This is a genomic window from Streptomyces sp. Qhu_M48, from assembly GCF_051305195.1.
Lineage (GTDB): Bacteria > Actinomycetota > Actinomycetes > Streptomycetales > Streptomycetaceae > Streptomyces.
In genome coordinates this window covers 4,577,979-4,634,754 of the sequence record NZ_CP195432.1, presented here as the reverse complement: position 1 = coordinate 4,634,754, position 56,776 = coordinate 4,577,979, and the positions used below count along the sequence as shown (strand labels likewise).

The window sequence follows — 56,776 nt, the reverse complement described above, 5'->3', positions numbered from 1 at the left end:
TCATGCGGGGCCTTTCGGATGCGGGTGAGGAGGGGACGAAGAGCGAGGTGTCGGATGCGGGTGAGGAGGGGGACGGAGAGGGAGGGGCTCAGAGGCTGATCCAGCCGGCCGCGAGAGCCGTGATCCCCAGCACGGCGCCGGCGGTCGAGACGGCGAGGATCACCAGCTCGCGCGGGGAGAAGAGCCGACGGCCCTGCTCTCGCCTGGCCTTGACGAAGAGGAAGGTCGCGGGCGCGTAGAGGATGAAGGAGACCAGGACGAACTTGAGCCCGGCCGCGTACAGCAGGAACGCCGTGTACACCGTGGCGAGGATGGCCACGACCAGCTCCCGTCGGGTACTCCGGCCCGCCACCTTCTCCTGCGCGGGCCGCAGGGCGATCTTCACCGCGAACGCGGCGGCGAGCAGGAACGGGATCAGGCTGAGCGCGCTGGTCAGGTCGAGGGCGAAGTTGAACGCGTCGTCGGAGAAGGCCGTGACGACCAGGACGACCTGGCTGAGGGCCGTCGTCATGAGCAGGGCCGGGACGGGGACGTCGTCGCCGGTGGAGCGCCCGAGGAAGCGCGGCATGTCCTCGTCCTTGGCCGCCACGAAGAGCACCTCGGCGGCCATCAGGGTCCAGGCGAGGTACGCGCCGAGGACGGAGACGATGAGGCCGACGCTGATGAAGACCTGGCCCCAGGTGCCGACGGCGGCCTCCAGGACCCCCGCCATGGAGGGCTGGCGCAGCTCGGCGATCTCGCTCATCGGCATGATCCCGTACGACACGATGGTCACCGAGGCGAAGACGGCGAAGACGCTGAGGAAGCCCAGGATCGTCGCCCGGCCCACGTCCTCGCGGCGCTTGGCGTGCCGCGAGTACACGCTGGCGCCCTCGACGCCGAGGAAGACGAAGACGGTGGCGAGCATGGTGCCCCGGACCTGGTTGAAGAGCGAGCCGGCGTAGTCGGCGCCGCCGAAGTTGTCGGCGAAGACGGACGGGTCGAAGGAGAACAGGGCCAGGATGACGAAGACGATGATGGGGACGACCTTGGCCACGGTGACGATCCGGTTGATCGCCGCGGCCTCCTTCACCCCGCGCCTGATCAGCAGGAAGAACGCCCACAGTCCGGCCGAGGACAGGACGATCGAGAGCGCGGTGTCGCCGTCGCCGAGCGCCGGGGCGATCGCGCCGATCGTCGACATGATGAGCACCCAGTACGTCACGTTGCCGACGCAGGCGCTCGCCCAGTAGCCGAAGGCGGAGAAGAAGCCCAGGTATTCGCCGAAACCGGCCTTCGCGTACGCGTAGACACCCGCGTCCAGGTCGGGGCGGCGTACCGCGAGCGTCTGGAAGACGAAGGCGAGCATCAGCATGCCGAAGCCGGCGATCGCCCAGGCGATGAGCGCACCCGCGACCCCCGTCTCCTGGGCGAACCGCCGGGGCAGCGAGAACACGCCGGCTCCCACCATGGACCCGACGACCATCGCGGTCAGCGTGACGAGTGTCAGTTTGGCCGCCGGTGGAGAGCCGGATGTGGCGGCGTCCGCAGGGGCATCAGCGTTCGACATTGACCTACCTCGAAGGCGACTCAGGGGATCCTCGGTCGGCCGAATCTAGCTTGAATGTTGCGGTTTGTCCCTTTAAGTGGCAGGTGCTCCCCGCGTGTGCTTCCCGTGCGTGCCGTCCGCGTGGGTCCGGGGGTGCCTGCTACCCACGGGCTCTCGGCCAGGTCGTCCGAATACCGTCCTTCACCTGGTTGAACCTCCCGGGAAGCAAGATCGCCGTTTCGAGGTAATGCGATCGCTCCGACCGGGCGAACGGGGCGGACCGGCCGTTACTGTTCCCCAGGATCTGGACGGATTCCCAGAGGTTCACCCCCTTTCTCGCCTTTCTCTTCTTTTCCCCTTTTCCTCCTCTTTCTCCTCTTCATCGACCCGCGCACCCGTGTGCCGGGCGCCACCCCCCTGCGAAGGAGAGCCCGCCCCATGACCGTCGACACCGGCCCGGACGTACAGTCGGCCGCGCCGAAGCAGTCCAGCCTCAGCACCGCGGCTGCCCGCAACCTCGCCACCACGACCAAGTCCGCCCCGCAGATGCAGGAGATCAGCTCCCGCTGGCTGCTGCGGATGCTCCCCTGGGTGGAGACCAAGGGCGGCGCCTACCGGGTGAACCGCCGGCTCAGCTACACCGTCGGCGAAGGGCGCGTCGAGTTCGTCCAGGACGGCGCCCGCGTCCGGGTCATCCCCCGCGAGCTCGGCGAACTCGCCCTGCTGCGCGGCTTCGAGGACGAGGAGGTGCTCGACGCGCTGGCCGGCCGGTGCGTCCAGCGCGACTTCGGCGCCGGCGAGGTGCTGGTCGTGCGCGGCGCCCCCGCGGACGAGATCCACCTCATCGCCCACGGCCGGATCAACCAGACCTCCCTCGGCAAGTACGGCGACGAGGTGGCCGTGTCCGTCCTCGCCGACGGCGACCGGTTCGGTGAGAACGCCCTTCTGGACGCCGACGCCCGATGGGACTACACCGCCACCGCCGAGACCTCCGGCACGCTGCTCACCCTCTCCCGCGCCGAGTTCGCCGCCGTCCTGGCCTCGGCACCGGGCCTCCAGGCCCACATCCAGGAGTTCAGCTCGCTCCCCCTCCAGCGGCAGAACCGTCACGGCGAGGCCGAGATCGCGATGTCGGCCGGTCACACGGGCGAGATCGCGCTGCCGGGCGCCTTCGTCGACTACGAGCTCAAGCCGCGCGAGTACGAACTCTCCGTCGCCCAGACCGTCCTCCGGGTCCACACCAGGGTCGCCGACCTCTACAACGGGCCGATGAACCAGACCGAGGAGCAGCTCAGGCTCACCGTCGAGGCGCTGCGCGAGCGCCAGGAACACGAGCTGATCAACAACCCGGAGTTCGGCCTGCTCCACAACGCCGACTTCAAGCAGCGGATCCAGCCCCACTCGGGCCCGCCCACCCCGGACGACCTCGACGAGCTGCTCTGTCGCCGCCGCGGCACCAAGCTCTTCCTGGCCCACCCCAGGACGATCGCGGCGATCGGGCGCGAGTGGAACGCCCGCGGGCTCTACCCGGACACCGTCGCCCTCGAAGGGCAGCAGGTCCTGGGCTGGCGGGGCGTCCCGATCCTGCCCTGCAACAAGATCCCCATCAACGAGGACAACACCAGCTCGATCCTCGCGATGCGCCTCGGCGAGGACAACCAGGGCGTCATCGGCCTGCGCCAGACCGGCCTGCCGGAGGAGTACGAGCCAGGCCTGTCGGTGCGCTTCATGGGCATCAGCGAGCAGGCGATCATGTCGTACCTCGTCACCACCTACTACTCCGCCGCCATCCTCGTGCCGAACGCGCTGGGCGTGCTCGAGAACGTGCAGATCGCCCGCAGGCGCGACTAGAGGAGCTGTCCGCCGGCCGTCACGACGGCCGCGACAGACCGGTTCCCCCGGGCCGGCCGAGCGGCCCCGGGGCCCCGGACAGACCACCCCCCTCACCAAGGAGCCACGGATGCCCGAACCCGGGCTTTCCCCTCTGCAGTCGAGCCTGCCCACCGCCGCCACCCATTTCGGGGCCCACGTCCTCGCCCGGGCCGCGGCCCCCGCGGTCACGGCCGTGACCCCCGCCGGCACGGCCGCGGCCCCCGCAGTCACGGCCGCGCCCGCCACCGACACGACCGCGCTTCTCACCGCCGCGGCCCGGGCCGTCGCCGCCGCCGTCGGGGCCGCCCCTGCCGTGGTCCCGACCGGTCCTGCCGGTGCCGCCGACGCAGAAGCCCCCGACGCGGTCGTCGCGCCACCCGCCCCCGACCTGGGGCGCCTGCTGCGCGGCCCCACCGGTCTGGGCACCGCGGGCCTCTCCCTGGCCCGTCGCGCGGCGGTGCCGGAGCCGACCGCGCCGCCGGTGCCCGCCGCGCCCGTCGAGGGACACCCGATCCCGGGCCTCTACTTCCACCCCGTCCCCGAACCCGACCCCGTACGGGTCGACGAGGTCAGCCGCAGGATCAAGGCCTGGGCCCTCGACGAGGTCCAGCTCTACCCCGACGACTGGGAGGGCGAGTTCGACGGATTCTCCGTCGGGCGCTACATGGTCGCCTGTCACCCGGACGCGCCGACCGTCGAACACCTGATGGTCGCCACCCGCCTGATGGTCGCCGAGAACGCCGTCGACGACTGCTACTGCGAGGACCACGGCGGCTCGCCCATCGGCCTCGGCGGACGTCTCCTCCTCGCCCACACCGCCCTCGACCCGCTGCACACGACGAAGGAGTACCACCCCGGGTGGGCGGAGTCGCTCCACGCGGACGCCCCCCGGCGCGCCTACCGGTCCGCCATGGAGTACTTCACCGAGCGGGCGACCCCCTCGCAGGCCGACCGGTTCCGGCACGACATGGCGCGGCTGCACCTGGGGTACCTGGCCGAGGCTGCCTGGTCCGAGACGGACCACGTGCCGGAGGTGTGGGAGTACCTGGCCATGCGGCAGTTCAACAACTTCCGCCCCTGCCCCACCATCACCGACACCGTCGGCGGCTACGAACTCCCGGCCGACCTGCACGCCCAGCCGGCCGTGCAGCGCGTCCTCGCGCTCGCCGGGAACGCCACCACCATCGTGAACGACCTGTACTCGTACACGAAGGAGCTCGCCACCCCCGGCAAGCACCTGAACCTGCCCGTGGTGATCGCCGAGCGGGAGGGCGTCTCCGACCGCGAGGGCTACCTCAAGGCGGTCGAGGTCCACAACGACCTCATGCGCGACTTCGAGGCCGAGGCCGCCGCCCTCGCCGCCGCCTGCCCCGTCCCGAGCGTGCTGCGCTTCCTGCGGGGAGTCGCCGTCTGGGTCGACGGCAACCACTACTGGCACCAGACCAACACCTACCGCTACAGCCTGCCCGATTTCTGGTAAGAAATGGAATTATCTGTGACCAGCACCGAGTTCTCCCCCGTCAACGTCGCCTCCACCTTCGTTCCCTCCCCGGCGACGCCCTACCAGGGGGACATCGCCCGCTACTGGAACAACGAGGCCAGGCCCGTCAACCTGCGCCTGGGCGACGTCGACGGGCTCTACCACCACCACTACGGCATCGGCGACATCGACCACGCCGCCCTCGGCGACACCACGGACAGCGCGTACGAGAAGAAGCTGATCGCCGAGCTGCACCGCCTGGAGTCCGCGCAGGCCGAGGTGCTCCTCGACAACCTCGGCACCATCGGGCGCGACGACACGCTCGTGGACGCGGGCTGTGGCCGCGGCGGTTCGATGGTGATGGCCCACCAGCGCTTCGGCTGCAAGGTCGAGGGCGTCACCCTCTCGGCCAAGCAGGCCGACTTCGGCAACCAGCGCGCCAAGGACCTCGGCATCGACGACCACGTCCGCGCCCGGGTGTGCAACATGCTCGACATGCCCTTCGAGACCGGGCAGGCGGCGGGCTCGTGGAACAACGAGTCGAGCATGTACGTCGACCTCCACGACCTCTTCGCCGAGCACTCCCGCGTCCTCGCGGTCGGCGGCCGTTACGTGACCATCACCGGCTGCTGGAACCCGCGTTACGGCCAGCCCTCGAAGTGGGTCTCCCAGATCAACGCGCACTTCGAGTGCAACATCCACTCGCGCCGGGAGTACCTGCGGGCGATGGCCGACAACCGGCTCGTGCCGCAGGCCGTCATCGACCTGACGCCCGACACCCTGCCGTACTGGGAGCTGCGCGCCACCTCGTCCCTGGTGACCGGCATCGAGGAGGCGTTCATCAACTCCTACAAGGACGGCTCCTTCCAGTACGTCCTGATCGCGGCCGACCGGGTCTGAGCCCGGGCGGGCGGCGCGGACCGCCCACGGCCGAACGAGGTCCGGAGGGGCCGGGCCCGTCGGACGACGGGCCCGGCCCCTCCGGCCTCTCCGGGCGCGATCGGCCGCCACGCGCCCCCGGCACCCGCCGTGGTGATCACGGCCTCGGCCCGGCCCCGCTCCAGGATCCGGCGCATGGTCCGCTCGGGGTCCGCCAGGGCGGTGGTCGAGAGGAAGACGATGTCCGCGCCGTGGGCGAAGGGTTCGTGGTACGGGTTCTCGCCGTCCCAGTCGTGGAGGTCGGTCGAGATGCCGAGGCCCGCCTCGCGCAGCCGCGGGAAGGTGAAGCCGCACGGGTACGTGAGGGAGACGTGGGCGGGGCGGCTCGCCGAGGCGAGGGAACGGACAGCTCCTCGGGCAGCCGGTCGGACTCCCGGGAGCGGCTGTCGTCGTGGAGCGAGAGCCGCCTCCCGTCGGGGCCGACGAGGTTGACGGCCCGCTTCGTCCCGCCCGGCAGGGGCACTGCGGTGAAGTCGATGCCCCGCGGTCGCGATGGAAGGCCCCGGGCGAGGTCGCCAGCGGGGTCGTCGCCGATCATGTCGAGGTGGTGCGTCCGCAGGCCGTACGGAAGCCGGCGTCCGGGGCCGGCAACAGTCGCTGACCGCAGGGGAGTCAAGCAGGCGAGCCCCCCCGGCAAGAGCATGCGGAGTCCTTCGGCAAGACCTCTCAGGGCGTGGCCGGGGGGCCGGATCGCGGTGGATCGACGCGGCCGGATCCAGGTGGGTGGTATGGACCTGACAAGTCAGGGTCGCTAACGTGGCTCGGGCACTCGCCTGAGAGCGCTCTCAGCGCCTGCTCCCCCCACTAGGAGGCACCTGTGAAACGCACATCCGCCCTGCGCGCCGCCGCCGCGGCCCTCCTGCTCACCGTCGGCCTCGCCGCGGCCCAGGCCGCCCCCGCGAGCGCCCGCCCCGCCGACGCGCCGCCCGTCGCCTCCGCCGGTCTCCTCGACGCCCTGCGCCAGGACCTCGGGCTCACCGCCGCCGACGCGGAGCGGCGGCTCGCGGCCGAACGCGCCGCGGCGCGCGTGGAGTCGGAGGCGAGGAAGGCGGCCGGCGGCGCGTACGGCGGCGCGTGGTTCGACGCGGACACCGGACGGCTCGTCGTCGGCCTCACCGACCGCGACGAGGAGGCGGAGGTCCGCTCGCTCGGCGCGGACACCCGGCTGGTCCGGCACAGCGCCGGCGCACTCGACCGCGCCAAGGCCCGGCTCGACGCCGGCTCGGCCCCGGCGGGCGTCGCCGGCTGGCACGTCGACCCCCGCTCCAACAGCGTCGTCGTCACCGTCGTCCGCGCCGACCGGAACCGGCCCGCCGTGCGCGCCTTCGTCGACCGGGCCCGCGAGGCGGGTCCCGTCACCGTCGCGGAGGCGGCGGCCGCACCCCGTACCTACGCCGCCGGAACCGTCGGCGGCGACCCGTACTACACCGGCAACGTGCGCTGCTCCATCGGCTTCTCCGTGCACGGCGGCTTCGTCACCGCCGGGCACTGCGGCGGCGCCGGCGCGGCCGTACGAGGCTGGGACGGGTCGGCCATGGGCACCTTCCAGGGCTCCTCGTTCCCCGGCAACGACTACGCGTACGTGAGCATCCACAGCGGCTGGTGGACGGTGCCGGTCGTGCTCGGCTGGGGAGTGACCTCCGACCGGCTCGTCCGCGGATCCGCCGAGGCACCCGTCGGCGCGTCCATCTGCCGCTCCGGCTCCACGACCAAGTGGCACTGCGGCACGGTCCTGGCCAAGAACGAGACGGTCAACTACAGCCAGGGCGCCGTGCACCAGATGACGAAGACCAGTGTGTGCGCGGAGGGCGGTGACTCCGGCGGTGCCTTCATCAGCGGGGACCAGGCCCAGGGCGTCACCTCCGGCGGCTGGGGCAACTGCTCCTCCGGCGGCGAGACCTGGTTCCAGCCGGTGAACGAGATCCTCGGGCGCTACGGGCTGACGCTCCACACGGCCTGATCCTTGGCGGTGGCGTGGGGGAGCGCGTCAACCACCCTTGTGCGCAAGGGTGGTTGACGAAAGGTCTGGACCAACCTACGGTCTGCTGGAGCGCGCGTCATGCCCAGGACCATCCCCCACGTCCCCAGGAGCACGCATGCCAGGCTCTCGCATCGCCCGCGTCCTCGGAGCGGGTCTCGCCGCCCTGCTCGCGGCCGCCGCCCTCACCGCCCCCGCCACCGCGGCCCCGGCCGCCCCGGCCGCCGACACCTGCGCCCTCAAGCCGAAGCCCGCCGGCAAGGTGCTCCAGGGGTACTGGGAGAACTGGGACGGCGCGGCCAACGGCGTCCACCCGCCCTTCGGCTGGGCGCCCATCGACGACCCGCGCTTCGCGACCCACGGCTACAACGTCGTCAACGCCGCCTTCCCGGTGATCCGTTCCGACGGGACGGTGCTGTGGGAGGACGGCATGGACAACACCGTCCGGGTCTCCACCCCGGCACAGATGTGCAACGCCAAGGCGGCCGGAGCGACCCTCCTGCTGTCGATCGGCGGCGCCGCCGCCGGAATCGACCTGAGCTCCCGCGCCGTGGCCGACCGGTTCGTCGCGACCGTCGTCCCGATCCTGCAGAAGTACAACTTCGACGGGATCGACATCGACATCGAGACCGGCCTGGTCGGCAGCGGCCGCATCGGAACCCTCTCCGCCTCGCAGGCCAACCTCGTGCACATCATCGACGGCGTCCTCGCCCGCATGCCGGCCGGCTTCGGACTGACGATGGCGCCGGAGACCGCGTACGTCACCGGCGGCAGCGTGGCATACGGCTCGATCTGGGGCGCGTACCTCCCCATCGTCAAGAAGTACGCGGACAACGGGCGCCTGTGGTGGCTCAACATGCAGTACTACAACGGCAGCATGTACGGCTGCTCGGGTGACTCCTACTCCGCCGGAACGGTCGCCGGGTTCGTCGCGCAGACCGACTGTCTGAACCGGGGCCTGGTCATCCAGGGCACCACCATCCGGGTCCCGTACGACAAGCAGGTCCCCGGCCTCCCCGCCCAGCCGGGAGCCGGCGGCGGCCACATGGCACCGTCGCTCGTGGCCCAGGCGTGGAACCACTACGGCGGGGCGCTCAAGGGCCTCATGACCTGGTCCGCGAACTGGGACGGCTCGAAGGGCTGGACGTTCGGCGACAACGTCAAGGCCCTCCAGGGCCGGTAGGTCCAGTCCTCCGGATCATGCCGGGCCCGCGGGGCCGATCCACAGGGCAGGCCCTGGACCCGTCCGGCGCGAGGGCGCCGGACGGGCACCCGGAGGGCCGCCCGCCGCTGTTCCGCCGACCGCGCGCCGATCGGGTGCCGCACCCCGCGCCGGGGATCCCGCACCGGAGATCCCTGGCTCGGAGCACGGGAGTTGTGCTTTGCTTGCCGCATGACCCTGCTCGTGATGCGCCGCCACGTGGACTACGCGCGCGTCACGACCACGGCCTGTTCCGGCTGACACCGAGGCCTTGTCCCGGTGTCCGGCCACTCTTCTCCGCCGGCGCCCCCGTCACCCCCTGAGCGCCATGCTCCGGCGGATCCGTTCACGGCTCCGTCCGGTCCGGGCGTGACGGCGCGAGGCCTCCTGCCGCAGCCAGCACACGATCCGCGCACCCGACAGCAGGAGCACCCATGAGCGTTCGCGACGTCCCCGACGCCCCCGCGACCGGCACCGACCTCCCCAAGAACCCCGACCTCCCCGACAGCCCGGACGCGGACGCCTTCGCCGCGGAGTGGGAGGAATGGCACCGGGGCAAGGACGCCCGTCTCGCCTCCGAGCACGGCTTCCTCGCCATCACCAGTCTGAACTGGCTCACCGACGAGCCGCAGCGCTTCCCCGACGTCCCCGGGTCCTGGACGACCGGACCCGACGGCGTCACCGTCGAGCTCGACGAGGGAACGGAACTCGTCGTCGACGGCACCGCGGTCCGGGGGCGGTACGCCTTCGGGGACATCCCCGAGCGCGGCGGAGTCGACGCCGTCTGGGGGGACACCGTGATCGAGGTCGCCAAGCGCGGCGGCCACCTCGTGGTCCGGCCCCGGCACCCCGACCACCCGCTGCGCGTCGACTTCGCCGGAACGCCCGCGTACGCGCCCGATCCGCGCTGGGTGGTCCCCGGCCGGTACGTGCCCTTCGAGGAGCCGCGCCCGACGACCGTCGGCGCCTCCGTCGAGGGCCTGCGGCACGTCTACGACGCCCCGGGCCGGATCGAGTTCCGGCTCGACGGCCGCGACCTGAGCCTCACCGTGTTCAACGGCCACGCGCCCGGCAGCTTCACGGTGCTGTTCACCGACGCGACCTCGGGCGTCACCACGTACGCGGCCAACCGCAACCTCTCGGTCGCCGTGCCCGGACCCGACGGCGCGGTGGTGCTCGACTTCAACCGCGCCACCAACCTGCCCTGCGCGTACACCGACTTCGCGACCTGCCCGCTGCCGCCGGCCGAGAACCGGCTCCCCCTCGCGGTCGAGGCCGGGGAGAAGATCCCCCACGAGCGTGAGCCCGTCACCACGTGACGGACCCGGCCCGCACGCACGGGCCGGGACCAGGGGCCCCGGCCGGCCGGTGGGCGGCCGGCCGGGGCGCCGGGATCAGGCGAGGTCGAACCGGTCGAGGTTCATCACCTTGTCCCACGCCGCCACGAAGTCCCGCACGAACTTCGCTCCCGCGTCCCGGGAGGCGTAGACCTCCGAGAGGGCACGGAGCTGGGAGTGCGAACCGAAGACGAGATCCACGGCGGTGGCCGTCCACCGGACCTCGCCCGTGGCGCGGTCCCGGCCCTCGTACACGTGCTCGCCCTCCGTCGCCGTCCTCCACTCCGTGCCCATGTCGAGCAGGTTCACGAAGAAGTCGGTCGTCAGGCTCTCCGGGCGGTCCGTGAAGACGCCGTGCCGGGACCCCTTGAAGCCGGTGCCGAGGGCCCGCATCCCGCCGATCAGGACGGTCATCTCGGGAGCCGTGAGCGTCAGCAGGTTGGCGCGGTCCAGGAGAAGGGTCTCCGGCGAGAGCTTCTCCCCGGCCGGAAGGTAGCTGCGGAAACCGTCCGCGCGGGGTTCGAGCACGGCGAACGTCTCCACGTCGGTCTGCTCCTGCGAGGCGTCCGTGCGCCCCGGCGAGAAGGGGACGGTGATGTCGTGCCCGGCGTTCCTCGCGGCCTGCTCGACGGCCGCGCAGCCACCCAGGACGATCAGGTCGGCGAGCGAGATCCGCACCCCGCCGCCCCGGGAGTCGTCGAACTCCCGCCGGATCCGGTCGAGGGCCTCCACCGTCCCGGCCACCTCGGGACAGGCGTTGACCTCCCAGTCCTTCTGCGGGGCGAGCCGGATCCGGGCCCCGTTGGCCCCGCCGCGCTTGTCGGTGCCCCGGAAGCTCGCCGCCGCCGCCCACGCGGTGGTGACCAGCTGGGAGACGGAGAGACCCGAGGCGAGGATCCTGCCCTTGAGGTCCGCGACGTCCGCGGCCCCGACCAGCTCGTGATCGACCGCGGGGACGGGGTCCTGCCAGAGCTGCGGCTCGGGGATCCACGGGCCGAGGTAGCGCGACACGGGTCCCATGTCGCGGTGCAGCAGCTTGTACCAGGCCCTGGCGAAGGCGTCGGCGAGCTTCTCCGGGTTCTCGTGGAAGCTCTTCGCGATCGGCCCGTACACCGGGTCCAGCTTCAGCGCGAGGTCCGTCGTCAGCATGATCGGGGCGTGCCGCTTCGACGGGTCGTGGGCGTCCGGAACCGTGTCCCGGGCCGAGGCGTCCGTGGGGGTCCACTGCTGAGCCCCGGCCGGGCTGGTGGTCAGCTCCCAGTCGTACCGGAACAGGTTGTCCAGGAACCCGTTGTCCCACCGCGTCGGCGCGGAGGTCCACGCGCCCTCCAGACCGCTGGTGAGGGCGTCGGCGCCCTTGCCGCTGCCGCACGAGTTACGCCAGCCGAGCGCCTGCTGCTCGATGGGGGCGGCCTCGGGCTCCGGACCGACGCACGAGGGATCGACCGCGCCGTGGCACTTGCCGAAGGTGTGGCCGCCGATGATGAGCGCGGCCGTCTCCTCGTCGTTCATCGCCATGCGCCCGAACGTCTCACGAATGTCGCGGGCCGCGGCGATCGGGTCCGGATTCCCGTTGGGGCCTTCGGGATTGACGTAGATCAGGCCCATCTGCACGGCGCCGAAAGGACCGGTGAGATCCCGGTCGCCGCTGTATCGCTCGTCCCCGAGCCAGGTGTCCTCGGGTCCCCAGAAAACCTGCTCCGGCTCCCAGATGTCCTCGCGTCCGAATCCGAATCCGAACGTCTTGAACCCCATGGATTCCATGGCGCAGTTACCGGCGAAAACCAGAAGATCGGCCCAGGAGATCTTCTGTCCGTACTTCTGCTTCACGGGCCAGAGCAGACGGCGCGCCTTGTCGAGACTCGCGTTGTCCGGCCAGCTGTTGAGGGGGGCGAAACGCTGGGCGCCGGAGCCGCCGCCGCCCCGGCCGTCCTCGATGCGGTACGTCCCCGCAGCGTGCCAGCTCATCCGGATGAAGAGCGGACCGTAGTGGCCGTAGTCCGCGGGCCACCACTCCTGCGACGCCGTCATCACCTCGAAGACGTCCCGCTTCAGCGCCTCGACGTCGAGGGTCGCGAACTCCGCCGCGTAGTCGAAGTCCGCGTCCAGGGGATCGGCCTGCGGCGAATTCTGGTGGAGGACCTGGAGGTCCAGCTGATTCGGCCACCAGTCCTCGTTCGTCCTGGGGCGGGTCGACGTGGGTTCCGGGGCGGGGATTGCCGGGTTCTCGCTGTCGCTGGCGGACACGTCCGTCCTTCTTCCTGTCGCGGTGTTTCCTCTGCCGGCCGCCTGCTCGTGACGCGTCTGCTCTTCTTTTGTCGAGGATTCGGCTGTCGAGCGCGGCGACTTCGCGTCCGTATGGTCGCGCACCGCGGACCGCACCGCGGAGAGAACACGCAGGGCGTCGAAGGACATCGAGGAATCGGAAAAGCGGAAAGCCCCGGGGAGGGGGAGGAAATCCGAACGCGTCCGCCCGGGCCGCGACGCCCGGGCGGATCACACCACCGTCAGAGCCCGGCCACCTTCGAGCTCGCCGACAGCTCGTACACGAGGGTGACCGTGCGCCGCCCGCCGGGCGGGAGGGCGACGTCCCAGCGGACGATCCCCTCGGCGTCGACCGCGTGGGGGGCCGGGGAGCAGGCCTCCTCGCGGAGGCGTACCTCCACCGCCGAGACCTCGGAGACCGGGATCCGCTCCCGGAGGACGACCACCCGGTCGCCTTGCTCACCGGGCGCGGAGAACCGGGACACGTGCAGCCGGACGGTGCGGGTGACCACCGTCCGCTGCGTGATCCCGGTGGTGTCGCGTGACTCCTCGGTCTCCCGGACGACCCGGTGGTCGTCGCGGCTGCCGAACGCCAGCTCGACCGGGGCGCCCGGAGTGGTGAACTCCAGCGTGCCGCGACCGCTGAAGCCGCTGCCGCGGATCAGGTCCACGGGCCCGGCGAGCAGCGCGTGGCCCGACCGGTTGTCGAACCGCACCACCTGGGTGACCAGCGGGGACACCTCGGGCGAGGAGGCGTACTCGCTGCTCGCCGCCGCGGTGAACACGGAGAGCGGCACCCGGTGGGCGCGGCCGTCCGAGGGCACGGAGACCGGAGCGGGGGAGTGCAGCACCCGCGCCTCGCCGCCGTCGTCCACCCCCGGCAGACCGAGCACCGGAGCGGGGCCGAGGTCCCCGATCTCCTCCTCGCGCAGCTCGACGTCGACCGTGCGGCGTTCCGCCGCCGTCCGGTCCTTGAGCGTCAGCCGGTCCTCGCCCAGCGACGCCGGTTCGGTGGCCAGCGCCGACCGGGCCGTCGACAGCGTCAGCCGCACGCCGGACCAGTCCTCGCCGGTGCGCTGCCAGACCGTCGCCTCCGTCTCCAGCGTCACGGAGTTCTCCGGTCTCCCGGAGTTCCCCGGTGTCACGGAGTCCCCGTCGAGCAGGGCCCGGTAGGCGGGGCGCCACAGCGCGCACGGCACGAGGTGGGACAGTCGCAGCGTGACCGGCCCGGCGACCGCGGCCTCCACGGTCAGCTCGATGTGGCCGAGCAGCTCGGCGGGTTCCTCCTCGGCGAGGTCCATGGCCCGCTGGACGTCCGCGAGTTCGGTGCCGAGAGCGGTCGTCCGGGCCTCCACCGCACGAAGCCGCTCGCCGAACGTGTCGCGTTCGGCGTCCACCCGGTCCAGCTCGACGGACCAGCGCGGCCCCTCGGACTCCCCGTGCCCGACGCCCTCGCCGATCTCCCGCAGCAGATCGGCGGCGAGACGGCCGAGCAGGTCGAGACGGGCGCGCAGCCGGTCGCGCCGCAGCTCCAGATCGAGCCGCTCCGCCTCCAGGGCGTGAGCCCGGTGGCGCAGGGCGGAGTCGTCGTCGGACGGCCGGGGCCCGCGCGGCACCCAGTCGCGGACGATCCGTACGTCGAGCACGGTGGCCGGGTGATCGGCCGCCAGCTCGGCGTGCAACGTGCGGTCGACGGCCAGCGCGCTGACCGGGCCGAGGCGCAGCTTCTGGACCCCGGCCGCCAGGTCGAGGGTGAGGGCCCGCTCGACGTGGGCGCGGTCCTCCAGGCAGGTGACGGCGGTGACGGGAGCGGCCGTGACCGGGGCGGGCGGGACGGGCGTCGCCGCTCCCGGACCTGCGGCCGCGGGGACGGCGATCTTCTTCGAGGCCGTGGACATGGGGTCTCTCAGCTCCTGCGGTTGCCGCCGACCAGGGCTTTGCCGGCCGGGATGCGGATCTCGTAGCTTCCGTCGAGGGCGGCGGTGCCACCGGCGGGAAGGTCCACCCGCCAGACGCGGGTGCCCGGCGCGTGCCGCTCGGGCCCGGCGCCGTTCTCCAGGGCCGTCCAGTCGGCTCGCTCCTCGATGCGGATGTCCGGATCGGAGGTGACCGGCACCCGCTCGCGGACCTCGACGGTGGCGGGCCGGGCCAGCCCGTTGGCCAGTTCCACGTGGACCTGGTGGTCGAGCACGCCGATGTTGTTGCGCAGACCCGCCGTCGACTCGCGCAGGTTCGTGCGGCGGGTGACACGGATCCCCTCGGCGGGGCCGAGCCCCACCCGGCGTACCCCACCGGGGGCGAGCGTGGGCAACGCGGCCGTCAACAGGAAGTCGTCGTCGACGGTGACCTCGACCGGACCGGCCAGGAGGGCCTGGTCGGTGGCGTTGGAGAGCACGAGCGTCGCGTACACGGTCTGCTCCACGGACGGCACGCAGAGGTACTCGGTGCGCAGACCGACCGGGATCTCCGTGACGGTGACGGTGTGCCAGGTGCCGTCGGAGGGGACGTCGGCGCGGGCGGCGGCGTCGAAGCGGTGGTCGAAGGAGCCCGCCGACTCCCGGGGCCGTACGGCGTGCCCGGGCAGCGGCAGCGCGGCCACCGCCTCGGCGCGGCGGCGGTACTCGCCCGTCACCCCGTCGAAGGACGTCGCGGGGAACAGCCGTCCCCTGCGACCGCCCGGCTCGTCGGGACCGGACAGGACCAGCGCGGCGTAGTCGAGTTCGGCGCCGCTGGGCCGCGGAGGGCCGGGCGGAGGCGGAGGCGGCGGGGGCGGCATGGCGGCGCCGGGAGGCGCGGGAGCGGCGGGGGCCATGGCCGCGGGGGCCGGCGGGCCCGCGAGCGCCCCGCCGGCGGGGCGCGGCCCGGCGCGCCGGGCCCGGGCCTGCCGCTCGGCCTCGGGCGACCCGCCGCCCGCGAACCCCGGAGCCGCGCCGTACCCGCCGCTCGGTGCCGGGAACCCTCCCGGCGGGGCGCCGAAGCCCTGCGGCGCCGGTGGCGGCGGAGGGCCCCCGTAGCTCTGCGCCGGCGGTGCGACGGGGGTGTACGCGGAGCCTCCCGCGACGGGCCCGGGCACCGCCAGGGGGGCGCCGCCGACCACCGTGACCTCGGCCGACGCGGGCCGGGGGCCCGCTGCCGCGTACCCGGTGAACAGGTCGGCGAGCCCGGCGGGAGGCTCCCGCCAGCCGGACGGGGCGGGCGCGGCCTGACGGCGTCCGATCCGGATGGAGCGGAGCTTCGGCAGGTCGGTGCGGCGCCGGAGGTCGGCGGTGGCCAGGGCGATGCGTACCCCGGTCCAGTCCTCGCCGGTGCGCTGGGCGACCGAGGCGCGCAGCACCAGACGGCCGGTGCCGTCGCCCTGCCGGTGGGTGAGGCGGTAGGTCGGCACCCAGACGGCGCCCGGCACCCCGTACTCCAGCTCCAGTTCCACCGCCGTGCCGTCCGGCCCGGCGTCCGCCGCGCTCGTGCCCGTGAGCGTCAGGACCGCGCAGACCGTGGTCTCCACGTGCGCGGACGGAGTGTCGGTGGAGGCGCGGGCGAGCCGGTCGGCCGCGACGGTGAGCGCGTGGCCGGCCTGGAGCAGCGTCTCCTCCAGCTCGGCGAGGCGGGCGTGGAGCCCGGACAGTCGCTCGTCGACGAAGTCGGCGAGTTCCAGCCAGGCGTCGACCGGGGTGCGGCGGTGTTGCGGGTCGTCGCGCTTGCGGGGCGGTGGCACCGGCTGCAGGCCGGTGATCTCGGCGATCAGCCCCAGCTGCCGGTCCCGGCGGCCCGCCGCTGCCCCGTACGCCTCGCGCAGCCGCTCGACCTCGCGCCGCAGCTCATCGGGCGTGCCGGTGTCGGTGTCGGTGGCGAACGGTTCGGCCTCGACCTCCACCCGGGCCTCGGTGACCCGCACCCCGGAGGCGCCCAGGACACGGGCGCGCAGCGAGCCGGGGTCCAGCGTGCGGGGCAGTCCCGTCACCCGCACCCGGCCGTCCGGCGGCACGGTGCCCCGGGCCAGGCGGCGGCAGAGCGCGCCCTGCGCGTACACCACGACCGAATCGAGGGTGGATTCCCACCTCTGTGCCGTGACCGTCCGTGCCGTCACCGTCATGTGCCCCGCCCCCCAGTGCCGTGTCCGTGCCGGGGCGAAGCCTACGCCCGGGGCGGGCCGGGGAGACCCGCCGGTGCCCGCCGTCGCCCCCGCGCGAGCGGATCCGGGCCGCTTCGGTGGTTGGGCCGCCCCGGGAGTGGGACGCTAAGGGTGGGAGTCCGTGCCGACGAGATCGGGAGGGACCATGGGACGCGACGTCCCGGCGCTGGAGTTCACCCGTGACGACCGTCGCCGGTTCCGGAACAAGACGCACGCCTGCCTCGACGTGTTCGCGCGGATGCTGCGCGAGTCGCGCTTCGACTTCGAGCGGCCGCAGGTCGGTCTGGAGATCGAACTGAACGTCGTGGACGCCGCGGGCGAGCCGGCCATGCGCGGCACCGACGTCCTGGAGGCGATCGCGGATCCCGCCTGGGCGACCGAGCTGGGCCGGTTCAACCTGGAGATCAACGTCGAGCCCCGGCGGCTCCACACGGGCGGCGGCCCCGATTCCTGGGAGCAGGAGATCCGCGACGCGCTCAACCACGCCGAGGAGAAGGCGGCGGCGATCGGCGCGCACCTGGTGATGATCGGGATCCTGCCGACGCTGGAGGTGAAGGACGCGGGCCCCTCGTCGCTGTCCGGGGATCCCCGCTACCACCTGCTGAACGAGCAGATCTTCGCGGCCCGCGGCGAGGACCTGCTGATCTCGGTGGACGGGGTGGAGAAACTGCGGACCCGGGCGGAGACGATCACGCCGGAGGCGGCCTGCACCAGCACCCAGTTCCACCTCCAGGTCTCGCCGGACGAGTTCGCGGACCACTGGAACGCCGCGCAGGCGATCGCGGGCGTGCAGGTGGCCCTCGCGGCGAACTCGCCCTTCCTGTTCTCCAAGGAACTGTGGCGCGAGACGCGCATCCCGCTCTTCGAGCAGGCCACCGACACCCGGCCCGACGAGCTCAAGGTGCAGGGAGTACGGCCCCGGGTGTGGTTCGGCGAGCGGTGGATCACCTCCGTCTTCGACCTCTTCGAGGAGAACGCGCGGTACTTCCCGGCGCTCCTGCCCCTGTGCGACGACGAGGACCCCGAGGAGACGCTCGACGGCGGCGGGACCCCGGGACTGTCCGAACTCACCCTGCACAACGGGACGGTCTACCGCTGGAACCGCCCCGTCTACGCCGTCGTCGACGGCGTCCCCCACCTGCGGGTGGAGAACCGGGTGCTGCCCGCCGGTCCCACGGTGGCCGACGTGCTGTCGAACGGCGCCTTCTACTACGGCCTCGTCCGCGGCCTGGTCGAGGAGGACCGGCCCGTCTGGTCGCGGATGTCCTTCTCGGCCGCCGAGGACAACCTGCACGCCGCCGCGCGGCACGGCATCGACGCGCACGTGTACTGGCCCGGGATGGGCGAGGTGCCGGTGACCGAACTGGTCCTGCGGCGCCTGCTGCCGCTGGCGGACCGCGGCCTCGAACGGATGGGCCTGGACGCGGCCCGGCGGGAACCGCTGCTCGGCGTGATCGAGCAGCGCTGTGTCAGCGGGCGCAACGGCGCGACGTGGCAGTCGGAGATGTTCCACCACATCCACGACATCGACCACGCGGGCCGGCACGAGGCGCTGCGGCGGATGACGCAGCAGTACGTCGAGTACATGCACATGAACGCTCCGGCGCACACCTGGCCGGTCGACTGACGCTCCGACACCGCCTGCGCCGGCGGGGCCGGTGAGGAGTACGGAGGGCCGGGCCGGGGCAGGTCGTGATCATGACAGGCATGCCTCCTTCCGCGGACCTCGACGCCACCCACGGGCCCGTCTCCCCGCCACCGCCCCCCACCCGGCGGCCGTTACGGCAGCTCCTCGCGGCCTCCGTCGGCAACGCCGTCGAGTGGTACGACTGGTACGCGTACACCTTCCTCGCCGCCTACATCGCGCACCAGATCTTCCCCCCGGGGTCCGGGAACTCCCTCGTCCCGCTCCTCTCGACGTTCGCCGTCTTCGCCGTCGGCTTCTTCATGCGTCCCGTCGGCGGCCTCCTCATGGGCGCGCTCGCGGACCGGCGCGGCCGACGGACCGCCCTCACCGTCACCATCCTGCTCATGGGCGGCAGCAGCCTCCTGCTCGGTCTGACCCCGACGTACGCCTCCGCCGGCATCCTCGCCCCGATCGTCCTCGTCGTCGCCCGGCTCCTCCAAGGTCTCTCGGTGGGAGGGGAGTTCGCCGCCTCGACCACGTTCCTCGTCGAGTCGGCCGGCCCCGGCAGGCGTGGCCTGTTCTCCTCGTTCCAGTACGTCTCCACCTCCGCCGGACAGCTCGCCGCCTCCGGCGTCGCCGCCCTGCTCATCGGTGTCCTCGGCGAGGACCGGATGAACGGCTGGGGCTGGCGGATCCCGTTCCTCATCGGCGCGGTCCTCAGCCTCGCCGGCTTCTGGATCCGCCGGGGCGCCGAGGAGACCCGGAGCGCGGAGCAGAGCGAGGCGCCCCGGCCGGGGCTCTTCGACGCGCTGCGCGACCACCCCCGCGCCTCGCTGCTCATCGCGGGCATCACGGCCGGCGGAACCCTCGCGTACTACACGTGGACCTCCTACCTGCCGACGTACGCGGTGCTCAACACCGGTATCGACAAGGCGGACGCGCTGCTCGCCGGCACCCTGTCCCTGGGGTTCTTCGCCCTCCTCCAGCCCCTCGGCGGGCTGCTCTCCGACCGGTTCGGCCGCAAACCGTCCCTGCTCTTCTTCGGCCTCGGCTTCGCGGCCCTCGGGGTGCCCCTGCTGCGCGCGATCGACGGCTCGTTCCTCTCCCTCCTCCTGGTGCAGTGCGCGGGCATGGTGCTGCTCACGGGGTTCACCTCGATCTCGGCCGCGGTCAACGCCGAACTGTTCCCGGCGCGGGTGCGGGCGGCCGGGATCGGCTTCCCGTACTCGCTGACCGTCGCCGTCTTCGGCGGCACGGCGCCGTACGTCGGCACGCTCTTCAAGGAGCTGGACCGGCCCGGTCTCTTCCCCTGGTACGTGGCCGCCCTGTGCCTCGTGTCCTCGGCGGTCTACCTCCGCCTGCCGGAGACCGCCCACAAGCGACTTGACCGCTGACCCGGCGACTCGGGGGCGCGGCCGCTCCCGGGGAGAGAATGACCGGCGGGGCGGACTCCCGCCGACGGAAGGCCCGTGAGGCCGACGAGCCCGAAGGAGCGCACGTGGAAGACCGGACGCACCGGGAACGGGCGGAGCCAGTCCGTTTCCGGGTGAACAGGGCCGGAGCGTGAGCCCCCGACCGGCGCTGCCGTCCTGGGCGACCTGGTGGCAGCGGCCGTTCCCCGACGCCAACACCCTCCTGCTCCACGGGCGGCGGCCGGCTCTCGTCGACAGCGGATTCGTCGGCCACGCCGCCGAGACCGCCGCCTGGGCCCACGCGCACGCGGGCGACATCGATCTGGTGGTGAACACCCACTGGCACTCCGACCACGTCGGCGGCAACGCCGCCCTCCAGGCCGGGGGCGCCGCCGTCGCCGCCGGAGTCCCGGAGGCCGAGGCGATCGCGCGGAGGGACCCGGGGTGCTGCGCGGCGGAGTACCTGGACCAGCCGGTCGCGCCGTACACGGTCGACGTCCCGCTCGCCGACGGGCAGACGCTGCGGCTGGGCGACGCCGACTGGGAGGTGGTGAGCACGCCCGGGCACACGCCGGGCCACCTGGCCCTGTGGCAGCCGGAGGAGCGGCTCCTCGTGGTGGGGGACGCGCTGTCGGCCTACGACGTCGGCTGGGTGAACCTCGCCCTGGACGGCCCCGACGCGGCGGCCACCGCCCTTGCCTCCCTCCGGCGGATGGCCGACCTCGCCCCGCGCGTGGTCCTTCCCTCGCACGGCGAGATCCCCGCCGACGCGGGCCAGGTCCTCGCCGACGCCCTGCGCAGGGCCCAGCGGCTCGTCGACGACCCGGACGGGGCGGTCTGGTACGGCGCCCGCCGGATCCTCGCCTTCGCCCTGATGATCCGTGAGGGGATCCCGGCCGGCGAGGTGGAGCCGTATCTGCACCGCCGGGCGTGGCTGAACGACGCCGCACGGCTGCTGGACCGTGCGCCCGAGGACCTCGCCGCCGAACTGGTGAAGACCATGCTCGGCAGCGGCGCCGTCGTCCTGCGCGGAGGACGGCTGCACGCCGCGGCGGACCACGCCCCTGTGACGGCGGCGTCGTTGCGCGTGCCCTACCCGCGCGCGTGGCCGCCGCCGGTTCCCCGCCGGGCCGGGAGCGCGAGAGGGCCGGCGGCCCCCGAGGGGACCGCCGGCCCGTGAGTCCGCGCGGTGGTGCGTGGGGATCGATGGAGGCCACCGACTCCGTGGATCCCGCTGGTTCCTGTACCCGTGGTGCTAGAAGACGCTCACGCCGTAGGCGCTGAGGGCCTCGGTCACCGGCTGGAAGAACGTGGTGCCGCCGGAGGAGCAGTTGCCGCTGCCGCCGGAGGTGAGGCCGAGCGCGGTGGTGCCGGAGAAGAGCGCGCCGCCGCTGTCGCCCGGCTCGGCGCAGACGTTGGTCTGGATCAGACCGGAGACGATCTGGCCGCTGCCGTAGTTGACGGTCGCGTTGAGCCCGGTGACCGTGCCTCCGCGCAGCCCGGTGGTGCTGCCGCTGCGCTGCACCGACTGGCCCACGGAGGGGTTGCCGGCGGAGGTGATGTCACGGTAGGTGCCGTTGTAGAGGTAGACCCGCCCGTCGGCCGCCGAGGCGTTGGAGTGGCGGATGATGCCGTAGTCGTTGGTCGGGAAGCTGCTGCCGGCCCTGGTGCCGAGCACGGTGGTGTTGGCCGAGTTGGTGTACCAGGTGCTGCCGATGTTGGTGCAGTGGCCGGCCGTCAGGGCGTAGTAGGTCGAGCCGCTGCGGACGTTGAAGCCGAGCGAGCAGCGCCCGCCGCCGGTGTAGATGGCCTCGCCGCCCGCGATGAGCTTGTTGAACGTGCCGGGCGTGCGCTTGATCTCCAGGGCGGAGGCGCGGTCGCCGGCCGCCTTCTTGATCGTGGCGATCTCGGCGGCGGAGACGGTGGAGTCGACGGTGAGGACGACCTTCCCCGTCGCCTGGTCGGTGTACCAGGCGGTGCCGGGTATGTCGGCTCCGCGCACGGCCGCGTCGGCGGCGGCGAGTTGGGCGGCGCCGGCTCGACCGGTGTCGGCGGTGGCCGCGGACGAGGCGGGGACGGCAAGCGCTGAGGCGGCGAGCAGCGCGGAGGCCACGGCGATCAGCCGTGCGCCCTTGGCGGCGCCGCCGAAGGGGGACAGACGCTTGAGGTTCACTTGATCCTCCGGTGGGGGAGTGGGGGGAATCGCTGGGTGGGCGATCCCTCGGCGCGGAGCGGACGGGTCCGGACGAGTGGGTGATCGACATGGACCTGTCAAATCCGACAGGGGGAATCCTCGAATCCGGGCCCACTCCGCGGCAAGGACGCCTTTCGGCCGATCTACGCGCGTTCCGCCGGCCGTGGCCGTGGCGGGTTCCGGGTGGGCCCGGCGGGGTGCCCCTGGCGGGCGGGGCGGCGCGGGGTCGTGCAAACGCTTACGGCAAATTACCGATGCCTTTTCAGGACGCTCTGGCGACAGGGGGCGCGGTGCCTCGGGTGCGGCGGAGGAAGCGGAAGGGGCTGTCCCGTTTCACCAGTTCAACCGCCGGAGCGGTCCGCCGTCGCCTTGATCCGGTGTCCCCGCCCGTGACGCGGTCCCGGCCCGGCGGACGGGGGCACCGGCCCGGTCGGCGGAGCGGTAGCGGGCGCACAGAACCGACCGCGTCCTCAGGCCGGGCCGGGCCGGTCGGACGTGCCTGCTGGGGCGGAGGGAGGGGCGACCGCCGGTCCCGTGGCGCGGGGGCGGACGCCCCTCAATGCCTCGATCCTTCCCTTCCGTCCCGGCCGACCGGGTGTCCGGATCTCGTCAGAGAGCCCCGTAGACCGCGTCGATCAGCGCCATTTTCCGGGGGTCGTCCGCGATGTTCGGGCCCATTCGGTTCATCACGTATCCCAGCGAGACCCCCGACTCCGGGTCCGCGAGACCGCAGGAGCCGCCGAAGCCGTCGTGGCCGACCGCTCGCGGATTGGGGCCGTAGGACCCGTGGGGGCCGCTGAGCCAGAGGCCGAGGGCGCACTCCGTCTCGTGGCCGTGGCCCGCGCCCAGGACCAGGTCCCGGCAGGCCCCCTGACCCTCGCGGGCCCGTTCCGCGGCCGACTCGGAGAGGACCCGGTGCCCGCCGGACCGGCCCCGCCCGGCGAAGACGCCGTACAGCTGGGCGACCGCCCGGGCCGTCCCGTGGCCGTTGGCCGCCGGCAGCTCGGCGGCACGCCACTCCGGGCTGTTGGCCTGGGCGGCGCCGACCGGCGGGTTGGCCAGGGCGGCCAGCGCCACCGGCTCCCACTGGGCGAAGGCCGCCTCCTGTCCACCCGCCTGCGGCGGGCGGGGGTGCACCAGCTCGGCCGCCCGGTCCGCCTCCTTCTCCGGGAGGCCGATCGTGAAGTCGATGCCGAGCGGCCCGGTGATCTCGTCGTGGAGGAAGGCGCCGGGCAGCCGTCCGGTGATCCGCCGGATCACCTCGCCGACGAGGAAGCCGTACGTCATGGCGTGGTAGCCGGAGCGGGTGCCCGGCTCCCACCACGGCTCCGTCGCCGCGAGCCGGGCCGTCGTCACCTCCCAGTCGTAGAACTCCGCCAGCGGGAGCGGCTCGCGCAGCCCGGCCAGCCCCGCGCGATGGGAGAGGAGGTGGCGTACGGGGAGGGCCTCCTTCCCTCCGGCGCCGAACTCGGGCCAGTAGGAGGCGACCGGCGCGTCCAGGTCCAGCAGGCCGCGGTCCGCGAGGAGGTGGGCGCAGAGCGCGGTCACTCCCTTGGTCGTGGACCAGACGTTGACGACGGTGTCGCGCTCCCAGCGGCGCGTGCGGGCGGCGTCGGCCCAGCCGCCCCAGAGGTCGACCACGGTCTCGCCGTGGACCTGGACCGTCACCGCGGCCCCGAGCTCCTCCCTCGTACGGAAGTTGGCCTCGAAGGCGTCACGGACGGCGGCGAAGCGCGGGTCGCAGTGGCCTTCGAGGGCGGGGGCGGGTGAACGGTCCGGTTCTGGTTCGGGCATGGCGTCCTCCAGGGGTGCTCGACGGTCGCGAGCAACATACCGACTGGTCGGACCGGCGGAAAGGGAGTGCACACCGGCCACACGGGAGCCGACGGCGTTCACCCGGCCGGTCCCGCCGCCTTGCCGCGCCGGCGGACGGCGGGTTGCGTGGAGCGAGGAGTGGCGCCGAAGGGCCGGAGCCGCGGGAGAATCGAGGTCCCTCGTGCCCGAGTACCCCCCGATCGCAGCCCACGGACTCATCGGCGACCTGCAGACGGCCGCCCTGATCTCCGCCGACGGCGCCGTCGACTGGTTCTGCGCTCCCCGGTTCGACTCGCCGAGCATCTTCGCCTCGCTGCTCGACCAGGAACGGGGCGGCCACTTCACCATCGCCCCCGTCGGCGACGACGTGACCGTCCAACAGCTCTACCTGCCCGACACGGCCGTCCTGATCACCAGGTTCCTCACCCCTGAAGGGGTGGGCGAGGTGGTCGACTTCATGCCGGTGAGCGACCGGCCGGAGGTCCCCACCGACCGCCACCGCCTGGTGCGGGCCCTGCGCGTGGTGCGCGGGACCCTCACCTTCGACGTGCGGTGCCGGCCGCGCTTCGACTACGGCCGTGCCCCCCACACCCTCACCCTCGACGGCGCCGCCGCCACCTTCCACGGCCCCGGCCTCGACGTCCACCTGTGGAGCTCCGTCCCCCTGGAGGGCGACGGCAGGGACGTCCACGCCACCGTCACCCTCCGGCAGGGCGGGACCGCCGGAATCGCCTTGGAGACCTGCTCCCCGGGAGGCACCGGCCCCGAACCGCTCACCGAGGACTCGGTGCGGGCGGCGATGGCGGAGACCCACGCGTTCTGGCACCGGTGGATCCGCCGGTGCCGCTACCAGGGCCGCTGGCAGCACATGGTCAACCGCTCGGCCATCACCCTCAAACTGCTCATCTACGCCCCCACCGGCGCGCCGATCGCCGCCGCCACCATGGGGCTCCCGGAACAGGTCGGCGGCGAGCGGAACTGGGACTACCGCTACACCTGGATCCGCGACGCCTCCCTCTCCGTGCGCGTCCTCCTCGATCTCGGATACGTGGAGGAGGCCGACGCCTTCCGTCGCTGGCTCGGCGACCGCTTCCGCGAACCGCGCCCGCCCGGCAGCGAACCGATGCAGATCATGTACCGGATCGACGGTGACCCCGAGCTGTCCGAGGAGATCCTGGACCACCTCTCCGGCTACCGCGACTCCTTCCCCGTACGGGCCGGGAACGGGGCGGCCGACCAGTTGCAGCTCGACATCTACGGCGAGTTCGCCTACGCGATGACCCACTCCCCGGACCTGGCCGAGCTGGCCGGCTACGAGGGGTGGAAGGGGATCACCGGGGTCCTCGACTGGCTCGCCGACAGCTGGGACCGTCCCGACGAGGGCATCTGGGAGACCCGGGGCGGCCGCCAGGACTTCACGTTCAGCCGGGTGATGTGCTGGGTCGCCCTCGACCGGGGCATCCGCCTCGCCACCCAGTACGCCCGCCCCGCCGACGTGCCCCGCTGGACCGCGCAGCGCGACGCGATCCTGGTCCAGGTGATGGAACGCGGCTGGAACCCCGAACTCGGCGCGTTCGTCCAGCACTACGACAGCGACGTGCTCGACGCCTCCCTGCTGCTGATGCCCCTGGTCGGCTTCATCTCCCCGAAGGCGCCCGCATGGCTGTCCACCCTGGACGCCATGGACCGTGTCCTCGTCACCGACAGCCTCGTCTACCGCTACGACCCCGAGGCGTCCCCCGACGGACTGCGCGGCTCCGAGGGCACCTTCTCGCTCTGCAGCTTCCTCTACGTCGAAGCCCTCGCCCGCGCCGGCCGCCTCGATCAGGCGCGGTACGCGATGGACAAGATGCTGACGTACGCCAACCACGTCGGGCTCTTCGCCGAGGAGATCGGACCGACCGGCGAGCAACTCGGCAACTTCCCGCAGGCCTTCACCCATCTCGCCCTCATCACGGCGGCGATGGCCCTCGACGAGGAACTCGACAGGGCGGCCGACCGCCGCTGACCGCCGTCGGCCGGGACCGGGCCGCCGGAACGAGCGGCGGGGACCGCGCCCTCCCGTCCGGAACTACCTGCTCGGGCCTCGCCCCGCCGCCAGGATCGATCCGCTGGGTCGGAGCCATGCCGCCAGGAACGACTCACCCGCGCCGCCGGCTCCCGGTCACAGGCTCGTCAGGAGGTCGTCGAGCGGGGCCGGTACGCGTCCGGGGTCGAGGGACGCCACCAGGAGGTGGCCGTAGCGGATCTTGCGGCCCTTCTTCGTGCCGAGGAAGCGCCGCAGCTGCTGCTGCCGGGGCCGACCGTGCTGCGCGGGCTGGCTCAGGAAGGTCTGCCAGGCACGCAGGTCGCCCTCGACCCGGACGATCTCCTCGACCGCCTCCGTCCCGAGCGCGCGGATCAGCTCCTCCTCCAGGTCCGCCGCGCAGACGAAGAACCGCCCGTCCGACGCCCCGGCGCGCTCCAGACCACGGTCGTAGTAGCGCCGCTCGCGCTCGTCGCACAGTCCCGTCAGCCGCAGGCCGAGACCGGGCGGGCCGAGCAGGCCGGCGTAGCGGGCGACGTTCATCGCGCCGCCCATCGACACCACGCACACCCCTTCGGCGACCAGGTCCCTCCCGAGCCGCGCGGCCAGGGTCTCGACGGCCGCGAGGTCACTGGGGCCTTCGAGCAGGACGGCCGTGCGCAGTCCGAGGCGCGCGGCCAGCTCACCCGGCGGTCCGCCGGGACCGCCGGCCGCCCACCGGTCGACCGCGTCCCGGAACGTCCCGATCTCCGCCGTGCCACGCGTCAGGTCCACCATGCGGTGAGTCTGCCCCGCCACCGACCCGCACCGCACGGGATATACGCACGACCGTCCCCCGGGGCGGGGGCGTCCCACACCGGTTCGGCGCCCGGCCGGTCCAGCGCCGCCGGACGCGGCTCTACGGGGCGGTCTTCGCCGTCGTCGGGGCGAGGCGGGTGACGTTCTCGCGGTCGCCGCAGTTCGTGCCACCGGGGCGGCGGCCCCCGGGGTTACGGTCCGCTGCATGGAAGCTGAGCGTCAAGGCTGGCTGCGGTGCCTGCTCGCCGGGGCCGTGTTCGTCGTATGCATGGCCGGCACCACGCTGCCGACCCCGCTCTACCCCCTCTACCAGGAGAAGTTCGGGTTCTCCGAGCTGACCGTGACCGTCGTGTACGCCGTGTACGCCTTCGGGGTCATCGGCGTCCTCCTCCTCGCGGGCAACGCCTCGGACACCATCGGCCGACGCCCGACGCTCCTCTGGGGCCTGGGCTTCTCGGCGGCCAGCGCCGTCTGCTTCCTCGTCGCCGACTCCCTGGGCCGGCTCTACGCGGGACGCCTGCTCTCGGGCCTCTCGGCCGGTCTGTTCACCGGCGCCGCGACCGCGTACGTCATGGAACTCGCCCCGCGCGGAGGCGCGTCCCGGGCGACGTTCGTCGCGACGGCCGCCAACATGGGCGGGCTCGGCTGCGGCCCCCTGCTCGCCGGGCTGCTCGCGGAGTACGCCCCCGAGCCGCTCCTGCTCCCCTTCGCCGTCCACCTCGCCCTCGTCGCCATCGGCTTCGTCGTACTGCTGTGGCTCCCCGAGACCGTGCGGGAGCGCCGGGGACTGTCCGCCGTCCGGCCGCGGCGGCCCGCCCTGCCCCCGCAGGTGAGGGGGGTGTTCGTGCCCGCGGCGATCGCCTCGTTCGCGGGGTTCGCCCTCTTCGGGGTGTTCACCTCGGTCAGTCCCGCGTTCCTCGCCCGGTTCCTGCACGTGGACAACCACGCCGTCAGCGGCCTGGTGGTGGCACTGGCCTTCTTCGCCTCGACGGCCGGACAGCTGGCCGTCGACCGCGTCGGGGTGAGGCGCTCCCTGCCCCTGGGCTGCGCCGTGCTCTTCGCCGGCCTGGTCCTCCTCGGGGTCGCGCTCGCCACGGACCTCCTGGTGTTCATCGTCCTCTCCGCCGTCGTCGGCGGCGTCGGACAGGGCCTCGCCTTCCGCGCGGCCCTGTCCTCCGTCGCGGCGGCGGCTCCGGCGGACCGGCGTGCCGCCGTGATCTCGGCCCTGTTCGTGGTCGCGTACACGGGCATCTCGATCCCGGTGATCGGCGTGGGTCTGCTCGCCGATCCGCTCGGCCTCGAAGGCGCGGGCCTCGTCTTCATCGGCTGCATGCTGGTGCTGGTCGTCTCCGCCGCCGCGTACCTGATCCGGCGACCGGCGCCGAAGGGAGGCCCCTGACCCGCGTGCCGCCGGACCCCTCGTCAGAGGGCGGGGGCCGGCCGGACCCCTGGCCAGCCGGCAGGCCCGGCCGGACTCCTCGTCAGACGTCGGTGAACACGTCCTCGGGCATGTCGCGGAGGACGAACCCGTTGTCGAGGCGGACCCGGAGGGTCGCCAGGAGACCGCGCTCCTGGTGGGCGAGCCACTCGGGTTCGAGCGCGCCGATCCGCTCCTCCAGCTGCCCCCTGCTTCCCGACGGCATCTGGTGGCCGAAGTCGTCCAGGAGGGACTTGAGCCGTTCGTACTCGCGGACCTCCTGGCTCCGGGGCCGGTCGACGTCCACCCGCTCAACGATGCCCTCGGTGCCCGCCGCCAGGGACAGGTACCCGACGACGGCGCCCGGCTCCGCCGGGGACTCCGCGGCCAGGGCGACCTGACCCGGCCATTCGAGTTCCACCGCCAGCTTCACGCGCCGGCCCACCTGCGGGGTCACCTGGTGCCTCCGGTCGGCAGGACCACGACCGGGCCCGTGGGGCCGGGCGTGCCGGGGCCGAGATCCGCGAGGGCGAGAGCCCTGGCGACGGCCGGCAGGTCCAGCGGCTCCTCGGGATGGGACGGAAGCAGGCGGTCCAGCAGGAGCGCCGGGTCGAGGCGCTGTGCCTCGGCGTCGCTCAGGAGCGCGTCCGCGCCCGGCCCGCCGGTCGTGGCGTCGACGCGGTCCGAGAGCGCGCCGAGCACCTGCTCCCGGTCCACGAAGCCGGTCAGGCCGCAGTCCAGGCCGTCGTCGTCGAGGTCCTCGGGGTACGGAGCACGGGCCCAGGCACCGTTCTCGTACCAGTACACACAGCCCAGTTCGTTCCCCTGGAGCCGGTCGCGCAGTTCCCCGTAGGGGAGCCACTCCGGGCCCCCGGCCAGCATGTCGATCGGCGGCTCGTGCCACTTCACCCCGCTCGACTCGTCCTCGCCGTAGAGCACGAACCGGCCCTCGCCCCTGCGGGACAGGGTCCACCAGGTGCAGCCGGAGTCGTCGTGGTGGAGTCCCTCGTCGTCGATCCAGAGACCGGTGCGGTAGCCGCTCCCGCGCCGCTCGTCCTCGGTGGTCGCGTCGACGGCGGCGAGCAGGGCCCACCGGGCCCAGAGCGCCTCGCCCGGCGGAAGGTCCTCCGGTACTCCCGGACGGTGGATGGTCATGAGTGCCCCGTGTGTCGTCGTTCCGATGGTGATCACGGCAACAGTACGGGGGATCGGGCGGGTGGCCCTTCGGCAGCGGGCGACACGGCGGGCGGCGCGTGGACCACGGGGGCCGTCCGGCGCCGACCCGGTACGCCGTGCCGGGACCGATGCCGGTTTCCCGCGCCGAAGCTGGGCAGGCGAGGAGCTGTACCCATCCGACACCCTTGCCGAGGAGACATGGACAGCGTTCTTCGATTGATCGTCGTCGTGGGCGGCTCGCTCCTGGTCACCGTCGCCGGCGGCCTGCTCGCCGACCTCCTGCTGCGCCGCGCGGACTCCCGCCACCGCGAGACCCCGCTGTGGGGCCTGCTGCGCCGCTGCCGCACCGCGTTCCAGATCGTGCTGTTCGCGGCCCTGCTCCGCAGTTCCCACCGGGCGATCGACTGGCCCCCGTTGCGAGAACACCAGGCGCTGATCGGGCACGTGCTGCTGCTCGTGCTGATCGGCGCGGGCGCCTGGCTCGCGATCCGTATCGTCGAGGCCGTCGTCGAGTCGAGCTACGCGCGCTACGCGGCAGGCAGCCGCGAGGCGGCCAAGGTGCGCCGCGTCCGCACCCAGGTCACCCTGATCATGCGGGTCGTGACCGTGGCCGTCGGAGTCCTGGCCGTCGCCGTCATGCTGGTGACCTTCCCGAACTTCCGTGCCCTGGGCACCTCGCTCCTCGCCTCGGCCGGCATCATCGGCGTGGTGGCGGGCGTGGCCGCCCAGTCCACCCTCGGCAACCTCTTCGCCGGCTTCCAGATCGCGTTCGGCGACATGGTCCGCCTGGGCGACACCGTGGTGGTCGACGGCGAATGGGGCACCGTGGAGGAGATCACGCTGACGTTCCTCGCGGTCCGCACCTGGGACGAGCGGCGGGTCACCATGCCCGTCTCGTACTTCACGGCCCGCCCGTTCGAGAACTGGTCCCGCGGCGGCATCGAGATGACCGGCACCGTCATGGTCCACTGCGACCACTCCACTCCCGTGTCCCTGATGCGTGCGGAGCTGCGCGCGATCCTCGACGCCTGCCCGACCTGGGACGGCCGGAGTTGGGACCTGGCCGTCACCGACACCACGCCCACCGGCATCACGGTCCGCGCCGTCGTCACGGCGAAGGACGCCGACGACCTGTGGACGACCCGGTGCGCCGTACGGGAGCAGCTGGTCGCCTGGCTCGCCCGGCGCCATCCGTACGCCCTGCCCCGCGTCGCCACCGCGCCGGCGGTCGAGGAGTCCCCGGCGAGCGGTCGTCCCGGCGAAGCGGCGTGGGCGCCCGCCCGCACGTGACGGGCCCGTCGGGGCGGTGCGGCCTCAGCCCGGCAGGTTCTGCTCCGCCCAGACCACCTTGCCGGTGGCCGTCCGGCAGGAACCCCATCTGCGGCAGAGCATGTTGATGAGCTGGAGGCCGCGACCGCCCTCGTCGCTCAGCTCCGCGTGCTGGATCTGGGGCAGGTCGGGGCCCGTGTCGGAGACCTCCACGACGAGGCGTTCGCCGCGGAGCAGCCGGAGCTCACCGGGGCCGTTGCCGTAGCGCAGGGCGTTGCCCACGAGTTCGGAGACGACCAGTTCGCACACGTCCACCAGCTCCGTGAGCCGCCACGCGGCGAGTTGGTCCCTGACCAGGCCCCGGGCGACGGACGCGGCGCGCCCCTCCCTCGGCAGGTGCCACACCTGGAGGTCGGCGGCGCCCTCCTTGGTGGTCGTCGCGGTGAGGAGCACGGCCTCGTCGAAACGGGCGGCGCCGGCCGGCGCGCACTCCACCAGGCCGCCCCCTTCGAGCGCCTCGGGCGCGAGGTCGCGGGCCGCCGTGCGCAGCCGGTCCAGCTGGTGGTCCAGGTCCGCGTGGCGGGACTTGACGAGACCGTCCGTGTACATGACCAGGTCGCCGCCCTCCGGCACCCGCAGCCGGACGGGGTCGTACGGGATCACGCCCGCACCGAGCGGCGCGCCGACCGGGAGGCCGACGAAATCGGCCGAGCCCCGCCCGTCGAGGAGCAGCGGCGGCAGGTGTCCGGCACTGGCCAGCACGTAGCTGGAGTCCGCCGGGTCGTGGACGGCGTAGAGACAGGTGGCGACCTGTTCGTCCTCCAGGTCGCGGGTGGCGAGGTCGAGCCGGGCCAGGACGCGCTCGGGGGCCATGTCCAGGGTCATCAGGGTGCGGGCGACCGTCCGCAGGCGGCCCATGGTGGCGGCGGCCGACAGACCGTGCCCCATCACGTCGCCCACCATGAGGGCCGTGCGCCCGCCGGGCAGGGCCATGACGTCGTACCAGTCACCGCCCACCCCCTGGTGCGCCGTCGACGGCGCGTACTCGGCGTGCACCCGCAGTCCGGGCGTCACGGGGGTCGCGCGCGGCAGCAGGCTGCGCTGCAACGACACGACGTGCTCCCGCTCGCGGCCGTACAGCCGGGCGTTGTCGATGAAGACGGCTGCCTGCGAGGCCAGTTGTTCCGCGAGCGCCAGGTCCGTGGCGGAGAACGGCGGCGATCCGGGGCCCCGGACGAAGTCCGCGCTGCCGAGCAGCAGCCCGCGCGCGATCAGCGGCACCGCCATGTAGCTGTGGACCCCGGCGGCACGCATCTGCGCCGCGGCGCTCGGGGTCGGGGCGACCCTGATGAAGTCGTCGTTCCGCATCCGGCTGAGCAGGACCGACCTGCCCTGCCGCAGGCAGTACCGGTGGAGCAGCGTCTCGTGCTGCTGCTCGGCCCGGACGAAGGTCTCGCCCACCGGTGTGGGCTCGAGCGAGGACAGCTCCTCCACGGCGCAGAGCGCGGTGGCCCGCATCAAGGGGACACCGGTGCCCGTCCACCGCGAGCCCTCGTCACCCCGCAGGATGCTCTCCAGGATGTCGACGGCGGCGCCGTCGGCCAGGTCGGGCACGGTGAACTCGGCCAGTTCCTGGGCGGTGCGCTCCAGGTCCAGGGTCGTGCCGATCCGGGCGGTCGCGGTATTCAGCCAGGCCAGTCGGCCGCGGGTGGTGAGCCGGTCGACGGAGTCACCGCCGCCGCTCCGGTCGAGACGTCGACGGGCGGCGGCCGAGCGATGCGCCGCCGCGCTCCTCCCGGCCGAGGCCCGGCTGGTCAGGAGTCGCTTTCTGCTGCCGCCGTACACTCTTTCGGCCTCCCGACACCCATTCGACGCCCCTTGGTCCACAGCATGCACCGGAAGCGTTCCCGGCGCAGCATGCACGCGGAATCCGGATGTGCAAGTAGATGCGCGGCCACCGGCCCCGGCCGTGGTGGCGGCCGGGACCGGTGGGCTCCCGCGAGAGGCGCCCCCGCCGGTCCGCTAAGCCGGGGAGCCCACGAGCGGGAGCGCCGCGCGGTCGGAGGCGGCCGCCGCGGCCGGTGAGCCCCGCCGGGCCGAACGCCGTGACACCGCGGCCGCCGCCAGGAGGTGTCTCACGGCCCGGGAGCTGTTGACGAGCCGCAGACGGCGTCCCTTCCGGGGCCACCAGGCGACGGCGGCGAGGAGCCCCGAATCACAGAAGGTGACCAGGGAGGTGTCCAGCACGAGACCGGTGTAGCCGTCGGCGGCCGCCGAGGCCAGGAGCGCCCGTAGCGGGGCCGAGCTGAAGCGGTCGACCTCCCCGGCGACCTGGACGACCAGGGTGGGGCCGAGCGTGGTGCAGGAACGGATGAGTATGACGCCGGGCGCGGTGTCCGCGCCCGAGTCGTGCACGGAGGGAAGGGCATCGATCACGAGAGTGTCGGACAGTATCGGTGCGGTGCTTGAGGTGCTCACATCCCCATCAACGCCTTCCTCCCGGTGCCAGGAAACGAGCCACGCGCCCCTTTCACCCCATCTGACCAGCGCAGTTCCCCCTACGAGAGAAAGATCCACCCGAACGAGGGTCATGATCGCGCGGACGGGCGAGGGCCTCGCCGGTCCGGTCGCCGGGCCGGGCGTCGCCAGGTGGGGCGGGGCCAGGTGGGGCGGGGCGGTAAACCGCGTGCCCGCCGGACGGGGACGGGCTATCGTCGCTCCCATGAACGTCACCGGCCGAAACCTCACCGCCACCGCGCGAGCGACCAGCTCGCCGGTTGCCGCCGTCTGACCTTCCCCCTTCCCACTGGCGACCGGAAACGGCCCGCCGGTGGTTCCGTGGCTTCTCCGCCCCGTACGACGCCCGTGCCGGTCCGTTCTCCGGTGCCTCCCCGCCGTCACGCACAGGAGTCACCCCATGAAGACCGAACACATCGCCCGCACGTTCGTCGAGTACTTCGAGGAGCGCGGCCACCGCCGCGTCACCGGCTCGACGCTCCTGCCCCCGACCGGCGACCCGGTGCTCTTCACCACCTCCGGCATGCACCCCCTCACCCCGTACCTGGAGGGGCGCCCCCACCCGTACGGCAGACGTCTCGTCAACGTCCAGCGCTGTCTGCGGACCACGGACCTGGACGAGGTCGGCGACGCCACCCATCTGACCGTCTTCGAGATGCTCGGGACCTGGTCGCTCGGCGACTACGAGGGCCCCGAGAGCCTCGACTGGGGATACGGCCTGCTCACCGAGGGGCTCGGCATCGATCCGGGCCTCCTCCACGCCACCGTGTTCGGCGGCGACGACCGGACGGGCCCGGACGAGGCCTCCCTGGAGCTCTGGCAGCGCCGCGGCGTCCCGGTCGAGCTCACCGTGCGCGACAACTGGTGGTCCAACGGGCCGACGGGTCCCTGCGGCCCCGACTCGGAGATCTTCCTGTGGAGCGGGGACACCCCGCCCCGTTCGACACCCACCCAGGACGACCGCTGGGTGGAGGTCTGGAACCACGTGATGATGCGCCACCGCCGCCTCGACGACGGCACCCTCGTTCCGCTGCCCCAGCGCAACATCGACACCGGCCTCGGCCTGGAGCGGCTCGCCTCCCTGCTCCAGGGGAAGCGGTCCGTGTACGAGTGCGACGTCTTCGACCCCTGGCGCCGGCTCGTCCCCCCGCTGTGGCCGCTGGACGAGCCGTCCCTGCGCGTGACCTACGACCATCTGAGGTCGGCCGTCGTGGTGATCGGCGACGGGGTGCGCCCGGGCAACACCGGGCAGGGGTACGTGCTGCGCCGCCTGGTCCGCCGGGTGCTCACCGTGCTGTGGCGCGAGGACCCCACCCGCACGCTGGAAGACCTGCCGGCCGAGCTGATCGGCCACACCCTGGACCACTTCCGGCAGGACGTGGACCCGGGAGAGGTCCGCGGGACGCTGCTCGACGAGGAACGCCGGTTCACGCGTCTCCTCGAACGCGGTCGGCGGGTCCTCGCCCGCCCCCGGTTCCGGCGCCCGCTGGAGGAGGACGACCTGCGCCATCTCCACGACACCCATGGGCTGCCCCGCGACCTGGTCATGAGTCTGCACGGGGGACGGGTGATTGATTCCCCGACGAGGGGGTAGCCGGAGGAGCCAGACGGTTTGATCCGTTTCGTCCGTCACGACAGGAAGGTGCTCCATGCATGTCGCGACTCTCTCCGCCCCCGCGCTGGCCGCCGAAGGGTCGCCCGCGCTCCTGCTGATGCTCATCGGGGTGGTGGTGGCGCTCCTGCTCGTCGCCGCCTTCTGGTGGGGCTCACGGCGTGTGGCCCGCCGCCGCGCGTCCGCCCCCGTCGCCCAGCCACCGGCGGCCGAGGCGAAGCGGGACTCCTGGACGGCACCGGAGGACCGGCCGGACCGGTGAGCGGCGGCCGTACACGACGGAATGAGGAGACGATGAACGAGAACGAGCGGCGGTACGACCGCCCCGCCCGGACCACCCCGGCGCACGCGGAAGGCGAGAGCGGCGACCGGAAGGCGCGCGAGGAGGCCGAGGAGGCCGTCACCTCCCGTGCGGGTGACACCGACCGGGAAGGCGCGGCCGGTCACCGCGCCAAGCGCCAGCGCCCCGGCGTGGGCCGGGAGGAACAGACCTCGGAACACGACTAGAGGCCGACGACGCCCCCGCCGGGGACCGTGCCGGAGCCGGCGCGGTCCCCCAGCGCGGGGAGAGCGGCGCGCCAGCCGCCGTATGCCGTGATCTCGCGGGCGCCGTCGAGGGCCTCGGGCGCGCAGAGGAAGCCGGCGACCGAGCCGCCGTCCGCGAGTTCCACGCGGCCGAGCGCCATCGGGCGGGGCAGCGCCGCGAGGAGTGCGCCGAGGCCCTCGGCGGGCAGCTGCCACACCTCCGTCTCGATCGCGGCGCCACCCTCGCGGACCCGGACGAGGCCCGGCTTGGGCGGCACCGTGTCCAGGGCGTACAGCCGGTAGGCGGGGGCGGTCGTGGTCGTACGGACCAGGCGGCCGCCCAGGGACAGCAGCTGCCCGTTCAACGGCTGCCCGGACAGGTGCGCGCCGACCACCGCGAGCCGCGTCGGCGGTGCGGTGAGCAGGCGGGCGAGGCGCGCGAGCCGTTCGTCCGTGAACGCCGGGCCGATCAGCGTCACGCCGAACGGCAGCCCGTTCACCTCGCCCGCCGGGACGGCGACCGCCGCCAGATCGAAGAGGTTCGTCGCGTTGGTGAAGCGGCCGAGCCGGGCGTTCGCGCCCAGCGGGTCCGCCGCCACCTCCGCGAGGGTCGGGTGGCCCGGTGTCGTCGGCAGCAGCAGCGCGTCCGCGTCGCCCAGGGAGGCCAGCGCCCTCGTCCGGAGGGAGGACAGCGTCCGACGGTCGGCGAAGAGGCGGTGGGCCGGGACGTCCCGGGCCCCGGAGACGATCCCGGCCACCGTGGGGTCGAGGTCCGGCGCGCCCGCGTGCCCTTCGATGAAGGGGCCGACGGCGGTGTAGCGCTCGGCGACGAAAGCACCCTCGTACAGCATCGCGGCGGCCTCGGTGAAAGGGGCCAGGTCGACGGGGAGCATCGCGGCGCCCGCGTCCGCGAGCCGGGCCGCCGCCGACCGGAACGCCTCCGCCCAGCCCTCGTCCAGCTCGCCCAGCTGCCGGACGTCGGGCACGGCGATCCGCCAGGGGCCCGGGCGGCGCTGCGCCAGGGCGGGGAGGGCGCGCCCCGAGGGCGCCGCCAGGAACGACAGGGCCCGCTCGGCCTCCGGGAGCGTGCGGGCGAAGACCGTCACGCAGTCGAGCGACGCGCAGGCCGGGACGACGCCCTCGGTCGGGACCAGGCCGATGGTCGGCTTGAGACCGACGACGCCGTTGAAGGCGGCCGGGACCCGGCCCGATCCCGCGGTGTCGGTGCCGAGCGCGAGGTCCACCAGGCCGAGCGCGACGGAGACCGCCGAGCCGGAGGAGGAGCCGCCGGAGACGTACGCGGGGTCGACGGCGTTGCGGACCGCGCCGTACGGGCTGCGTGTGCCGACCAGGCCGGTCGCGAACTGGTCGAGGTTCGTGGTGCCGAGCACCACGGTGCCCGCCGCCCGCAGACGCGCCACCGCCGGGGCGTCGGCGTCCGGCCGGTACGCGTACGAAGGGCAGCCCGCGGTGGTCGGGAGCCCGGCGACGTCGATGTTGCCCTTGACGGCGCACACGGTTCCGGCCAGCGGCAGCCGTTCACCGGCCGCGACCCTCGCGTCGACCGCGGCGGCCTCCGCCTCCGCCTCCTCCCGCGGGCGCAGATCGATCCACACCTCGGGCCGGTCGACCTGGTCGATCCGGGCGTACGCCGCCCGTACCCGTTCCACCGCGCCGCTCACGCGACCACCTCCGCGGTCTCGGCGGGGGCGAGGACGACGAGCGCGGCGCCCGCCTCGACCTGGCTTCCCGGCTTGATCAGGATCTCCGCGACGACACCGTCGGCGGGCGCCGGTACCGGCGCCTCCATCTTCATCGCCTCCAGGGCGATCAGCTGCTGCCCCGCCGACACCCGGTCGCCGACCTCGACGTTGACCTGCCAGACGCAGGCGGTGAACTCGGCCTCGACCAGCCTCCCGCCCGCGGGCACCTCGATGTCGGCGGCCGGCGGCGCCACCACGGCGGCCGCCTCCGCGCGGGCGAACTCGCCCGCGGCCTCCCAGGCGTCGCGCTCGGCGCCGAACGCGGCACCCTGCCGTGCCCGGAAGGCGGCGATCGACGCCGCGTTCTCGGCGAGGAAGCCCCGGTACGCGGCGAGAGAGAAGGTCCCTTCCTCGGTCTTCGGCACGAACCGGCCCGAGATGATGTCCGCGCGCAGCTCCAGGAGTTCGTCGGCTCCGACCGGGTACCACCTGATCCGGTCGAAGAAGCGCATCAGCCAGGGCTTGCCCGGCTCGAACGCGCCGCGCTGCCGCCACCCCGACCACACCTGGGTGGTGCGGCCGACGAACTGGTAGCCGCCGGGCCCCTCCATGCCGTACACGCACAGGTACGCGCCGCCGATGCCGACCGAGTTCTCCGCGGTCCAGGTGCGGGCCGGGTTGTACTTGGTCGTGACCAGGCGGTGCCGGGGGTCCAGGGGAGTGGCGACGGGCGCGCCCAGGTACACGTCGCCCAGGCCCAGGACCAGGTACTCGGCGTCGAAGACGGTGCGGTACACGTCCTCGGCCGTCTCCAGGCCGTTGACGCGGCGGATGAACTCGATGTTCGACGGGCACCACGGGGCGTCGTCGCGGACGCCCGCCACGTAGCGGGCGATGGCCTCGCGGGTCGCCGGGTCGTCCCAGGACAGCGGCAGGTGCACGGTCCTGCTGGGCACCACCAGCTCGTCGGTGGCGGGGAGTTCCTCCTCCACGCGCAGCACGGTCCCGAGGAGTTCGTGCTGGGGCAGCACGTCGGGGTCCGTCCGGATCTGGAGCGAGCGGATGCCCGGGGTCAGGTCGACGACGCCGGGCAGGGCGCGCGCGGCCAGCGCCTCCGCGAGCGCGTGGACGCGCATCCGCAGCGCCAGGTCGAGCCGCATGGGCCCGTACTCGACGAGGAGGTTGTCGTCGCCGCTGCGCCGGCAGGTGACCGCGGGGCGGCCTCCGGTCTCCTCCAGACGGGCGAGGACCCCGCCGTCGACGACGGCGGCGCGGTCGGCGCGTGGCGCCGCGGCCGGGTCGCGCCGCAGCGCGGCGGCGGCCTCCGCGGTGACGGGCTCGAAGCGGACCGTGTCGCCGGGGCGGAGCTGCCCGAGCTTCCAGCGCTGTCCGGTGACGACCGTCGCCGGGCAGACGAAGCCGCCGAGGGAGGGCCCGTCGGGGCCGAGGAGGACGGGCATGTCACCGGTGTAGTCGACGGCGCCGACCGAGTACGGCGTGTCGTGGATGTTCGAGGGGTGCAGGCCCGCCTCGCCGCCGTCGGTACGGGCCCAGCGCGGCTTGGGGCCGACCAGGCGCACGCCGGTGCGCGCCGAGTTGAAGTGGACCTTCCACTCGGCGGCGTAGAAGTCGCGCATGTCGTCCTCGGTGAAGAACTCCGGTGCGGCGTGCGGGCCTTCGACCGCTGCGACCCGCCACACGCCGTCGAGGACCGGCCGCTCGCCCGGGGGGACGACGGAGGTCTCCGTCCGGGCCTCGCCGCCGTGCAGGACGTCGCCCGCGCGCAGGGCGCGGCCGCCGTGGCCGCCGAACCGGCCGAGCGTGAAGGTGGCCGTACTGCCCAGGAACTCCGGGACGTCCAGTCCGCCCGCGAACAGCACGTAGGTGCGCAGGCCCCGTTCGTCCGGGGCCCCGACGGCGAGGGTGCCGCCGGCCTCGACGGTGACGGGCTCCCACTGCGGCACGGGGGCGCCGTCGACGGTCACCCGGGCGGGGGCGCCGGTGACGCAGACCGTCGTCGGGTGGGTGAACCGCAGGGAGGGGCCCTGGAGGGTGCACTCCAGGCCGGGGGCTCCCTCGTCGTTGCCGAGCGCGGTGTTGCCGAGCCGGAAGGAGAGGTCGTCCATCGGTCCGCCCGGGGGGACGCCGACCTGCCAGTAGCCGACGCGTCCCGGCCAGTCCTGCACGGTGGTCAGGGTGCCCGGTGCGGCGACCTCGATCCGCGGCGTCGGGTCGGTGATCGCCGCGAGCGAGGCGGTGGAGTGGGCGGCGGCGCGCACGTCGGCGTCTCGGAGTGCGGCGCGCACCAGGCCGAGGTTGGTCTCGATGCCGTCGACGCGGGTCTCGGCGAGGGCCCTGTCGAGCCGGTCGAGCGCCTCGGCGCGGTCGGCGCCGTGCGCGACGACCTTGGCGAGCATCGGGTCGTACGCGGTGGTGACCTCCGTACCGGCCTCGACCCAGCCGTCCACACGGACGCCGGCCGGGAAGGCGACGCGGGTCAGCAGGCCCGCGCTCGGCCGGTGGTCGCGGGAGGGGTCCTCCGCGTAGACCCGGGCCTCGACGGCGTGGCCCCTGGGGGCCGGGGGCTCGGTGACGACCCCGGTGTCGCCCTGGGCGAGGCGCAGCATCCAGGCGACGAGGTCGACGCCGTAGATCTCCTCGGTGACCGGGTGCTCGACCTGGAGGCGGGTGTTGACCTCCAGGAAGTACGCCTCCTCGCGGGCGGCGTCGTACACGAACTCGACGGTGCCGGCGGAGCGGTAGTCCACCGACGCGCACAGGTCCCGTGCGGCCGAGGCGAGTGCGCGGCGGATCCGGTCCGGGAGGCCGGGCGCGGGGGCCTCCTCCAGGACCTTCTGGTTGCGGCGCTGCAGCGAGCAGTCACGGTCGCCGAAGGTGACGACCCGGCCCCGCCCGTCGCCGAAGACCTGCACCTCGACGTGGCGGGCCCGCTCCACGAGCCGCTCCAGGAAGACGCCGGCGGAGGAGAAGGAGGCCGCGGCGACCCGCTGCACCCGCTCCCAGGCGTCGGCGAGTTCGGCCGGGCCGTGGCAGGCCCGCATGCCGATGCCGCCCCCGCCGCCGGTCGCCTTCAGCATCACCGGATAGCCGATCTCCCCGGCCGCCGTCAGGGCCGCGTCCACGTCGGGGAGGAGCCCGGTGCCGGGGGCGAGCGGCACCCCCGCCGCCCGGGCGGCGGCGCGCGCGGTGTGCTTGGCCCCGAACAGCTCCAGCTGCTCGGGGGTGGGGCCGACGAAGACGACGCCGGCGTCGGCGCAGCGGCGGGCGAAACCGGCGTCCTCGGAGAGGAACCCGTAGCCGGGGTGGACGGCGCCGGCCCCGGTGTCCTTGACGGCCTTCAGGACCAGGTCGGCGTCGAGGTAGGACTCCTTGGCGGGCGCGGGGCCGAGCCGGACGGCCTCGTCGGCCAGCCGGACGTGCGCGGCGCCCCGGTCGGCGTCGGAGTACACCGCGACGGTGCGCAGCCCCAGTTCCCGGGCGGTGCGCAGGACGCGGACGGCGATCTCGCCCCGGTTGGCGACGAGCAGGGTGTCGAACGTCATGGTGGTCAGACCTCGTCGCTGTCGTCGGGTGCGGTGACGGTCATCCGTACGGCCGTCGGGTCGAAGCCGTTGCAGGGGTTGTTGACCTGCGGGCAGTTGGAGAGCAGCGCGAGGACATCGGTCTCGGCGCGCAGCACGACCCGCAGGCCGGGGGCCGAGATGCCGTCGACGATGCCGAGGGTGCCGTCGCTCTCGACCGGCACGTTCATGAACCAGTTGATGTTGGAGACCAGGTCGCGCTTGCCGAGTCCGTGCCGGGCGCCCTCCGCGAGGAAGTTCTCCACGCAGGCGTGCTGCGACCAGGTGTGATGGCCGTAGCGGAGGGTGTTGGACTCCTTGGAGCAGGCGCCGCCGATGGTGTCGTGCCGTCCGCAGGTGTCCTCGACGACGGTCATCAGCGGGGTGTGCTCGTCGGACAGGAGCACCGAGCCGGTGGTCAGGAAGAGACCGCCCCGCGCCTGGATCGTGTCGGGGGCGCTGTAACGCACGGAGGTGTCGTGCGCGTCGTAGAGGAGGAAGTCGGCGGCCTGGTTGCCGTGCAGGTCGGTGATGGTCAGCAGCTCGCCCGCGCGGACGACCGCCGACCAGGCGGCGCGGGCGGGGACGGTGGTGTCGGAGACGACGCGGCCCCGTGTGGCGGTGGTGGTCATGCGTGCCCCCGGGCGGTGAGGTGGTCGACGGTGTTCAGAAAGGCGCGGCGGCCTTCGGGAGTGGCGTCCCACAGCGGGTCGCCGGGAGCGGTCGGGCGGGCCCGGTGGGCGAGGACGCCGAGGTTTCCGCAGCGGTACGCGGGGCGCGGGTCCAGCGGGTGCGGGACGTTGGCGAGGAGGACGATGACGTCCTGTTCGGCGCGGAGCGTGACGGTCCCGCCGGGGCCGGCTGAGCCGGTGAACGCGGTGGAGCCGTCCTCGGCGATCCGTACGCCCTGGAAGAAGGAGAGGGACGGCGGGAGGTCGCGCGGGGCGAGACCGTTCTTGAGGGCGGCGAGCTTGAACAGCTCGCGTCCCGCAGGCGAGGCGGAGTGCGCGGTCCCGTCCCCGTACCGCGCGGTGTTGCGCGCGAGGGTGGAGGTGCCCGTGAGGGCGTCGTGGCGACCGGAGGTGTCCCGGACGACCGAGGCGAGGACCCGGCCCTGGTCGGAGAGGAGCAGGTGGCCCGCGCCGAGGTACGCGTTCCAGAGCACCTTGACCGTGTCGGCCACGTTCAGCCGTTCCCAGGGGCGGTCGGCGCTGTGGAGCAGCAGATGCGCGCAGGCGTCGCCGGTGGGGTCGGTGAGGCGCAGCTCGGTGCCGCGGGCGAGCACCTTGTGGGTGTAGCCGCCGCCCGCCACGGTCTCGGCCCACACGACGTCCCCGGCGGCCACGCCCTCGGGCGGCGCCGGCCAGCTGCTCGCGGGCAGGACGGGCATGGCGTCGACCCGGGTGCCCTCCTGGGCGCGGGCGTGGTCGCGCGCCCCGTGCGTCGAAGCTGTCGCTGACGGTGTCGCCATGGATCGACCTCCGGTCGGAAGTTGTTTCTGTCGCCCGACAGAAATTAGGGAGCGGGCGCTTCGCGACCATTGCCCGAGCGTTTCGCGTCGGTTACCGGAAACTCACCCCGGGACTCGCCCCGGAGGGAGCCATCGGCCCTGTGCGAGGATCACGGAGTGACCACGCCCACCAGCAGAAGAGTCGGCCGCCCCCGGGTCCAGGAGCGCCCCGTCAGTGGCCTGGAGCCGCGCGACGAAGTACTGGCCGCGGCCGCCGAGCTGTTCACCACCCGTGGCTACACCGCGACCTCCACCCGCACGATCGCGGAGCGCGCCGGGCTGCGACAGGCGTCCCTGTACCACTACTTCGACGGCAAGGAAGCGATCCTCGCTGAGCTGCTCGAAGGCACCGTCCGCCCCTCCCTGGAGGTGGCGCGCGCCCTCGTCTCCGGTACGGAGGCGGCCCCCGAGGCGCGGCTCTGGGCCCTGTGCCACTCCGACGCGGCGCTGCTCTGCGGCGGACCGCACAACCTCGGGGCGCTCTACCTGCTGCCCGAGGTCCGGACGGACCGCTTCGCCGCCTTCCACCGGGTCCGATCCGAACTCAAGCGGTGCTACGGGGAGTTGCTGGCCGCCACGGAGCCGGGAGCGGCGCTCGACGCCGACGACCTGGCGCTCCGCACGGACCTCCTCCTCGGCCTCACCGAGAGCGTGATCCTCATCCGGCGCGCCGACCCCGCCCGCGACCAGCGCGCCCTGGCGACGGCGACGGCCGACGCGGCGCTACGGGTGGCGGGCGTGCCGCGGCGCTCCCTCGCACGGCTGCGCCGCGAGGGGGAACGACTCCTCGCGGCGGATGCCTGACCCGGCGGCGGACGGCGGATCACCCCGGAAGGCACGCGTCCTTCCCGGGCGCCCGACGGGCCTCCCGGCGACGCCCGTACGAGCGGTACGCCGCGCCCGTCGCGACCGTGACGGCGACGACCAGGACGGTGAACCACTGGAAGTACCAGTGGCCGCCCTCCGGGTCGTACACCTCGGCGCGCGGCCAGGCGAGGTTGACCGTCATGAGGAGCCCGTAGCCGACCGCGAGGACGTTGACGGGCAGTCCCCAGCGGCCGAGGGAGAACAGCGGCCGGCCGAGTTCGTCGCGGTCGCCGTCGGTGGGCGGCGGCCACTCGCCCCTCAGTCGCCGGACCAGCATCGGCACGGTGACCATCGCGTACGCCAGGTACACCATCGCGATGCACGTGGTGCCGATGGCGAGGAAGGCCTGCGGCGAGGCGAGGTTCAGCAGGAGCAGCAGCCCCGCGCAGACGCCGACCACCACCGCGGCCGTGCCGGGCATCCCGGTCCGCCGTGGCACCCGGGCCAGCCGCGCCGAACGCGGGAGGACGCCGTCGCGGGCCATCGAGTAGAGCATGCGGGTGGCCGAGGTCTGGATCGCCAGGGTCGCCGCGCAGATGGCCAGGGCCACGTCGGCGAGCAGGATCCTGCCGAGGCCGTCGCCGAGGGTGCTGGTGAGCACGTACCCCAGGCCCTCGGTCGCGAGGCGCCCGTCGGTGAGGCTGGGCGCGGCGAGCAGCCCGCCGAGCAGCAGCAGGCCGCCGCAGACGCCGGACGTGGCGAGGGCGCTGAGAGTCGTACGGGGAGCGGTGCGCCGGGGATCGACGGTCTCCTCGCTCATCTCGCTCGCGCTCTCGAAGCCGATGAGGACGTACGCGGCGGTGAACGAGCCCACCAGGAGCGCCGCGATCAGTCCGCCCTCGCCGCCGGTGTGCAGCGTGATGCCGGGGTCCCGCTCCGCGTGGGTGGCGAGGAGGGTGACGATCAGGGCGACACCGGCGATCTCCGCCGTGACGCCGACCGTGTTGACGGCCGAGAGCGCCCGGTTGTCCAGGACGTTGAGCAGCGTGGTGAGCGCCAGCAGGACGAGGCCGAGGACGGCGGCGTTGGCGGCGCCGCTGGTCGTCGTGGGTGACGGGTCCCCGCCGACGAGCTGGAAGCCCGGCCAGACGGCCGGCAGGACGACCTGGAGGGCGAGCGCGGCGGCCGCCACGACCACGATCCGCCCGATCACCATGATCCACCCCGCGCACCAGCCGAAGGCCGGGGTGCCGAGGCGGCTCGCCCACTGGTAGATCGCCCCCGCGATGGGCATCCGGGCGGCGAGTTCGGCGAAGCAGGCGGCGACGAGGAGCTGTCCGACGAGGACGACGGGCCAGGTCCAGAAGAAGCCCGGTCCTCCGAAGGAGTAGCCGAGGGAGAAGAACTGGAAGACCGTGGTCAGAACGGAGATGAAGGAGAACCCGGCGGCGAACGAGGCGTACCGCCCCATCCGGCGCCGCAGCTCCTGGGGGTAGCCGAACGCGGCGAGCGAGCCGTCGCCCGCCGCGGGCGCGCCCTCGCCCGCGGCGCCGGGCGAGGGCGGTGCCGGCGGGGTGGGTTCGGTGGTGACGGTCATGGCGGTCCCCTGTCGCGGAGGCGAGTTCCTGCGATACCTGTCGGGTGACAGAAATTAGGGAAGGCCGGTTTCCGCCGCGTGTCGCGGTGGTGTCTCCGCCGTTAGTGACTCCTCTCCCTGGGCGCTCACGTGCGGCGGCGGCCGACTACGGCGAGCGGGCCGGGCGACTCGTCGGATTCGTCCCGCGGTGCTCGATCGACCCGGCGGGCTTCACCGTCCGGCTGTCCCGCGAGCACCACACCTGAGTGACCTCCCCCACTTCACGCCCGGTCACCCGGCCTGGGACGACGGCGCCGCCGCACCGCTTGTGTCACGGGACCGGAACAGGGCCGAACGGGTGAAACCTCGCGGTGGTCTCCTCCGTCCTCCCCTCCGGGAGAGCGTCAAGAACGGACGAGGAGTGGCACTGACATGGGGCTGAAGGGCACGTACACCGCACACATGGCCGTGGCGGCGTCGGCGGTGGGGATATGCCTGGCCGCGTGGGGGGCCACCGCGCTGACGAACACCGAGGCCGCCGCCCGCGCGGGGACGGGCGCGCACGGGACCGCGCCCGCGGAACGGGACGGCAAGCCCGGGCAGGCACCCCCGCCGGCGTCGAAGGCGAGGATGCCCGAGGGGATCGCCCACGCCGCCGAGGCCGGAGGTACGGCCGTGAACATCACCATCGACGACGGCCCCGACCCCCGGTGGACGCCCCAGATCCTCGACATCCTCAAGGAACACCGCGTCAAGGCCGTGTTCTGCATGGTCGGCCCCCGGGCGCGGGAACACCCCGACCTGGTCAAGCGGGTCGTCGCGGAAGGCCACCGCCTCTGCGACCACACCATCTCCCACGACACCACCATGGACAAGAAGTCCGTCGCCTACCAGAAGCAGCAGATCCTGGAGGCGAAGAAGATGATCGAGGACGCGGCCGGGGGAGCCGAGGTGGAGTACTACCGGGCGCCGGGCGGCGCGTTCACCCCCGACAGCCGGCGGATCGCGGCCCAGGCAGGCATGCGGCCGCTGGGGTGGAACGTCGACACCAAGGACTTCGAACTGCCGGGCACCGCCGCCATCGTCGGCACCGTCAAGAACGAGCTCTCCAACGGGCCGACCATCCTCTTCCACGACGGCGGCGGCGACCGCGCGCAGACCGTCGCCGCCCTGAAGCAGGTGCTGCCCTGGCTGAAGGAGCAGGGACGCACCTTCAGCTTCCCCGTACGCACGGCCCCCTGAGGCGCCGTCGACCCGCTCGGCGCGACCGGGACGACGGTGAACCCGCCCGCCCCGTCCTCGACCTCCGCCCGGACCGGGCGGAGCGAGGGACGGGACGGGCGCGTCCCGCATCCGGCGGTGACTACCCGCCCTCCGCCGCCGCGCGCCGGATCGGCAGCATCGTCTCCACCGCCTCCCGCGCCAGGTGGTCGAGGATCATCCGGTTGACCCGGTCCGGCTGTTCCAGCGGGACCAGGTGGGACGCCCCGGGCACCACGGCGAGCTGGGACCCCGGGATCGCGCGGTAGAGGGCGATCGTGTGCTCCAGGGTCATCATGTCGTCGTCGCCGGCGATGACCAGGGTGGGCGCCCGCACCCGCGCCAGGTCCTCGGGGGTGAGGGTCGGCTGGGTCCGCCACATGTCGGTCATCTTGTCCGCCACCACCGGCCAGTGGTCCGCACCGTCCGGTGTGGCGGCCACGTACAGCTCGCGGAAGAACGCGAGGTCCGGGCCGTCCGACGTCATCGCGTCGAGCATGGCTGGTTCGGCGAAGCACTCGGGGGAGGGCCTGAAGGTCGCCCCGATCAGGACGACCCTGCGGACCAGGTCCGGCCGGGCGGCGGCGACGAGCAGCGCCACGACGCCGCCGTCGCTCCACCCGACCAGATGCGCCGGACCCTCGACCACCCGTTCCAGGAACGCGACCGTGTCGTCCGCCATGTCCTGGTACGACAGCGGCCCGGCCACGTCCGGGGTGTGCCCGTGCGCGCGCCGCTCCGGCAGGAAGAGGCGGTACTCCCCGGCCAGGTCGGCACGCTGGGCACCCCAGGTCTCGTTGGTGCAGAAACCACCGTGCAGCAGGACCAGCGGATCGCCGTCGCCCTCGGTCTCGTACCAGGTCCTCACACCGGCGAGGTCGACGTACTCGCCCATCGGCTCAGTCCTTGTCCAGGATCGCCGTGAGGGCCTCCCGCAGCGCGGTCTCGGGATCCCCGGAGGCCTCCGGGGACCGCCAGGCGACGAACCCGTCGGGGCGGACGAGCACCGCGCCCTCCGCGGTGACGCCGTGGGCCTCCGCCCAGTCCGGGCCGGCCGCCGGGGACAGCTCCGCGTCCGGTCCCGCACCGATCCGGTACGAGTCGAGCGGGACGGACAGCCGCTGCGCCACGCGCGCCGCCGCCGTGTGCCACCCGCCCGTGCCGCCCGCGGAGCTCAGGAGCACCAGGGACCGCTCGTACAGGTCGAGTGAGGAGATCCGGTCACCGTCGCGCTCCAGCCACAGGTGGGGCGACCGGGTCCCCGGCTCGCCCGTCAGCCGCAGCCCGTCGGGCACGACCGGCTGCGTGCCGTCGGCGTCCACGACCGCGCCCCGCGGATAGCGGTAGCCCAGCACCACGTTGAGGATCCCGCCCTTGCGGCCCGCCGGGCCGCCGGCTCCGGGATCGGGGGCGTACCCGGGGTGGCTGTGCTCGACCGAGCGCGAGGAGGCGCGGGCGCTGGTCGCCTCCGCGACGGGGCGGCGCTCCGCGTCGTAGGACGCGAGCAGACCGGGGCCGGCCCATCCGTCCAGGACGGCGGAGAGCTTCCAGGCGAGGTTGTGCGCGTCCTGGATGCCCGTGTTGGAGCCGAACGCCCCGGTGGGCGGCATCTCGTGGGCCGAGTCGCCGACGAGGAACACCCGCCTGTCCGCGTACCGTTCGGCGATTCTCTCGGCGGCGTGCCAGGGGGCTCTGCCCGTGATCTCCACGTCGAGGTCCGGGACTCCCACGGCCCGCCGGATGTGGTCCCGGCACCGCTCGTCGGTGAACTCCTCCAGGGTCTCGCCGCGCTCGGGGTGCCAGGGGGCGTGGAACACCCAGCGCTCCTGGTTGTCGACCGGCAGGAGAGCGCCGTCGGCACCGGGATCCGTGAGGTAGCAGACGATGAAGCGCCGGTCGCCGACGACGTCGGCGAGGCCGCGGGAGCTGAACGTGACGCTCACGTTGTGGAACAGGTCGCCGGGGCCCTTCCGCGCGATGCCGAGCCGCTCGCGCACCGGGCTGCGCGGACCGTCCGCCGCGACGAGGTACTCCGCGCGAATGGTGGTGTGCTCTCCGGTCTCGCGGCTCTTGACCTGCGCGATCACCCCTTCGTCGTCCTGCTCGAACGACATCAGCTCCGTCGAGAAGCGCAGGTCCCCGCCCAGCTCACGCGCCTTCTCCAGCAGCACCGGCTCCAGGTTGTTCTGGCTGCACAGGCACCACCCGGCGGGGCTGAAGCGGGCCAGACCGCCCCCGGGGTCGATCTCCTTGAACAGCCAGTCGCCGGCGTCACCCACCAGGCTCGGCGCCTGGAGGATGCCGTTGTTGTCCGACAGGACCGAGGCGGCCTCCTGGATCGCGGGCAGCACCCCGGCCGTCCGGAAGACCTCCATCGTGCGCACGTTGTTGCCGCGCCCGCGCGGATGGACCGACGTGCCTGAGTGACGCTCGACCAGCGTGTGCGGCACACCGAGACGCCCCAGGAACAGCGAGGTGGACAGGCCGACCAGAGAGCCGCCGACGATGAGCACGGGCGTGCGGTGACCGACCTCGCCGGTCCCTTCGAATCGGTTCATCGATTGCCTCCAGCGTCACCTGTGACGCGAGTCGGGGGTGGGAAGGAGATCCATGCCCGGCGGGGACCGCTTCGCGCGTTCGGAGCACCCGAATGACGCGCGGTTCACTCATCCGCCCCGTGGGACTCGCGCGACGTGCCCAGGCACGCCGACGATCGGCACATGACGACCCCTGCCCTCCTCGGGCAGGGCGGATTCTTCCGACCCTCCCCGAAGAGAGAAGAGGTGTGCCGGATGACCACGTCGGCACGTATCTCCCAGTCGGCGTTCGACGGCTCCAGGCTGCGGGTGATCCTGCTGCTCGACCTGTACGAGGGAGCGCAGCAGCAGTTCCTGGAGGCGTACGACCTCATGCGCCGCCAGGTCGCCACCGTCCCCGGTCACATCAGTGACCAGCTCTGCCAGTCCATCGAGAACCCCTCGCAGTGGCTCATCACCAGCGAGTGGGAGAGTGCTCCGCCGTTCCTCGCCTGGGTGAACAGCGAGGAGCACGTCGAAACCGTCAAGCCGATGCACAGCTGCGTCCGGGACACCCGGTCCATGCGCTACAGCGTGCTGCGCGAGACCGGAGTCCGCGAACCGCTCGCGCAGGCCTCGGCCGGCGTGCAGGTGGCGCCCCGCGTGGGTGACGGAGTGGCCCGCCACGCCCTCACCTTCACCGTCAAGCCGGGCTCCGAGTCGAAGGTCGCGGAGCTCCTCGCCGGGTACGAGTCGCCGAAGGCCCAGGTCGACGAGACCACCCGGCTCCGCCGCACCTCGCTCTTCATGCACGGCAACCGCGTCGTGCGGGCCGTGGAGGTGGAGGGCGACCTCCTGGTGGCCCTGCGCCACGTCGCCCGCCAGCCCGAGGTACGGGCGGTCGAGGAGGCCATCAACCCGTACCTGGAGCAGGACCGGGACCTGACCGACCCCGAGTCGGCGCGCGTCTTCTTCACCCGGGCCGCGCTTCCGGCCGTCCAGCACGTGGTGTCCAGCCGTCCGGCCCCGGCCGAGCTGCGGCGCCACGCCCTGTACTACCCGGCCAAGGAAGGCCGCGGCATCGAGCTGGCCCAGCTCCTCGCCCGGCAGGACGCCGAGGCGGCCGAGGACCCGGACAGCCCCGTGTACGGCAGCACCGTCTTCCACCGTGACGACATCGTGGTGCGCCTCATCGACATCACGGGCGACCTCGACCTCGACCCCGCCGCCTCGCTCGGTCTCAAGGGCCCGCAGAAGGCCGCCGAACTGGAGCGGCTCCTCGACGGTGCCGCGATCGGCGTCGAGGGCTCCCTGACGACGGACCGCAACATCAACCGGCTCCTGTCGCACGCCGACATGCTGCCCGTCACCGACCGCACCTCGGCGGAATCCTGAGGGTTCCCGACGTGCCGCCGCGGCCCAACCCGTGACCGTTCTCCCGGACGTCACCGCCACACTCGGAGGTATCAACCATGCTTCATCAGCGTCCCCGCATCGTGAAACTGAGCGAGACGGAGCCCAACCGCAGGCGCGGAGGTGACCTGCGGGCCATGCTCACCCCGGCCACGGTGGGTTCCACCAGCGGCTTCATGGGCCTGGCCATCGTTCAGCCCGGCGAGCGCATCGGTGAGCACTACCACCCGTACTCCGAGGAGTTCGTGTACGTCGTCTCCGGCGCGCTCGAAGTGGACCTGGACGGGGAGACGTACGCGCTCCGGCCCGAGCAGGGGCTCCTGATCCCCATCGACGTGCGCCACCGCTTCCGCAACGTCGGCGACGAGGAGGCCCGGATGGTCTTCCACCTGGGCCCGCTCGCACCCCGGCCGAGCCTCGGCCACGTCGACACGGAGGACACCGACGAGGCCGAGCTCGCCGCCGCCGGGCCGCACCTGACCGTGGGCGATCCCGGGCAGCCGGCCGAGCGGAGCGGGGCGATCGAGTGAACCGGCGCGTGGCCGTCACCGGGATCGGCGTGGTCGCTCCGGGCGGCACCGGAGCGGCGGCGTTCTGGGACCTCCTCGCCGAAGGCCGTACCGCGACCCGCGGCATCACCCTGTTCGACCCGGCGGGCCTGCGGTCCCGTATCGCCGCCGAGTGCGACTTCGACCCGCTCGCGCACGGCCTCGACCCGGAGCTGAGCCTGCACGCCGACCGGTACATCCAGTTCGCCGTGGTCGCCGCCGGAGAAGCCGTCCAGGACTCCGGCCTCGACACCGACACGGAGGACCCGTGGCGCGTCGGCGTCTCCCTCGGCAGCGCCGTCGGCGGCACCACCCGGCTCGAACACGACTACGTCCTGGTCAGCGCGGGCGGACAGCGGTGGGACGTGGACCACCGGGCGGCCGACCCGAAACTGCACATGGCGTTCTCCCCGAGCACCCTCGCCTCGGTCGTCGCCGAACGGTTCGGCGCCCGCGGCCCGGTGCAGACCGTCTCCACCGGCTGCACCTCCGGTCTCGACGCCGTCGGCTACGCCTTCCACACCATCCAGGAGGGCCGGGCGGACGTCTGCATCACGGGGGCGTCGGACTCCCCGATATCGCCGATCACCATGGCCTGCTTCGACGCCATCAAGGCGACGTCGCCCGACAACGACGACCCCGCCCACGCCTCCAAGCCCTTCGACAACCGGCGCAACGGTTTCGTGATGGGCGAGGGCGCGGCGGTCCTCGTCCTGGAGGAGTACGAGCACGCCCGGGCCCGCGGTGCGCACATCTACTGCGAGATCGGCGGCTACGCCACCTTCGGCAACGCGTACCACATGACCGGTCTGACCGGCGAGGGACTCGAGATGTCCCGGGCGATCGACAGCACGCTCGACCAGGCCCGGCTCGACCCCACGCTGATCGACTACGTCAACGCGCACGGCTCCGGCACCCGGCAGAACGACCGGCACGAGACGGCCGCCGTCAAGCGGTCCCTCGGCGCCCACGCCTACGACACGCCCATGAGCTCCATCAAGTCGATGGTGGGACATTCGCTCGGAGCGATCGGCGCGATAGAGGTGGCCGCCTGCGTCCTCGCCCTGAAGCATCAGGTCGTACCGCCGACGGCGAACTACGAGATCCCCGACCCCGAGTGCGACCTGGACTACGTGCCGCGCACCGCCCGCCCCCGGAAGCTCAGGAACGTGCTCTCCGTCGGCAGCGGGTTCGGCGGGTTCCAGTCCGCGGTGCTCCTGACGGAGCCGGCAGGGAGGACACCATGAGCACCGAGCGCCCACGGCGCGCCGCCGTCACCGGCATCGGGGTGATCGCCCCCAACGGACTGAGCGCCGACACGTACTGGAAGTCCGTCCAGGAGGGCATCGGCGTCCTGGACCGGATCACCCGCGAGGGCTGCGAGCACCTCCCGCTCAAGGTCGCGGGCGAGGTCCGCGGCTTCGACGCCGCCGCCCTCATCGAGGAACGCTTCCTCGTCCAGACCGACCGCTTCAGCCACTACGCCATGGCCGCCGCCCAGCTCGCGCTCGACGACGCGGGCGTCGGCCGGGACGACCCCGAGGACGCCTTCTCCATCGGAGTGGTCACCGCCGCCGGGTCCGGCGGCGGCGAGTTCGGCCAGCGAGAGCTCCAGAAGCTGTGGGGCCAGGGCTCCAAGTTCGTCGGCCCGTACCAGTCCATCGCCTGGTTCTACGCCGCGAGCACCGGTCAGATCTCCATCCGGAGCGGCTTCAAGGGACCGTGCGGCGTGGTCGCGAGCGACGAGGCCGGCGGCCTGGACGCCCTCGCCCACGCGGCCCGCGCCGTACGGCGCGGCACGGGCGCGGTGGTCGTCGGCGCCGCTGAGGCGCCCCTCGCCCCGTACTCGATGGTCTGCCAGCTCGGCTACCCCGAGCTCAGCACCGTCGAGGAACCCGACCGCGCCTACCGCCCCTTCACCGCGGGAGCCTGCGGCTTCGTGCCCGCCGAGGGCGGCGGCATGCTCGTCGTGGAGGACGAGGACCGCGCCCGCGACCGGGGAGCCACCGTCCGGGCCGTCGTGGCCGGACACGGCGCCACCTTCACCGGCGCCTCCCGCTGGGAGGAGTCCCGGGAGGGCCTCGCCCGCGCCATCGGGGTCGCGCTCGCCGAGGCCGACTGCGCCCCGGAGGAGATCGACGTCGTCTTCGCCGACGCCCTCGGCGTCCCGGAGGCGGACCGCGCCGAGGCGCTTGCGATCGCCGACGCCCTGGGGGCACACGCCCGCCGCGTGCCCGTCACGGCGCCCAAGACCGGGTACGGCCGCGCCTACTGCGGCGCACCCGTCCTGGACACCGCGGCCGCCGTCCTCGCGATGGAACACGGCCTGGTGCCCCCCACCCCCCACGTGTTCGACATCGACCACGACCTCGATCTGGTGATGTCCCGCGCTCGCCCCGCCGAGCTGCGCACGGCCCTCGTCCTCAGCAGGGGACTCATGGGATCCAACGCGGCGCTGGTAGTGCGCCGCGGTGGCGACACCGCCCGGTAGACCGGGCGGGAAGGAGAACAGAGATGATCACCACCGAAGTGACCTTCGACGAACTCGCCACGCTGATGAAGCAGGCGGCCGGAGTCACCGTCGACCCCCGGGAGCTGGAGAGGACGTCGGACACGCCCTTCAGCGTCATCGGCCTCGACTCGCTCGGCCTGCTCGGCATCGTCGGGGAGCTGGAGAACCGGTACAGCCGGTCGCTCCCCACCGACGCGGAGCGCTGCAAGACGCCCGCCGAGTTCATCGACCTCGTCAACAACTCGTTCAGGACGGGAGTCTGACGTGCCGGGACACACCGACAACAGCGTCACCATCGACGCCCCCCTCGACCTCGTCTGGGACATCACCAACGACATCGAGAACTGGCCCCGGCTCTTCAGCGAGTACGCCTCCCTGGAGGTGCTCTCCCGCGAGGGCGACTCGACGACCTTCCGCCTGACCATGCACCCGGACGAGTCCGGGAAGGTCTGGAGCTGGGTGTCGGAACGCACCGTGGACCGCGAGAGGCGCACCGTCGACGCCCGCCGCGTCGAGACCGGGCCGTTCGACCACATGAAGATCCGGTGGGAGTACGAGGAGACACCTGTCGGCGTCCACATGCGCTGGGTGCAGGACTTCGCGATGAAGCCCGACGCCCCGGTCGACGACGACTGGATGACGGACAACATCAACCGCAACTCCCGCACCCAGATGGCCCTCATCCGGGACCGCATCGAGCAGGTCGCCCGTGAGCGCCGGCACGCACCGGTCCTGCCCGGCTGACCCCCACACCCAGGAAGGACACTCGATGCACCACGCCCTGATCGTCGCCCGTATGGCGCCCGGTTCGGCGCCCGCGATCGCCGACGTCTTCACCGAATCCGACCGCGGCGAACTGCCGCACCTGGTCGGCGTCTCCCGGCGCCGCCTGTTCCAGTTCGGCGACGTCTACCTGCACCTCATCGAGTCGGAGCGCGACCCGGCGCCCGCCATCGCGAAGCTGACCGGGCACCCCGAGTTCCGGAGCGCCAGCGAGCGACTGTCGGCGTACGTCAGCGCGTACGACCCGGAGACCTGGCGCAGCCCCAAGGACGCCATGGCGCAGTGCTTCTACCGCTGGGAGCGGGACGCCGGTTCCTGAACGAGGCCCCAGCGGACATCCCGAGGCCGCCGACTCCGTGAGAACACGGGGCCGGCGGCCTCGGGATTTCCCCGCGTCCCGCGAGGTCAGGCGGGGACAGCGCACTCGAAGGCGTGGAGGTACGCGTTGACCGGCCGGATCTCGCCGATGACGAGGCCCGCCTCCGTCAGCCGGTCGACCATGGACTGCCGGGTGTGCTTCGCACCGCCGACGTTGAGGAGCAGCAGCAGGTCCATGGCGGTCGTGAACCTCATCGACGGGGTGTCGTCCACGAGGTTCTCGATCACGACGACGCGGGCACCCGGCCGCGCCGCCTTCCGGACGTTGGCCAGCGCCCTGCGGGTGCTGTCGTCGTCCCACTCCAGGATGTTCTTGATGACGTACACGTCCGCCTCGACGGGGATGGCCTCGCGGCAGTCCCCGGGCACGATCCGGACCCGGGAGGCGAGCGAGCCGCCGTCCCGCAGGCGCGGATCGGCGTTCTCCACCACCCCCGGCAGATCGAGCAGCGTGCCGTGCAGATCCGGGTGGCGCTCCAGGAGGCTCGCCAGGACGTGCCCCTGACCGCCCCCGATGTCGGCGACGGAGGAGACCCCCGTCAGATCGAGCAGGTCGGCGACGTCCTGCGCGGACTGCCGGCTCGACGTCGTCATCGCCCGGTTGAACACGTACGCCGACTCGGGGGCGTCCTCGTTGAGGTACGGGAAGAACTCCTTGCCGTACACGTCCTGGAAGACGCCCCGGCCGGAGCGTACGGCCTCGTCCAGCTTCGGCCACACGTCCCAGGTCCACGGCTCGGTGCACCACAGCGCGATGTACCGCAGGCTGTGCGGGTCGTCCTCGCGCAGCAGCCGGGACATCTCGGTGTGGGCGAAGGTGCCGTCGGGCCGCTCCTCGAAGACGCCCTGGCCGACGAGCGCGCGCAGCAGACGGCGCAGGGTGCCCGGCTCGGTCTCCACCGCGGCGGCCAGCTCCTCGACGGTGCGGGGGGTGTCGCCCAGGGCGTCCGCGACGCCGAGGCGGACGGCGGCGCGGACGGCCGCGGCGCGCGCCGCCCCGAAGACGAGCTCCCGCAGCCGCATGGGCGGCGGGGGCGCCGGTTCGAGGGTCGTGGGTGCCGGATCAACAGTCGTCATCTGTCGCCTTGTCTCTTCTGTCGTGCCGTGGGTGGGGGAGGGGAGGGGGAGCGGACGCCACGAGCCGTGCCGGCCGTTCCCCCCGGACCGTTCAGCACATTCCCGCGGGCTCCGAGACCCCGCAGGTGTTGCCGCGGAAGGTGTTGCCCTTGCCGGTGTCCCGGTTGGCCAGGTCGGCCGAGCCGTTGCGGAGGACCACGTTGTCGCGGATCTCGTTGCGCTCGTTCAGGGCGCCCACGAAGCTCTTGAACAGCACGATGCCGCCGGAGAGCGGGGAGGCGCCCACGTTGTCCACGATCCTGTTCTCCGCCACCACCGTCTCCTCGGCGCCGGTGAGGACGATGCCCGAGCCCTGGAGGAAGGGCAGACGGGGCGTCTTGGGGCAGAGCTTGTTGTTGGCGTGGACGTGGTTGCGGCGCAGGGTCATCGCCCCGGCGCGCGGGGTGGACTCGTCACCCACCACGAACACCGCGGCGCAGTTGCCGGTCGCCTCGTTGTACTGGACGGTGAGGTTGCGCAGACGCCGCACCGTGAGGCCGATGCGGTTGCCGGAGAGACGGTTGTGACTGATCACCGTCCCCTCGGCGTCGACGGCTCCCGACTCCGTGTCGGTGGTGTTGGACACGAAGAGCCCGGCGTCTGCGTTGTCCCGGGCGGTGTTCCCGCTCAGCGCGCTGCGGACGGACCGCTCCAGGGCGATGCCCCAGTTGCCGTTCTTCTCGGCGGTCACCCGGTGGACCTTCAGCCGGTCGGTCCGCGAGGCCCACAGGCCGTTCTTGGTGAAGTTCCTCAGGGTCAGCGACCGTACGGTGACGCCCTTGACCGGGCGGCTGTCCGTGCCGGTCACGCAGATGCCGTGACCGGCCTTGGCACAGGCGTCGCCGGCCGCGGCGGCGCCGGGCACGATGACGGTGGGGAAGACGGTCGAGCCCCGCAGGGTCAGGTTCGAGGTCGTGATCGTGACGCTCTCACGGTAGGTACCGGGGGACAGGACGATGGTGTCCCCCGGCCGTGCGGCGTCCACGGCCTTCTGGATCGATTCGCCGGGCTTCACCTGATGCAGCGACCGGGAGGCGGACGCGGGGGCGGCGCCCAGGCCGGTCGTCACCACGGCCACGGTGCATGCCAGGTAGGCAATCTGTCGTCTGGTCATATGGCGAAGTTATGAGCGGGCCCACCGCCCCGCCACCGCTGATCACCCGCTCGGGCTCCCTGGCCACCCGAATGTCGAACGGACCCGGGAGCGGGTCGCGCCCGCGGGCAACGACACCGGACCGCGCCTCACCTGAGCGACCGTCAGTCCCACGCGGCGGCAGGCGCCCCGGCCCCGCGTCGTCCTAGCCCATTCGCCGCCCGGGCGCCGACGTTCCCGTCACGGTGGGTCAGCTGCCGTGACCTGCGGTGACGAACCCGGGGAGGGCGGTCAAGAGCCCGACCGGGCGACACCCTCGCACGCCTCTCGCGTTGCGGCGGTCCCGGGGCGAGGGTTCCCTCGGGCACGGAGCACAGCACAGGAGCCGCGCGGACACGCCGGCCGAGAACTGCTCCCTCGGAGGAGAGAAAACCATGCGTCTCGCCCGTACCGGTCTCCGGATCGCCCTGATCGCCGGCGCCCTCGCCCTGTCCGCCCCCACCGCCCTGGCCGCCGAGGGCGAATCCTCGACCGCGGCGAGGGACGTCCGCGTCCACCCGCGCAACGCCGCCCCCGGCAGCACCGTCACCGTCACCACGACCGCCTGCGGCAAGGAGACCTACGGCAAGGGCGTGTCCGAGGCGGCCGGGAACTTCCACCTCTTCGCGGGCGACCGGCCGGGCGTCCTCGTGGGTGAGTTCAAGCTGCCGAAGGACTCCGCCTCGGGCACGGACACCCTGACCCTCAAGTGCCCGCCCCGGGTCAAGCTGACCGCCACCTACCAGATCGCCGGCCGCCCGAACGGCGCGGTCGACGCCGGATTCGGCGGCACCGCCGACAAGGGCACCGAGTTCGGCCTCGGC

The 56,776-nt window shown here is 73.1% G+C and carries 47 protein-coding genes and 1 pseudogene (2 of these 48 only partly in view); 26 read left to right on the top strand and 22 right to left on the bottom strand.

Going from position 1 to position 56,776, the window contains the following annotated elements:
* Together ACRRSS_RS21055 and ACRRSS_RS21050 are read right to left on the bottom strand one after the other, a co-directional pair.
* Positions 1-4: the 5' portion of an arginine deiminase gene (locus tag ACRRSS_RS21055; protein WP_435972670.1), read on the bottom strand. Its footprint begins 1,259 nt before the window's first position; the window shows 4 of its 1,263 coding nt (coding positions 1-4); its start codon is at positions 2-4; its stop codon lies beyond the left edge, outside the window.
* Between the two features lie 84 nt (positions 5-88).
* Positions 89-1,549: a basic amino acid/polyamine antiporter gene (locus ACRRSS_RS21050; protein ID WP_435972669.1), complete on the bottom strand. Its 1,461-nt coding sequence runs from the start codon at positions 1,547-1,549 to the stop codon at positions 89-91.
* A gap of 417 nt (positions 1,550-1,966) precedes the next feature.
* Between ACRRSS_RS21050 and ACRRSS_RS21045 the strand changes: the two genes are divergently transcribed.
* From ACRRSS_RS21045 to ACRRSS_RS21035, 3 genes are all read left to right on the top strand, one after another.
* A complete protein-coding gene (locus ACRRSS_RS21045; RefSeq protein WP_435972668.1) occupies positions 1,967-3,379 on the top strand; it encodes a family 2B encapsulin nanocompartment shell protein in 1,413 nt (470 codons plus the stop codon).
* A 109-nt stretch (positions 3,380-3,488) separates the two neighbouring features.
* Positions 3,489-4,880, top strand: a complete 1,392-nt coding sequence (locus ACRRSS_RS21040; RefSeq protein WP_435972667.1) for a family 2 encapsulin nanocompartment cargo protein terpene cyclase — start codon at positions 3,489-3,491, stop codon at positions 4,878-4,880.
* 3 nt (positions 4,881-4,883) lie between these two features.
* Positions 4,884-5,780 carry a geranyl diphosphate 2-C-methyltransferase gene (locus tag ACRRSS_RS21035; protein WP_435972666.1) on the top strand — a complete coding sequence of 299 codons (897 nt, stop codon included), beginning with the start codon at positions 4,884-4,886 and terminating at the stop codon, positions 5,778-5,780.
* A gap of 107 nt (positions 5,781-5,887) precedes the next feature.
* On the opposite strand, the pseudogene ACRRSS_RS21030 reads toward ACRRSS_RS21035, so the two are convergent.
* Positions 5,888-6,381 (bottom strand): annotated as a pseudogene (locus ACRRSS_RS21030) (adenosine kinase); the annotation flags it as partial.
* A 255-nt stretch (positions 6,382-6,636) separates the two neighbouring features.
* Between ACRRSS_RS21030 and ACRRSS_RS21025 the strand changes: the two are divergent.
* The 3 genes from ACRRSS_RS21025 to ACRRSS_RS21015 all read left to right on the top strand — a co-directional run bounded on the left by ACRRSS_RS21025 (position 6,637) and on the right by ACRRSS_RS21015 (position 10,317).
* Positions 6,637-7,779: a S1 family peptidase gene (locus ACRRSS_RS21025; protein ID WP_435972665.1), complete on the top strand. Its 1,143-nt coding sequence runs from the start codon at positions 6,637-6,639 to the stop codon at positions 7,777-7,779.
* A 136-nt stretch (positions 7,780-7,915) separates the two neighbouring features.
* A complete protein-coding gene (locus ACRRSS_RS21020; protein WP_435972664.1) occupies positions 7,916-8,980 on the top strand; it encodes a chitinase in 1,065 nt (354 codons plus the stop codon).
* 452 nt (positions 8,981-9,432) lie between these two features.
* Positions 9,433-10,317: a DUF1684 domain-containing protein gene (locus tag ACRRSS_RS21015; RefSeq protein WP_435972663.1), complete on the top strand. Its 885-nt coding sequence runs from the start codon at positions 9,433-9,435 to the stop codon at positions 10,315-10,317.
* Between the two features lie 75 nt (positions 10,318-10,392).
* On the opposite strand, the gene katG is transcribed toward ACRRSS_RS21015, so the two are convergent.
* The 3 genes from katG to ACRRSS_RS21000 form a co-directional block, all read right to left on the bottom strand.
* Positions 10,393-12,582 carry a catalase/peroxidase HPI gene (katG, locus tag ACRRSS_RS21010; RefSeq protein WP_435972662.1) on the bottom strand — a complete coding sequence of 730 codons (2,190 nt, stop codon included), beginning with the start codon at positions 12,580-12,582 and terminating at the stop codon, positions 10,393-10,395.
* A 260-nt stretch (positions 12,583-12,842) separates the two neighbouring features.
* The gene (locus tag ACRRSS_RS21005; protein ID WP_435972661.1) at positions 12,843-14,498 is read right to left on the bottom strand and encodes a DUF4139 domain-containing protein; all 1,656 of its coding nucleotides are present in this window, start codon (positions 14,496-14,498) and stop codon (positions 12,843-12,845) included.
* A gap of 8 nt (positions 14,499-14,506) precedes the next feature.
* Positions 14,507-16,690: a DUF4139 domain-containing protein gene (locus ACRRSS_RS21000; RefSeq protein WP_435972660.1), complete on the bottom strand. Its 2,184-nt coding sequence runs from the start codon at positions 16,688-16,690 to the stop codon at positions 14,507-14,509.
* A gap of 184 nt (positions 16,691-16,874) precedes the next feature.
* On the opposite strand from ACRRSS_RS21000, the gene ACRRSS_RS20995 reads away from it, so the two are divergent.
* The 3 genes from ACRRSS_RS20995 (at position 16,875) to ACRRSS_RS20985 (ending at position 20,948) form a co-directional block, all read left to right on the top strand.
* Positions 16,875-18,356, top strand: a complete 1,482-nt coding sequence (locus ACRRSS_RS20995; protein WP_435972659.1) for a glutamate--cysteine ligase — start codon at positions 16,875-16,877, stop codon at positions 18,354-18,356.
* 71 nt (positions 18,357-18,427) lie between these two features.
* Positions 18,428-19,750, top strand: a complete 1,323-nt coding sequence (locus ACRRSS_RS20990) for an MFS transporter (protein ID WP_435972658.1) — start codon at positions 18,428-18,430, stop codon at positions 19,748-19,750.
* Positions 19,751-19,919: 169 nt separating this feature from the next.
* A complete protein-coding gene (locus tag ACRRSS_RS20985; RefSeq protein ID WP_435972657.1) occupies positions 19,920-20,948 on the top strand; it encodes an MBL fold metallo-hydrolase in 1,029 nt (342 codons plus the stop codon).
* 75 nt (positions 20,949-21,023) lie between these two features.
* Here ACRRSS_RS20985 and ACRRSS_RS20980 read toward each other — a convergent pair whose 3' ends face one another.
* Both ACRRSS_RS20980 and ACRRSS_RS20975 read right to left on the bottom strand, forming a co-directional pair.
* Positions 21,024-21,941, bottom strand: a complete 918-nt coding sequence (locus tag ACRRSS_RS20980; RefSeq protein ID WP_435972656.1) for a S1 family peptidase — start codon at positions 21,939-21,941, stop codon at positions 21,024-21,026.
* 630 nt (positions 21,942-22,571) lie between these two features.
* The gene (locus ACRRSS_RS20975) at positions 22,572-23,756 is read right to left on the bottom strand and encodes a serine hydrolase domain-containing protein (RefSeq protein WP_435972655.1); all 1,185 of its coding nucleotides are present in this window, start codon (positions 23,754-23,756) and stop codon (positions 22,572-22,574) included.
* Positions 23,757-23,958: 202 nt separating this feature from the next.
* Here ACRRSS_RS20975 and ACRRSS_RS20970 point away from each other — a divergent pair, with 202 nt between their 5' ends.
* A complete protein-coding gene (locus ACRRSS_RS20970; RefSeq protein ID WP_435972654.1) occupies positions 23,959-25,785 on the top strand; it encodes a glycoside hydrolase family 15 protein in 1,827 nt (608 codons plus the stop codon).
* A 156-nt stretch (positions 25,786-25,941) separates the two neighbouring features.
* Here the strand turns inward: ACRRSS_RS20970 and ACRRSS_RS20965 are convergent, their stop codons facing one another.
* The gene (locus ACRRSS_RS20965; protein ID WP_435972653.1) at positions 25,942-26,580 is read right to left on the bottom strand and encodes a TOPRIM nucleotidyl transferase/hydrolase domain-containing protein; all 639 of its coding nucleotides are present in this window, start codon (positions 26,578-26,580) and stop codon (positions 25,942-25,944) included.
* Positions 26,581-26,806: 226 nt separating this feature from the next.
* Between ACRRSS_RS20965 and ACRRSS_RS20960 the strand changes: the two genes are divergently transcribed.
* The gene (locus tag ACRRSS_RS20960; protein WP_435972652.1) at positions 26,807-28,000 is read left to right on the top strand and encodes an MFS transporter; all 1,194 of its coding nucleotides are present in this window, start codon (positions 26,807-26,809) and stop codon (positions 27,998-28,000) included.
* An 82-nt stretch (positions 28,001-28,082) separates the two neighbouring features.
* Here the strand turns inward: ACRRSS_RS20960 and ACRRSS_RS20955 are convergent, their stop codons facing one another.
* Together ACRRSS_RS20955 and ACRRSS_RS20950 are read right to left on the bottom strand one after the other, a co-directional pair.
* Positions 28,083-28,475: a hypothetical protein gene (locus ACRRSS_RS20955; protein ID WP_435972651.1), complete on the bottom strand. Its 393-nt coding sequence runs from the start codon at positions 28,473-28,475 to the stop codon at positions 28,083-28,085.
* Positions 28,472-29,173 carry a hypothetical protein gene (locus ACRRSS_RS20950; RefSeq protein ID WP_435972650.1) on the bottom strand — a complete coding sequence of 234 codons (702 nt, stop codon included), beginning with the start codon at positions 29,171-29,173 and terminating at the stop codon, positions 28,472-28,474. Before ACRRSS_RS20950 ends, ACRRSS_RS20955 begins: the two co-directional genes overlap by 4 nt.
* A gap of 219 nt (positions 29,174-29,392) precedes the next feature.
* Between ACRRSS_RS20950 and ACRRSS_RS20945 the strand changes: the two genes are divergently transcribed.
* Positions 29,393-30,484 (top strand): mechanosensitive ion channel family protein, encoded by a 1,092-nt coding sequence (locus ACRRSS_RS20945; protein ID WP_435972649.1) that lies wholly within the window; start codon positions 29,393-29,395, stop codon positions 30,482-30,484.
* Positions 30,485-30,508: 24 nt separating this feature from the next.
* Here the strand turns inward: ACRRSS_RS20945 and ACRRSS_RS20940 are convergent, their stop codons facing one another.
* A complete protein-coding gene (locus ACRRSS_RS20940) occupies positions 30,509-32,308 on the bottom strand; it encodes an ATP-binding SpoIIE family protein phosphatase (RefSeq protein ID WP_435972648.1) in 1,800 nt (599 codons plus the stop codon).
* A 177-nt stretch (positions 32,309-32,485) separates the two neighbouring features.
* A complete protein-coding gene (locus ACRRSS_RS20935) occupies positions 32,486-32,899 on the bottom strand; it encodes an STAS domain-containing protein (protein ID WP_435972647.1) in 414 nt (137 codons plus the stop codon).
* A gap of 481 nt (positions 32,900-33,380) precedes the next feature.
* On the opposite strand from ACRRSS_RS20935, the gene ACRRSS_RS20930 reads away from it, so the two are divergent.
* Genes ACRRSS_RS20930 through ACRRSS_RS20920 form a run of 3 tightly spaced genes read left to right on the top strand, consistent with a single transcriptional unit; the run spans position 33,381 to position 35,099 of the window.
* A complete protein-coding gene (locus tag ACRRSS_RS20930; protein WP_435972646.1) occupies positions 33,381-34,574 on the top strand; it encodes an alanine--tRNA ligase-related protein in 1,194 nt (397 codons plus the stop codon).
* 55 nt (positions 34,575-34,629) lie between these two features.
* Positions 34,630-34,854 carry a DUF6479 family protein gene (locus ACRRSS_RS20925; protein ID WP_435972645.1) on the top strand — a complete coding sequence of 75 codons (225 nt, stop codon included), beginning with the start codon at positions 34,630-34,632 and terminating at the stop codon, positions 34,852-34,854.
* A gap of 32 nt (positions 34,855-34,886) precedes the next feature.
* Positions 34,887-35,099: a hypothetical protein gene (locus ACRRSS_RS20920; protein ID WP_435972644.1), complete on the top strand. Its 213-nt coding sequence runs from the start codon at positions 34,887-34,889 to the stop codon at positions 35,097-35,099.
* On the opposite strand, the gene atzF is transcribed toward ACRRSS_RS20920, so the two are convergent.
* From atzF to ACRRSS_RS20900, 4 genes are read right to left on the bottom strand one after another with little or no spacing between them, the layout of a single operon-like run.
* Positions 35,096-36,799 (bottom strand): allophanate hydrolase, encoded by a 1,704-nt coding sequence (gene atzF, locus ACRRSS_RS20915; RefSeq protein WP_435972643.1) that lies wholly within the window; start codon positions 36,797-36,799, stop codon positions 35,096-35,098. The genes ACRRSS_RS20920 and atzF overlap by 4 nt on opposite strands.
* Positions 36,796-40,383 (bottom strand): urea carboxylase, encoded by a 3,588-nt coding sequence (uca, locus tag ACRRSS_RS20910; RefSeq protein WP_435972642.1) that lies wholly within the window; start codon positions 40,381-40,383, stop codon positions 36,796-36,798. The genes atzF and uca overlap by 4 nt, the downstream gene beginning before the upstream one ends.
* A gap of 5 nt (positions 40,384-40,388) precedes the next feature.
* The gene (locus ACRRSS_RS20905) at positions 40,389-41,033 is read right to left on the bottom strand and encodes an urea amidolyase associated protein UAAP2 (RefSeq protein WP_435972641.1); all 645 of its coding nucleotides are present in this window, start codon (positions 41,031-41,033) and stop codon (positions 40,389-40,391) included.
* On the bottom strand, positions 41,030-41,872 hold the full coding sequence (locus ACRRSS_RS20900) for an urea amidolyase associated protein UAAP1 (protein ID WP_435972640.1): 843 nt from the start codon (positions 41,870-41,872) through the stop codon (positions 41,030-41,032). The genes ACRRSS_RS20905 and ACRRSS_RS20900 overlap by 4 nt, the downstream gene beginning before the upstream one ends.
* 156 nt (positions 41,873-42,028) lie before the next feature.
* Here ACRRSS_RS20900 and ACRRSS_RS20895 point away from each other — a divergent pair, with 156 nt between their 5' ends.
* On the top strand, positions 42,029-42,715 hold the full coding sequence (locus ACRRSS_RS20895) for a TetR/AcrR family transcriptional regulator (protein WP_435972639.1): 687 nt from the start codon (positions 42,029-42,031) through the stop codon (positions 42,713-42,715).
* A 19-nt stretch (positions 42,716-42,734) separates the two neighbouring features.
* Here the strand turns inward: ACRRSS_RS20895 and ACRRSS_RS20890 are convergent, their stop codons facing one another.
* Entirely contained in the window at positions 42,735-44,315 is a 1,581-nt protein-coding gene (locus tag ACRRSS_RS20890) for an amino acid permease (RefSeq protein WP_435972638.1), read from the bottom strand.
* 104 nt (positions 44,316-44,419) lie between these two features.
* On the opposite strand from ACRRSS_RS20890, the gene ACRRSS_RS20885 reads away from it, so the two are divergent.
* Positions 44,420-44,560 carry a hypothetical protein gene (locus ACRRSS_RS20885; protein WP_435972637.1) on the top strand — a complete coding sequence of 47 codons (141 nt, stop codon included), beginning with the start codon at positions 44,420-44,422 and terminating at the stop codon, positions 44,558-44,560.
* Positions 44,561-44,726: 166 nt separating this feature from the next.
* Positions 44,727-45,536, top strand: coding sequence for a polysaccharide deacetylase family protein (locus ACRRSS_RS20880; RefSeq protein ID WP_435972636.1), 810 nt, complete (start codon positions 44,727-44,729; stop codon positions 45,534-45,536).
* A 121-nt stretch (positions 45,537-45,657) separates the two neighbouring features.
* Here the strand turns inward: ACRRSS_RS20880 and ACRRSS_RS20875 are convergent, their stop codons facing one another.
* Both ACRRSS_RS20875 and ACRRSS_RS20870 read right to left on the bottom strand, forming a co-directional pair.
* Positions 45,658-46,449 carry an alpha/beta fold hydrolase gene (locus ACRRSS_RS20875; protein WP_435972635.1) on the bottom strand — a complete coding sequence of 264 codons (792 nt, stop codon included), beginning with the start codon at positions 46,447-46,449 and terminating at the stop codon, positions 45,658-45,660.
* 4 nt (positions 46,450-46,453) lie between these two features.
* Entirely contained in the window at positions 46,454-48,112 is a 1,659-nt protein-coding gene (locus ACRRSS_RS20870; protein WP_435972634.1) for an FAD-dependent oxidoreductase, read from the bottom strand.
* Positions 48,113-48,346: 234 nt separating this feature from the next.
* Here ACRRSS_RS20870 and ACRRSS_RS20865 point away from each other — a divergent pair, with 234 nt between their 5' ends.
* The 7 genes from ACRRSS_RS20865 (at position 48,347) to ACRRSS_RS20835 (ending at position 53,645) form a co-directional block, all read left to right on the top strand.
* The gene (locus tag ACRRSS_RS20865) at positions 48,347-49,465 is read left to right on the top strand and encodes a SchA/CurD-like domain-containing protein (RefSeq protein ID WP_435972633.1); all 1,119 of its coding nucleotides are present in this window, start codon (positions 48,347-48,349) and stop codon (positions 49,463-49,465) included.
* Positions 49,466-49,542: 77 nt separating this feature from the next.
* Positions 49,543-50,013 (top strand): cupin domain-containing protein, encoded by a 471-nt coding sequence (locus ACRRSS_RS20860; protein WP_351907696.1) that lies wholly within the window; start codon positions 49,543-49,545, stop codon positions 50,011-50,013.
* On the top strand, positions 50,010-51,278 hold the full coding sequence (locus tag ACRRSS_RS20855; protein WP_435972632.1) for a beta-ketoacyl-[acyl-carrier-protein] synthase family protein: 1,269 nt from the start codon (positions 50,010-50,012) through the stop codon (positions 51,276-51,278). Before ACRRSS_RS20860 ends, ACRRSS_RS20855 begins: the two co-directional genes overlap by 4 nt.
* Positions 51,275-52,522: a ketosynthase chain-length factor gene (locus tag ACRRSS_RS20850; protein WP_435972631.1), complete on the top strand. Its 1,248-nt coding sequence runs from the start codon at positions 51,275-51,277 to the stop codon at positions 52,520-52,522. The genes ACRRSS_RS20855 and ACRRSS_RS20850 overlap by 4 nt, the downstream gene beginning before the upstream one ends.
* 23 nt (positions 52,523-52,545) lie before the next feature.
* Complete coding sequence (locus tag ACRRSS_RS20845) at positions 52,546-52,806, top strand: acyl carrier protein (RefSeq protein WP_435972630.1); 261 nt, start codon at positions 52,546-52,548, stop codon at positions 52,804-52,806.
* 1 nt (position 52,807) lies between these two features.
* Complete coding sequence (locus ACRRSS_RS20840; protein ID WP_435972629.1) at positions 52,808-53,287, top strand: SRPBCC family protein; 480 nt, start codon at positions 52,808-52,810, stop codon at positions 53,285-53,287.
* A 25-nt stretch (positions 53,288-53,312) separates the two neighbouring features.
* On the top strand, positions 53,313-53,645 hold the full coding sequence (locus tag ACRRSS_RS20835; protein WP_435972628.1) for a TcmI family type II polyketide cyclase: 333 nt from the start codon (positions 53,313-53,315) through the stop codon (positions 53,643-53,645).
* Positions 53,646-53,731: 86 nt separating this feature from the next.
* On the opposite strand, the gene ACRRSS_RS20830 is transcribed toward ACRRSS_RS20835, so the two are convergent.
* Together ACRRSS_RS20830 and ACRRSS_RS20825 are read right to left on the bottom strand one after the other, a co-directional pair.
* Complete coding sequence (locus tag ACRRSS_RS20830) at positions 53,732-54,781, bottom strand: methyltransferase (protein WP_435972627.1); 1,050 nt, start codon at positions 54,779-54,781, stop codon at positions 53,732-53,734.
* A gap of 91 nt (positions 54,782-54,872) precedes the next feature.
* Positions 54,873-55,934, bottom strand: a complete 1,062-nt coding sequence (locus tag ACRRSS_RS20825) for a right-handed parallel beta-helix repeat-containing protein (RefSeq protein ID WP_435972626.1) — start codon at positions 55,932-55,934, stop codon at positions 54,873-54,875.
* Positions 55,935-56,347: 413 nt separating this feature from the next.
* Between ACRRSS_RS20825 and ACRRSS_RS20820 the strand changes: the two genes are divergently transcribed.
* Positions 56,348-56,776, top strand: the 5' portion of a protein-coding gene (locus tag ACRRSS_RS20820) for a sortase (protein WP_435972625.1). 81 nt of this gene lie beyond the right edge of the window; the window shows 429 of its 510 coding nt (coding positions 1-429); it begins with the start codon at positions 56,348-56,350; its stop codon lies off the right edge, out of view.

What these genes read in the sequence shown, in the direction of transcription:
- ACRRSS_RS20835 (WP_435972628.1), top strand. Translation starts at nt 53,313, where the DNA reads ATGCACCACGCCCTGATCGTCGCCCGTATGGCGCCCGGTTCGGCGCCC.
- ACRRSS_RS20860 (WP_351907696.1), top strand. Translation starts at nt 49,543, where the DNA reads ATGCTTCATCAGCGTCCCCGCATCGTGAAACTGAGCGAGACGGAGCCC.
- ACRRSS_RS20900 (WP_435972640.1), bottom strand. Translation starts at nt 41,872, where the DNA reads ATGGCGACACCGTCAGCGACAGCTTCGACGCACGGGGCGCGCGACCAC.
- ACRRSS_RS21035 (WP_435972666.1), top strand. Translation starts at nt 4,884, where the DNA reads ATGGAATTATCTGTGACCAGCACCGAGTTCTCCCCCGTCAACGTCGCC.
- ACRRSS_RS20880 (WP_435972636.1), top strand. Translation starts at nt 44,727, where the DNA reads ATGGGGCTGAAGGGCACGTACACCGCACACATGGCCGTGGCGGCGTCG.
- ACRRSS_RS21040 (WP_435972667.1), top strand. Translation starts at nt 3,489, where the DNA reads ATGCCCGAACCCGGGCTTTCCCCTCTGCAGTCGAGCCTGCCCACCGCC.
- ACRRSS_RS21000 (WP_435972660.1), bottom strand. Translation starts at nt 16,690, where the DNA reads ATGACGGTGACGGCACGGACGGTCACGGCACAGAGGTGGGAATCCACC.
- ACRRSS_RS20845 (WP_435972630.1), top strand. Translation starts at nt 52,546, where the DNA reads ATGATCACCACCGAAGTGACCTTCGACGAACTCGCCACGCTGATGAAG.
- ACRRSS_RS21005 (WP_435972661.1), bottom strand. Translation starts at nt 14,498, where the DNA reads ATGTCCACGGCCTCGAAGAAGATCGCCGTCCCCGCGGCCGCAGGTCCG.
- ACRRSS_RS20830 (WP_435972627.1), bottom strand. Translation starts at nt 54,781, where the DNA reads ATGACGACTGTTGATCCGGCACCCACGACCCTCGAACCGGCGCCCCCG.
- ACRRSS_RS20865 (WP_435972633.1), top strand. Translation starts at nt 48,347, where the DNA reads ATGACCACGTCGGCACGTATCTCCCAGTCGGCGTTCGACGGCTCCAGG.
- ACRRSS_RS20975 (WP_435972655.1), bottom strand. Translation starts at nt 23,756, where the DNA reads ATGCCCGAACCAGAACCGGACCGTTCACCCGCCCCCGCCCTCGAAGGC.
- ACRRSS_RS20950 (WP_435972650.1), bottom strand. Translation starts at nt 29,173, where the DNA reads ATGACCATCCACCGTCCGGGAGTACCGGAGGACCTTCCGCCGGGCGAG.
- ACRRSS_RS20990 (WP_435972658.1), top strand. Translation starts at nt 18,428, where the DNA reads ATGACAGGCATGCCTCCTTCCGCGGACCTCGACGCCACCCACGGGCCC.
- ACRRSS_RS21050 (WP_435972669.1), bottom strand. Translation starts at nt 1,549, where the DNA reads ATGTCGAACGCTGATGCCCCTGCGGACGCCGCCACATCCGGCTCTCCA.
- ACRRSS_RS20825 (WP_435972626.1), bottom strand. Translation starts at nt 55,934, where the DNA reads ATGACCAGACGACAGATTGCCTACCTGGCATGCACCGTGGCCGTGGTG.
- uca (WP_435972642.1), bottom strand. Translation starts at nt 40,383, where the DNA reads ATGACGTTCGACACCCTGCTCGTCGCCAACCGGGGCGAGATCGCCGTC.
- ACRRSS_RS20850 (WP_435972631.1), top strand. Translation starts at nt 51,275, where the DNA reads ATGAGCACCGAGCGCCCACGGCGCGCCGCCGTCACCGGCATCGGGGTG.
- ACRRSS_RS20995 (WP_435972659.1), top strand. Translation starts at nt 16,875, where the DNA reads ATGGGACGCGACGTCCCGGCGCTGGAGTTCACCCGTGACGACCGTCGC.
- ACRRSS_RS20870 (WP_435972634.1), bottom strand. Translation starts at nt 48,112, where the DNA reads ATGAACCGATTCGAAGGGACCGGCGAGGTCGGTCACCGCACGCCCGTG.
- ACRRSS_RS20945 (WP_435972649.1), top strand. Translation starts at nt 29,393, where the DNA reads ATGGACAGCGTTCTTCGATTGATCGTCGTCGTGGGCGGCTCGCTCCTG.
- ACRRSS_RS20905 (WP_435972641.1), bottom strand. Translation starts at nt 41,033, where the DNA reads ATGACCACCACCGCCACACGGGGCCGCGTCGTCTCCGACACCACCGTC.
- ACRRSS_RS20875 (WP_435972635.1), bottom strand. Translation starts at nt 46,449, where the DNA reads ATGGGCGAGTACGTCGACCTCGCCGGTGTGAGGACCTGGTACGAGACC.
- ACRRSS_RS20930 (WP_435972646.1), top strand. Translation starts at nt 33,381, where the DNA reads ATGAAGACCGAACACATCGCCCGCACGTTCGTCGAGTACTTCGAGGAG.
- ACRRSS_RS20890 (WP_435972638.1), bottom strand. Translation starts at nt 44,315, where the DNA reads ATGACCGTCACCACCGAACCCACCCCGCCGGCACCGCCCTCGCCCGGC.
- ACRRSS_RS21015 (WP_435972663.1), top strand. Translation starts at nt 9,433, where the DNA reads ATGAGCGTTCGCGACGTCCCCGACGCCCCCGCGACCGGCACCGACCTC.
- ACRRSS_RS20925 (WP_435972645.1), top strand. Translation starts at nt 34,630, where the DNA reads ATGCATGTCGCGACTCTCTCCGCCCCCGCGCTGGCCGCCGAAGGGTCG.
- ACRRSS_RS20960 (WP_435972652.1), top strand. Translation starts at nt 26,807, where the DNA reads ATGGAAGCTGAGCGTCAAGGCTGGCTGCGGTGCCTGCTCGCCGGGGCC.
- ACRRSS_RS21045 (WP_435972668.1), top strand. Translation starts at nt 1,967, where the DNA reads ATGACCGTCGACACCGGCCCGGACGTACAGTCGGCCGCGCCGAAGCAG.
- ACRRSS_RS20920 (WP_435972644.1), top strand. Translation starts at nt 34,887, where the DNA reads ATGAACGAGAACGAGCGGCGGTACGACCGCCCCGCCCGGACCACCCCG.
- ACRRSS_RS21020 (WP_435972664.1), top strand. Translation starts at nt 7,916, where the DNA reads ATGCCAGGCTCTCGCATCGCCCGCGTCCTCGGAGCGGGTCTCGCCGCC.
- ACRRSS_RS20965 (WP_435972653.1), bottom strand. Translation starts at nt 26,580, where the DNA reads ATGGTGGACCTGACGCGTGGCACGGCGGAGATCGGGACGTTCCGGGAC.